Origin of the sequence: Kitasatospora sp. NPDC058162, assembly GCF_042884005.1 — a bacterium.
Classification (GTDB): domain Bacteria; phylum Actinomycetota; class Actinomycetes; order Streptomycetales; family Streptomycetaceae; genus Kitasatospora.
This window is the reverse complement of sequence record NZ_JBHVUS010000021.1, coordinates 1-57,671: the sequence shown is the minus strand read 5'-3', so window position 1 is coordinate 57,671 and position 57,671 is coordinate 1. Positions and strand designations below refer to the sequence as shown.

At 73.5% G+C, this 57,671-nt stretch carries 45 protein-coding genes (1 of these 45 running past the window's edge); 22 read left to right on the top strand and 23 right to left on the bottom strand.

Translation table 11 applies throughout. The features are described 5' to 3' along the window. The 4 genes in view from ACFVXG_RS29975 to ACFVXG_RS29960 are tightly spaced (at most 9 nt apart) and all read right to left on the bottom strand, a layout consistent with a single transcriptional unit that may run on beyond the window. A protein-coding gene (locus ACFVXG_RS29975) for a condensation domain-containing protein (protein ID WP_387931763.1) crosses the window boundary here: on the bottom strand, positions 1-1,292 show its 5' portion. Its footprint begins 778 nt before the window's first position; only the first 1,292 of its 2,070 coding nucleotides appear in the window; it begins with the start codon at positions 1,290-1,292; the stop codon falls past the left edge of the window. A gap of 9 nt (positions 1,293-1,301) precedes the next feature. Next, complete coding sequence (locus tag ACFVXG_RS29970; protein WP_387931761.1) at positions 1,302-2,579, bottom strand: beta-ketoacyl-[acyl-carrier-protein] synthase family protein; 1,278 nt, start codon at positions 2,577-2,579, stop codon at positions 1,302-1,304. Then, positions 2,576-4,291 (bottom strand): thiamine pyrophosphate-binding protein, encoded by a 1,716-nt coding sequence (locus ACFVXG_RS29965; protein ID WP_387931759.1) that lies wholly within the window; start codon positions 4,289-4,291, stop codon positions 2,576-2,578. The genes ACFVXG_RS29970 and ACFVXG_RS29965 overlap by 4 nt, the downstream gene beginning before the upstream one ends. Positions 4,292-4,296: 5 nt before the next feature. Then, on the bottom strand, positions 4,297-7,068 hold the full coding sequence (locus ACFVXG_RS29960; RefSeq protein ID WP_387931757.1) for an aldehyde dehydrogenase family protein: 2,772 nt from the start codon (positions 7,066-7,068) through the stop codon (positions 4,297-4,299). Between the two features lie 287 nt (positions 7,069-7,355). Here ACFVXG_RS29960 and ACFVXG_RS29955 point away from each other — a divergent pair, with 287 nt between their 5' ends. The 3 genes from ACFVXG_RS29955 (at position 7,356) to ACFVXG_RS29945 (ending at position 9,980) form a co-directional block, all read left to right on the top strand. Beyond that, positions 7,356-8,339, top strand: a complete 984-nt coding sequence (locus ACFVXG_RS29955) for an alpha/beta fold hydrolase (protein ID WP_387931756.1) — start codon at positions 7,356-7,358, stop codon at positions 8,337-8,339. A 130-nt stretch (positions 8,340-8,469) separates the two neighbouring features. After that, positions 8,470-9,252, top strand: coding sequence for an oxidoreductase (locus ACFVXG_RS29950; protein WP_387931754.1), 783 nt, complete (start codon positions 8,470-8,472; stop codon positions 9,250-9,252). A gap of 119 nt (positions 9,253-9,371) precedes the next feature. Next, on the top strand, positions 9,372-9,980 hold the full coding sequence (locus ACFVXG_RS29945; RefSeq protein ID WP_387931752.1) for a DJ-1/PfpI family protein: 609 nt from the start codon (positions 9,372-9,374) through the stop codon (positions 9,978-9,980). Between the two features lie 9 nt (positions 9,981-9,989). Here ACFVXG_RS29945 and ACFVXG_RS29940 read toward each other — a convergent pair whose 3' ends face one another. The 8 genes from ACFVXG_RS29940 to ACFVXG_RS29905 all read right to left on the bottom strand — a co-directional run bounded on the left by ACFVXG_RS29940 (position 9,990) and on the right by ACFVXG_RS29905 (position 19,848). After that, the gene (locus ACFVXG_RS29940; protein ID WP_387931751.1) at positions 9,990-10,889 is read right to left on the bottom strand and encodes an alpha/beta fold hydrolase; all 900 of its coding nucleotides are present in this window, start codon (positions 10,887-10,889) and stop codon (positions 9,990-9,992) included. A 57-nt stretch (positions 10,890-10,946) separates the two neighbouring features. Continuing rightward, positions 10,947-12,086 (bottom strand): glycosyltransferase family 4 protein, encoded by a 1,140-nt coding sequence (locus ACFVXG_RS29935; protein WP_387931928.1) that lies wholly within the window; start codon positions 12,084-12,086, stop codon positions 10,947-10,949. Between the two features lie 80 nt (positions 12,087-12,166). After that, positions 12,167-13,264: a fatty acid desaturase family protein gene (locus tag ACFVXG_RS29930; RefSeq protein WP_387931749.1), complete on the bottom strand. Its 1,098-nt coding sequence runs from the start codon at positions 13,262-13,264 to the stop codon at positions 12,167-12,169. Positions 13,265-13,503: 239 nt separating this feature from the next. Then, positions 13,504-16,155, bottom strand: a complete 2,652-nt coding sequence (locus ACFVXG_RS29925; RefSeq protein WP_387931748.1) for a TIM-barrel domain-containing protein — start codon at positions 16,153-16,155, stop codon at positions 13,504-13,506. 58 nt (positions 16,156-16,213) lie between these two features. Then, complete coding sequence (locus ACFVXG_RS29920; protein ID WP_387931746.1) at positions 16,214-17,065, bottom strand: carbohydrate ABC transporter permease; 852 nt, start codon at positions 17,063-17,065, stop codon at positions 16,214-16,216. Continuing rightward, positions 17,065-17,955, bottom strand: coding sequence for a carbohydrate ABC transporter permease (locus tag ACFVXG_RS29915; RefSeq protein ID WP_387931744.1), 891 nt, complete (start codon positions 17,953-17,955; stop codon positions 17,065-17,067). The genes ACFVXG_RS29920 and ACFVXG_RS29915 overlap by 1 nt, the downstream gene beginning before the upstream one ends. A 76-nt stretch (positions 17,956-18,031) precedes the next feature. Continuing rightward, on the bottom strand, positions 18,032-19,315 hold the full coding sequence (locus ACFVXG_RS29910) for an extracellular solute-binding protein (protein ID WP_387931742.1): 1,284 nt from the start codon (positions 19,313-19,315) through the stop codon (positions 18,032-18,034). A 329-nt stretch (positions 19,316-19,644) separates the two neighbouring features. Further along, complete coding sequence (locus ACFVXG_RS29905) at positions 19,645-19,848, bottom strand: hypothetical protein (RefSeq protein ID WP_387931740.1); 204 nt, start codon at positions 19,846-19,848, stop codon at positions 19,645-19,647. A 345-nt stretch (positions 19,849-20,193) separates the two neighbouring features. Here ACFVXG_RS29905 and ACFVXG_RS29900 point away from each other — a divergent pair, with 345 nt between their 5' ends. Then, positions 20,194-20,988 carry a BTAD domain-containing putative transcriptional regulator gene (locus tag ACFVXG_RS29900; protein ID WP_387931738.1) on the top strand — a complete coding sequence of 265 codons (795 nt, stop codon included), beginning with the start codon at positions 20,194-20,196 and terminating at the stop codon, positions 20,986-20,988. Next, complete coding sequence (locus tag ACFVXG_RS29895) at positions 20,982-24,785, top strand: BTAD domain-containing putative transcriptional regulator (RefSeq protein ID WP_387931736.1); 3,804 nt, start codon at positions 20,982-20,984, stop codon at positions 24,783-24,785. Before ACFVXG_RS29900 ends, ACFVXG_RS29895 begins: the two co-directional genes overlap by 7 nt. Here ACFVXG_RS29895 and ACFVXG_RS29890 read toward each other — a convergent pair. Both ACFVXG_RS29890 and ACFVXG_RS29885 read right to left on the bottom strand, forming a co-directional pair. Continuing rightward, positions 24,723-25,217, bottom strand: a complete 495-nt coding sequence (locus ACFVXG_RS29890; RefSeq protein ID WP_387931734.1) for a YcxB family protein — start codon at positions 25,215-25,217, stop codon at positions 24,723-24,725. The two genes, ACFVXG_RS29895 and ACFVXG_RS29890, sit on opposite strands and share 63 nt — an antisense overlap. 113 nt (positions 25,218-25,330) lie before the next feature. After that, positions 25,331-26,422 (bottom strand): DUF5937 family protein, encoded by a 1,092-nt coding sequence (locus ACFVXG_RS29885; protein WP_387931733.1) that lies wholly within the window; start codon positions 26,420-26,422, stop codon positions 25,331-25,333. 92 nt (positions 26,423-26,514) lie between these two features. Between ACFVXG_RS29885 and ACFVXG_RS29880 the strand changes: the two genes are divergently transcribed. The 9 genes from ACFVXG_RS29880 to ACFVXG_RS29840 all read left to right on the top strand — a co-directional run bounded on the left by ACFVXG_RS29880 (position 26,515) and on the right by ACFVXG_RS29840 (position 41,328). Next, positions 26,515-26,718 carry a hypothetical protein gene (locus ACFVXG_RS29880; protein WP_387931731.1) on the top strand — a complete coding sequence of 68 codons (204 nt, stop codon included), beginning with the start codon at positions 26,515-26,517 and terminating at the stop codon, positions 26,716-26,718. An 85-nt stretch (positions 26,719-26,803) separates the two neighbouring features. Further along, positions 26,804-28,792 carry a molecular chaperone HtpG gene (gene htpG / locus ACFVXG_RS29875; protein WP_387931729.1) on the top strand — a complete coding sequence of 663 codons (1,989 nt, stop codon included), beginning with the start codon at positions 26,804-26,806 and terminating at the stop codon, positions 28,790-28,792. A gap of 207 nt (positions 28,793-28,999) precedes the next feature. After that, positions 29,000-30,370, top strand: coding sequence for a lipase family protein (locus tag ACFVXG_RS29870; protein WP_387931728.1), 1,371 nt, complete (start codon positions 29,000-29,002; stop codon positions 30,368-30,370). Positions 30,371-30,581: 211 nt separating this feature from the next. After that, positions 30,582-30,995 (top strand): hypothetical protein, encoded by a 414-nt coding sequence (locus ACFVXG_RS29865; protein WP_387931726.1) that lies wholly within the window; start codon positions 30,582-30,584, stop codon positions 30,993-30,995. A gap of 198 nt (positions 30,996-31,193) precedes the next feature. After that, positions 31,194-31,640 carry a CU044_2847 family protein gene (locus ACFVXG_RS29860; protein ID WP_387931724.1) on the top strand — a complete coding sequence of 149 codons (447 nt, stop codon included), beginning with the start codon at positions 31,194-31,196 and terminating at the stop codon, positions 31,638-31,640. After that, on the top strand, positions 31,637-32,647 hold the full coding sequence (locus tag ACFVXG_RS29855; RefSeq protein ID WP_387931723.1) for a trypsin-like peptidase domain-containing protein: 1,011 nt from the start codon (positions 31,637-31,639) through the stop codon (positions 32,645-32,647). Before ACFVXG_RS29860 ends, ACFVXG_RS29855 begins: the two co-directional genes overlap by 4 nt. Continuing rightward, complete coding sequence (locus ACFVXG_RS29850; RefSeq protein WP_387931721.1) at positions 32,644-34,179, top strand: hypothetical protein; 1,536 nt, start codon at positions 32,644-32,646, stop codon at positions 34,177-34,179. Before ACFVXG_RS29855 ends, ACFVXG_RS29850 begins: the two co-directional genes overlap by 4 nt. A 124-nt stretch (positions 34,180-34,303) precedes the next feature. After that, complete coding sequence (locus ACFVXG_RS29845; RefSeq protein ID WP_387931719.1) at positions 34,304-35,377, top strand: AAA family ATPase; 1,074 nt, start codon at positions 34,304-34,306, stop codon at positions 35,375-35,377. 11 nt (positions 35,378-35,388) lie between these two features. Then, entirely contained in the window at positions 35,389-41,328 is a 5,940-nt protein-coding gene (locus ACFVXG_RS29840) for an SAV_2336 N-terminal domain-related protein (RefSeq protein WP_387931717.1), read from the top strand. A gap of 212 nt (positions 41,329-41,540) precedes the next feature. On the opposite strand, the gene ACFVXG_RS29835 is transcribed toward ACFVXG_RS29840, so the two are convergent. From ACFVXG_RS29835 to ACFVXG_RS29810, 6 genes are all read right to left on the bottom strand, one after another. Beyond that, a complete protein-coding gene (locus ACFVXG_RS29835; RefSeq protein ID WP_387931715.1) occupies positions 41,541-42,380 on the bottom strand; it encodes a 2OG-Fe(II) oxygenase family protein in 840 nt (279 codons plus the stop codon). Between the two features lie 121 nt (positions 42,381-42,501). Continuing rightward, entirely contained in the window at positions 42,502-43,425 is a 924-nt protein-coding gene (locus tag ACFVXG_RS29830) for an SAM-dependent methyltransferase (RefSeq protein WP_387931713.1), read from the bottom strand. Further along, positions 43,422-44,114: a cysteine hydrolase family protein gene (locus tag ACFVXG_RS29825; protein ID WP_387931712.1), complete on the bottom strand. Its 693-nt coding sequence runs from the start codon at positions 44,112-44,114 to the stop codon at positions 43,422-43,424. Before ACFVXG_RS29825 ends, ACFVXG_RS29830 begins: the two co-directional genes overlap by 4 nt. 230 nt (positions 44,115-44,344) lie before the next feature. Next, positions 44,345-45,100: an FAD:protein FMN transferase gene (locus tag ACFVXG_RS29820; protein WP_387931927.1), complete on the bottom strand. Its 756-nt coding sequence runs from the start codon at positions 45,098-45,100 to the stop codon at positions 44,345-44,347. 29 nt (positions 45,101-45,129) lie between these two features. Beyond that, a complete protein-coding gene (locus ACFVXG_RS29815) occupies positions 45,130-45,648 on the bottom strand; it encodes an FMN-binding protein (RefSeq protein WP_387931710.1) in 519 nt (172 codons plus the stop codon). A 39-nt stretch (positions 45,649-45,687) separates the two neighbouring features. Further along, the gene (locus ACFVXG_RS29810) at positions 45,688-47,073 is read right to left on the bottom strand and encodes a ferric reductase-like transmembrane domain-containing protein (protein WP_387931708.1); all 1,386 of its coding nucleotides are present in this window, start codon (positions 47,071-47,073) and stop codon (positions 45,688-45,690) included. Positions 47,074-47,305: 232 nt separating this feature from the next. Here ACFVXG_RS29810 and ACFVXG_RS29805 point away from each other — a divergent pair, with 232 nt between their 5' ends. Both ACFVXG_RS29805 and ACFVXG_RS29800 read left to right on the top strand, forming a co-directional pair. Then, on the top strand, positions 47,306-48,049 hold the full coding sequence (locus ACFVXG_RS29805; protein WP_387931706.1) for a response regulator transcription factor: 744 nt from the start codon (positions 47,306-47,308) through the stop codon (positions 48,047-48,049). Between the two features lie 5 nt (positions 48,050-48,054). Continuing rightward, a complete protein-coding gene (locus tag ACFVXG_RS29800; RefSeq protein WP_387931704.1) occupies positions 48,055-49,569 on the top strand; it encodes a sensor histidine kinase in 1,515 nt (504 codons plus the stop codon). Here ACFVXG_RS29800 and ACFVXG_RS29795 read toward each other — a convergent pair. Then, entirely contained in the window at positions 49,514-50,590 is a 1,077-nt protein-coding gene (locus ACFVXG_RS29795; protein ID WP_387931702.1) for a GlxA family transcriptional regulator, read from the bottom strand. The genes ACFVXG_RS29800 and ACFVXG_RS29795 overlap by 56 nt on opposite strands. 167 nt (positions 50,591-50,757) lie before the next feature. Here ACFVXG_RS29795 and ACFVXG_RS29790 point away from each other — a divergent pair, with 167 nt between their 5' ends. The 5 genes from ACFVXG_RS29790 (at position 50,758) to ACFVXG_RS29770 (ending at position 54,680) form a co-directional block, all read left to right on the top strand. Continuing rightward, positions 50,758-51,348: an isochorismatase family protein gene (locus ACFVXG_RS29790; RefSeq protein WP_387931701.1), complete on the top strand. Its 591-nt coding sequence runs from the start codon at positions 50,758-50,760 to the stop codon at positions 51,346-51,348. Between the two features lie 225 nt (positions 51,349-51,573). Further along, the gene (locus ACFVXG_RS29785; protein WP_387931699.1) at positions 51,574-52,563 is read left to right on the top strand and encodes an ArsR/SmtB family transcription factor; all 990 of its coding nucleotides are present in this window, start codon (positions 51,574-51,576) and stop codon (positions 52,561-52,563) included. Positions 52,564-52,612: 49 nt separating this feature from the next. Further along, entirely contained in the window at positions 52,613-53,047 is a 435-nt protein-coding gene (locus ACFVXG_RS29780) for a hypothetical protein (RefSeq protein ID WP_387931697.1), read from the top strand. Then, positions 52,972-53,799 carry a hypothetical protein gene (locus ACFVXG_RS29775; protein ID WP_387931696.1) on the top strand — a complete coding sequence of 276 codons (828 nt, stop codon included), beginning with the start codon at positions 52,972-52,974 and terminating at the stop codon, positions 53,797-53,799. Before ACFVXG_RS29780 ends, ACFVXG_RS29775 begins: the two co-directional genes overlap by 76 nt. A 95-nt stretch (positions 53,800-53,894) precedes the next feature. Beyond that, entirely contained in the window at positions 53,895-54,680 is a 786-nt protein-coding gene (locus tag ACFVXG_RS29770) for a dienelactone hydrolase family protein (RefSeq protein ID WP_387931695.1), read from the top strand. An 89-nt stretch (positions 54,681-54,769) separates the two neighbouring features. Here ACFVXG_RS29770 and ACFVXG_RS29765 read toward each other — a convergent pair whose 3' ends face one another. Continuing rightward, positions 54,770-55,531 (bottom strand): hypothetical protein, encoded by a 762-nt coding sequence (locus ACFVXG_RS29765; RefSeq protein ID WP_387931693.1) that lies wholly within the window; start codon positions 55,529-55,531, stop codon positions 54,770-54,772. Positions 55,532-55,567: 36 nt separating this feature from the next. Further along, positions 55,568-56,266, bottom strand: a complete 699-nt coding sequence (locus ACFVXG_RS29760) for an alpha/beta hydrolase (RefSeq protein ID WP_387931692.1) — start codon at positions 56,264-56,266, stop codon at positions 55,568-55,570. 357 nt (positions 56,267-56,623) lie between these two features. On the opposite strand from ACFVXG_RS29760, the gene ACFVXG_RS29755 reads away from it, so the two are divergent. Next, on the top strand, positions 56,624-57,430 hold the full coding sequence (locus ACFVXG_RS29755) for a hypothetical protein (RefSeq protein WP_387931690.1): 807 nt from the start codon (positions 56,624-56,626) through the stop codon (positions 57,428-57,430). Positions 57,431-57,671 lie beyond the last annotated feature (241 nt).

Here is a 57,671-nt window from a genome sequence, read left to right as displayed (position 1 = left end):
TGGTCCCCGACGGTGACGTCGAGGGTGACGGCCCCGGTGTCGAGGGCGAGGTCGACGTAGAGGGTGTCGCAGGGCTCGTCGGGCGCGCTGCGGAGCCAGCCGGCGGACCCGTCCGGGGCGGGGTGCTGCGCAAGGGCCGGGTAGCCGGGGACCAGGTAGTCGCGCGGCCAGGAGTAGCAGTTGTACTCGAGGGCGGGCACGCTCAGCACCCCGCGGCGCCGGTCCATCCGCGCCTGGGCGGCGACCAGTTCCGCGGGGCGCCACTGACCGTGCCGGTAGGCCGCGGCGGAGGCGGCGGCGACCGAGGCGACCACCTCGCCGAAGGCCGCGCCCGGGCGCAGGTCGATCTGCACCGGGACGGTCAGGGCCCGGACGCCGACGCCCGTCCGTAGCGCGGCCCGGGCCCGGTTGGAGACCACCACCGAGGCGAGGAACCGGAGTTCGCCGGTGCGGGTGGCGACGTCGTGGGCCAGCGCCGCGAGCACGACGACCTCCGGGCTGACCCGGTGACGCCGGGCGACGCGGTGGACGTCGTGGTACGCGTCCGCCGAGCGGTGCTGGAGGCGGTGGCGACCGGCGCCGGCCTCGGACCCGCTGCCGCTGCCGTCCCCGTTCCCGTTCCCGTTCCCGCTCCCGCGGAACGGGGTCAGCACACCGGTCGGGTTGTCCGCGAGGCGCATCAGCCACTCCCGTTCCGCCGCGCGGGCGCGGGCCGGGGCCTGGGCGGCGAGCGCGTCGAGCGGGTGCGGCGACGCCGCCAAAGGTGCGACTGCGCAGCGGAGTTGACCGTGCAGCTGGTCGAGCAGCACCGCCAGCCCCCACCCGTCGATCAGCACGTGGTGGGCGGCGATCAGCACCGCCCGCGGCCGCCCCGCCTCCAGCAGCACCCGGGCGAGCCAGGGCGGGTTCCGCTCGGGATCGATCGGGCGGGCGGCCAGCGCCGCCGTGGCGGCCTCCAGGGTGGCGGCGTCGACGACGGGGACGTCGAGGTGGTCGACCGGCAGCGGGGCCCAGTCCGCGCGGTGGACGTGCTGGACCGGGCGCAACGGGTCGACGGTGGTGCGCAGCGCCTCGTGGCGGGCGGTCAGGGCGGCGAGCGCCGCGTGGACGTCGGCGACGGTGGCCGGGGGCGGGACGTGGCAGTGGTCGGCGAGCGGCGTCGGGTTCACCCGCCGTGCCGGGGGAACGGTGCGTTCGAACCAGTGCCACTGCTGGACCCAGGTCAGCGGCCCGCTGCGGGTGACGGTGTCGGAGGCAGTGACAGCGGTGGGGGTCTCCGGGCGGCGGTGCACGGCCGGCCCTCAGACCGCTCGGACCACGAGGGCGGCATTGTGGCCCCCGAAGCCGAAGGAGTTGCTGAGCGCGATCCGCAGGCCCTCGTGGTGCTGCGCCCGGTGCGGCACGAAGTTGATGTCCGGGTCGATCGGCTCGTCGCAGTTGACGGTCGGCGGGACGTCGCCCGTACGGAGGGCCTGGATCGAGGCCACCAGCTCGACCGCCCCGGCCGCACCGATCATGTGCCCGGTCATCGACTTGGTGGAGCTGACCGGGATCCGGGTGACCCGGTCGCCCAGGACCTTGCGCAGGACGGCCGTCTCGGTGGCGTCGTTCAGCAGCGTCCCGGTGCCGTGCGCGTTGACGTAGTCCACGTCCGCCCCCGTGACCCCCGCGTCGCGCAGCGCCGCCTCGACGGCGAGGCACGCGCCCCGCCCCTGCGGATGCGGTGCGGTCCAGTGGTGGGCGTCCGAACTCGCCCCGTAGCCCGCGAGTTCGGCCAGCGCCGTCGCCCCCCGCCGCTCGGCCACCTCGGCGGCCTCCAGCACCAGCACGGCGGCTCCCTCGCTCATCACGAACCCGTCGCGGTGCGCGTCGAAGGGCCGGCACGCCGCCGTCGGGTCGTCGTTGCGCCGGGACAGCGCCCGGGCGTTGCCGCTGCCCGCGAGGTCGACGGCGGTGACGCAGGCGTCGGCGCCGCCGACCACGGCGACGTCGGCCTCCCCGCCGGCGATCATGCGCAGCCCCGCGCCCACCGCGTCCGCGCCGCTGGCGCACGCCGTGCTCTGGGCCCGGCTGGGCCCCTGGGCGCCGAGCCGCATGCCGATCTCGCAGGCGGCGCTGTCCATGGCGGTGGTGACCTGGGTGAACGGGCCGATGGCCCGTGGCCCCCGGTCGCGCAGCGTGTGCGCGGCGCGGTAGATCGACCCGACCGGGCCGTAACCGCTGCCGATGACCACGGCGACCCGCGGGGCCAGGCGCTCGTCGACGACGAGTCCGGCGTGCCCGCACGCCTCCACGGCCGCGGCGAGCGCGTATTGCGCGTACGGGTCGGCGCGGCGGCTGACCGCCCGCGGCATGTAGCGGCCGGGTACGAAGCCGCGGACCTGGCCGCCGATCCGGACGTCCAGACCGGTCACGTCGATCGCGTCCACGGCGGCGATGCCGCTGAGCCCGGCCAGCATTGCCGTCCACGTCTCGTCGGCGCTGTGGCCGAGCGGCGTCACCGCGCCGTACCCGGTGACCACCACCCGGCGCCGGGACCGGCCGGGCCCGGCGTCAACTCGCCTCCACGCGCCGGTCATTGGGGGACCACCCCGGCGTCGCGGAGGGCCGGGAGGATGTCGTCGGGGGCGACCGGCACCATGAGCACGGCGGTGCCGCCCCGGGCGCAGAAGCGGCGCGCGGCGCGGATCTCCTCGGTGAGCGCGGCCTTGTCGCGCAGTACCCGGTAGTGGAGGCCCGGCCCGTCGTCCACCGCGGGCGGCGGCGCGCCGGGGCGGGTGAAGGGGTGGCGTTCGGCGTCGAGGCCGAGGCGGGCGCGCTGGGCGTCCAGCCAGCCGTAGCCGCCGTTGCACAGCACCACGTACAGCACGCCGCCGTGGGCCGGGGCGGTGACGGCGATGTCCGCGCGGGCCGCGAGGAATGCGCCGTCCCCGATGAACGCGGTGACCTCGTGGTCCGGGGCGGCCCGCTTGACCCCGATGGCCGCAGCCGCCCCGAAGCCCAGCGGGGTCTGCTCCGACGGCACGACGGACCCGCCGCCGACGCGGAACGGGAAGCCGTAGGACCAGATGTCCTGCAGCCCGTTCTCCTGGACCAGCACGCGGGGCTCGGCGGCGGTGGCGTCCAGTGCGGCGAGCAGCTCGGCGATGCGGATCCCCGGCAGGGCCGCCGCGCGGGCCAACTCCGTTGCCACGTCGGCCGACAGGGCTTCACGGGCGGCGGCGATCCCGTCCGCCCACGGCCCGGTCGCCTCCGCGCGCCCGGCCCCGCCGTCCTCCTCCAGGGCCCGCGACCAGCCGAGCACGGCGTGCCGGGCGTCCCCGAGCACGCGCGGGCCCGCGAACTCCGCCGACAGCCCGGCCGAGTCCACGTTGACCTGGACCACCGGGACCGGCGGCCACGGCGTCCCGCCCTCGACGACCGTCTCCTCCAGCCGTCCGGCGAGCGACACCACCAGGTCGGCGGAGGACCACAACTCCCGTGCGGGGCCCGCGGCGTAGAGGGCGGCGACGCCGCAGAACAGCGGGTGCTGCTCGTCGACGGCACCGCGGCCGGAGGCGGTGGTGAACAGCGCCGCGCCCAGGCGCTCGGCGAAGCGCTCCACCGCACCGCCGCCGTTGCGGTGCCGCATCCCGCCGCCCACCAGCACCACCGGGCGGCGGCTGTCGCGGAGCGCGGCCAGCGCCGGTCCGTCGGCCACCGGAACCGGGTCGAGGGCGAGCGGTTCGGGCAGCGTCGGCGGCGGTCCGGCGACGAGGACCTCCGCCGTGCGGACGTCGTCGGGCACCTCCAGGTAGACCGGTCCGGCCGGCGGGCCCAGCGCCCGGGTCATCGCCGTCACCGTCATGGGGACGACCCGGTCCGGATGCCCCACCCGGTGCGCCCACCGCACCAGCGGCGCCGTCACGGCGACCTGGTCGAGCTCCTGGAACCCGCCGCTGCCCCGGCGGCGTTCGGGCCCGCCGGCGGCGAGCACCAGGACGGGCGCACCGGACTCCCGCGCCTCCAGCAGCCCGGTGGCCGCGTGGGTGACGGCCGGGCCCTTGCCCAGCGCGCAGACGGCGAGCCGGCCGGACTGCAGCGCGTAACCGGTGGCCATGTACATCGCGTTGCGCTGGTCCCGGCACGGGACGAGGTCCAGGCCGGCGGCGTCGAGGGCGCGGAGCAGCTCCAGGTCGTCACCGGGCAGGCCGAAGCAGGTGTCCACGCCGTTCGCCACCAGCAGGTCGACGATCGCCGACCACGCGTCCGGGTAGCGTTTGCGCAGCGGTTCGCCCAGCCCTGTGTCCATCCGGTTCACTCCCCGACTGCCTTGACGGGCACGGCCGTTCGGAGCACCCGCGCCACGGCCTGGGAGACGAGCAGCGGCTCGGCGCGCCGCTCGCCGCCGTAGGACAGGTAGTTGGCCCGCATCCCGAAGCCGCCGAACGGACGGTTGCCGTCCTCGGCGTCGAGCAGCGTGTGGTTGACGCAGGTGCGGTGACGTTTCGTCAGGACTTCCACCGTCTCCGGGTCGTTCCCGTAGACCATCGCGCCCAGCGCGCGTTCGCTGAAGTAGGGGCTCGACAGGCGTTCGCGCAGCAGCCTCGCGCTGGGGTAGGCCACGACGTTGAACACCGGGGCGAACATCTCGTCCAGCGGCAGCTTGTCGTCGAAGCCCCACAGCAGCACGGTCGGCTCCACCTTGCGGGACGGCAGGTCGATGCGCCCGCCGTGCCGGATGCGGCGCGCGTGCCGCACCAGGTAGTCCGAGCAGTCCACCAGCGCCGAGTCGTAGAAGAGCGGACCGTAGTCGGCGGCCGGGTCGCCGTTCGGCCCGAAGCGCAGCGACGCCAGTTCGGCGGACAGCCGGTCGACGAAGTCCTCGGCGCGGCCCTTCGGGGCGAACACGACGTCCGGGCCGAAGCAGTCCTGGCCCGAATTGTAGAGCCGGATCCTCATGACGTCGTGTACGGCGAGTGCGAGATCGGCGTCGGGTGCGATCACGAAGGGATTGATGCCGTGGCCGAAGTAGAGGAAGAGCTGGTCCTCCGCCAGCCCCTCGCGAATGGTCTCGGCATTGGCGTAATCGCCGGTGAAAACGATGAGGTCGGCTTCGCGCACCGGTCCTGTCACGAACTTGCGCCGGCTCAATTCGGAAAGGGTGATGGGAAGGCCGTGCACCGGTGCCAGCAGGTCGTGCAGGCGCTGCATCTGGCTCGCGATCTCGGAGGACGGCCGGAAGGTTATTCTCTCGCTGTACAGGGACGCCACCAGCATGTAGAGCGCATAGGAATAGAGCGGGATGTTGGAGGGCATGAAGACTGCGGCCCGGGGCACGTGGCCGGGCCGGACGCGACGGACCTCCTCCTCCGCGCCGTCCAGGGTGGCGAGGAAGGACCGGATCTCCGCGGCGGCGGTGTGGTGGGGCGAGATCTCGGTGAGGATCCGCAGCACGGCGTCGTCGTGGTCGGCCACGTACCGGCGCACTGCGCGCAGCGCCTCGACCCGGTCGGCGAAGGGGATGCGGTAGTCGGTCGCAGCGGTGGCGGTGGCGGTGGCGGTGGCGGTGGCGGTGGCGGTGGCGGTGTCGTCCGTCGTCCGGTGCGAGGCGGACGGCGGGGTCGAGGCGGACAACGAGGTCATGGCGATCTTCTCCAGAGCGGCCCGGTCGGGCTTTCCCGTGTTCGTGAGGGGCAGTGAGGGAAGCACGACGATGTGATCGGGCCGCTCGTAGCGGGCGAGCACGGGGCGCAGCAGCTGCTTCCAGTGCGCGGGGTGGTGACCGTCCGGGTCCGTGATCACGAACACCAGACGACTGCCCAGCCGGGCGTCGGGGACCGCGACGACCTCCGTCGGCGCGCCGGCCGACTCGGCCAGCGCGGCGAGGTGGTCGGGGTAGAGCGTGTGGCCGTCACGGTGCACGGCGTGCCGGCGCCCGACCGGGAAGACCCGGCCGGCCTCGTCGAGCAGCCCGATGTCGCCGGTGCGGTGGACGGGGCCCGGCACCGGGACGATCTCGCCGTCGTCGCCGAGCCGGCCCGTCATCAGGCCCTCGGTGCGGACCACCAGCTCGCCGAGCCGACCGCTGGGCAGCGGCCTGCCGTGGTCGTCGTGGACCTCGACGACCACCCCGGGCAGCGGGGTACCGCACCCCACCGGATCGTCGGGGGGCGCCAGCGCGATGTTGCCCACCTCGGTCGCCCCGTAGCCGTCGAGAAGGCGCCGGCCCGTGCGGGCGTGGAACCGGGCCGCCAGGCTGCGCCCCAGGGGTGCGCCGCCCACGCACCAGGCCCGTACCGGCTCCAGCGCGGTCGCGAGGGCGGGGCGGCGGTCGAGCAGGTTGAGCAGGCCGTAGTAGGTCGAGGGGGCCGCGTCGACGACGGAGAGGTCGTGCTCCAGGCCGACCGCGAGCGCGTGGTCCAGGCGCGTGGTCGGCCCGTAGACCACGAGGGTGCCGCCGCCCAGCCACCAGCAGAGGACCAGCGAGAGGCCGTACTGGTGGGAGTAGGGGAGCACCGGCAGGAAGACGTCGTCGGGCCGGTAGCCCATGCGTGCGGCGCTGAGCGCGAGGTTGTCCAGGATCGAACGGCCGGAGCGGACGATGCCCTTGGGGCTGCCCGTCGTGCCCGAGGACCAGGAGATCGCGGCGTCCCGGCGCAGGGCCCAGGCCGCGAGGTCGGGCACGGCGGCCGTCGGCGGGACGCTCCGCGCCGTCGGGGCACCGACCGTGCCGTCGCCGATGTCGAGCACCACGCGGGCCTGGGTGCGGATCCGCTCCCGCTGGGCCGGGGCGGCCCGGTGGTCGGCCAGGACCACCGAGGCGTCGAGGTGAATGAGCGCGAGCAGAACGACGACCCATTCCGGCGAATTGGCCCCGCTCATCATCACCCGTGAACCGGGTCCGACGGCGCGGCGTTCAAGAAGTTCGGTGGCACCGCATACCCGGGCCACGATTTCGTCGGTCTCCCAGATGCGCCCTTCGGGCGATATCAAACGCCTGGAAACGGGCAACTCGCGCTCCTCAGAACCACGTGGTCGAAAGCGACTTTCGCATATCCGGAGAACGGTGTCGAGTGTCCGTGACATGTGCGGGACAGGGGGCCATGGAAGTGGTGAAAGAGATATCTGAGGAGTCGGGCAGCTCGAAAATAGATAATTTCATCTGATATGCGGCTCTCGTTGGTAGGGATAACCGCACCCACGACGCGGTGCCGTCGGGATTTGCCGAATCGGCAACATTTCTGGTCTTGCCCGTGGTGCGCGCGACAGGATCGGTCCGCAGCCGCGGCCGCGGACCGGTGTCACGGCACGGGCCCGGCGTGCGCGGAACTGCGGAACCACGGAACGACGGAACGACGGCCTCGGAGGGTTTCATGTCGCAGCGGACGGCGGATCGCACACACCGGCTGGTGTCGGGGCCAGCGGGTCGGATCCACCTGGTGGAGCAGGGCAGCGGGCCGCTGGTGCTGCTCGTGCACGGCTTCCCGGAGTCCTGGTACTCCTGGCGCCACCAGCTGCCGGCGCTGGCCGCCGCCGGCTACCGGGCGGTCGCGATGGACGTGCGCGGGTACGGCCGTTCATCCCGACCCCCGGCGGTGGCCGGGTACCGGATGCTCGACCTGGTCGAGGACGCCGTCGCGGTGGTGGAGGCCTTGGGCGAGCCGTCCGCGGCGGTCGTCGGGCACGACTGGGGCGCGACGATCGCCGCGAACTGCGCCCTGGTACGGCCGGAGGTGTTCCGGGCGGTCGGGCTGCTCAGCGTGCCCTACGTCCCGCGTGGCGGGCCGCGACCCAGCGAGGTGTTCGGCCGACTCGGCGGCGGGGAGGAGGAGTTCTACGTCTCCTACTTCCAGGAGCCCGGTCGGGCCGAGGCCGAGGTCGAGCCCGACGTGCGCGGCTGGCTCGCCGGGTTCTACGCGGCGCTGTCCGCGGACACCATGCCCGCACCGTCCGCGCCGGACCCGCACTTCGTCAGCCGGGGCGGGACGCTGCGCGACCGGTTCCCGGTCGGCCGACTGCCCGGATGGCTCGGCGAGGACGATCTCGACGTCTACGCGGGGGAGTTCGAGCGGACCGGCCTGAGCGGCGCACTGAACCGGTACCGGAACATGGACCGGGACTGGGAGGACCTCGCCGCCTTCGACGGCGCCCCGATCACCCAGCCGTCCCTGTTTGTCGGCGGCGGCCAGGACGCCTCCACCACCTGGCTGGCCGACGCGATCAGCGCCTTCCCCGTCACCCTGCCCGGCCTGGTCGGCTCGCATGTGCTGGACGGCTGCGGCCACTGGATCCAGCAGGAGCGCCCCGAGGAGGTCAACCGGCTCCTGACCGACTGGCTCGCCTCCCTGCCGTCCTGAACCGTCCCCGGCGGTGCCGTGCCCAGGCGGTCGGGAGGCGGGGGCCGGGGCTCTCTGGAATCCTGGCGGGGCGCCCAGCGGTCCGCCGTCCGACGGTCCGCCGTCGAACGGCGCACCTGAGGAGTCCACGATGGACCTGAACCTCTCGGGCAAGGTCGCCCTCGTCACCGGCGCCAGCAAGGGCATCGGCCTGGCCGTGACGCGGGCGCTCGCCGCCGAGGGAGTGAGCGTGGCGGCCGTGGCGCGCGGCGTCACGGGCCCGCCGGCGGACCTCGCCCCGCGGGTGCACCCGGTGTCGGCCGACCTCACCACCGCGGCGGGCCCCGCGGCGGCGGTCGAGGAGGCGGTCTCCCGGTTCGGCGGACTGGACATCCTCGTCAACAACGTCGGCGCGGTGCGTCCCCGGCCGGCCGGGTTCCTGTCCGTCACCGACGAGGACTGGGTCCAGGCGCTGACGGTCAACTTCCTCGCCGCCGTCCGCACCACCCGGGCGGCCCTGCCCCACCTGGTCGAGCGCGGCAACGCCTCGATCGTGACCGTGAGTTCGGTCAACGCGTTCCTGCCCGACCCGACGGTCATCGACTACTGCGCGGCCAAGGCGGCCCTCAGCAACTTCTGCAAGGCGCTCTCGAAGGAGGTCGGTCCGCTCGGGGTGCGCGTCAACACGGTCAGCCCGGGCCCGGTCTCCACGGCGTTGTGGCTCGGCGAGGACGGCGTCGCCGCGACGGTCGCCAAGGCGTCCGGCACGCAGCCGGAGGACGTCGCCCGGACCGCCGCCGCGCAGTCCGCGACCGGCCGGTTCAGCCGTCCGGAGGAGGTCGCCGACCTGGTCGTGCTGCTGGTCGGCGACCGGGCGGCCAATGTCACCGGGAGCGACTTCGTCATCGACGGGGGCCTGGTCCAGACGCTCTGAGCTCCACGGGCCCGAACTGCCGTGTGCTCTCCCGTGGCCGTCTGAGCCTGGACCCCGGGGCGCCGTAGCGGGAAGACTGGGGCGTCCGGAACGTCCGTACCGCACTTCGAGGAGCCGTGATGCAGGTAGCCGTGGTCACGTTCGACGGGTTCAACGAGCTCGACAGCTTCATCGCGTCCGCGCTGATCAACCGGTGCCGCAAGGACGGCCTGGAGGCCTTCATCACCACGCCGACGCCGACGGTCACCTCGATGAACGGGGTGGCGGTGACCGGGCAGCGCCCGCTGGAGTTCGTGACCGAGGCCGACGCGGTGCTCATCGGTAGTGGGGTCAGGACCCGTGACGTGGTGGCCGACGACCGGCTGCTCCGCCTGCTGCCGCTCGACCCCTCGCGCCAGTTGGTCGGTTCGCAGTGCTCGGGCGCGCTGGTGCTGGCGCGCCTCGGACTGCTGGGCACCATGCCGGCCTGCACCGACGCGACGAGTCGGCCCTTCGTCGAGGCCGCCGGTGTCACCGTGCTGGACGCGCCGTTCCACGCCGAGGGGAACATCGCCACCGCGGGCGGGTGCCTGGCCTCCCAGTACCTGGCAACCTGGGTGATCACCCGGCTGCTGGGGGAGGACGCCGCCCGCGGCGTCCTCGACTACGTGGCCCCGGTGGGCGAGCAGCCGGAGACCGTCGAGCGCGCCCTGCACGCCGTCCGGTCGGGCCGGGCCGCGCTCCGCTGACCCGTCGAGTTAGATGCCCTGTAGGCACTCTGACGAGACGTCAGGTCGATTGGCGGCCCGGCCGGCGTCGCTGAGCAGGGCGCGGAAGGCGGTGGCGACCGGGCTCGGGCGTTCCTGCATGGCGACGTGGCCGGTGTCGGGGAGGGTGAGCAGGCGGGCGTCACGGAAGGCGGCGTAGGCGCGCGGGGCGAGCCGGAACGGGACGAGGCGGTCCTCCCGGCCGTAGACCAGCAGGGTGGGGGCGGTGATCCGGCGGGCCTGCTGCCAGGGGGAGGCGGCGCCGCGGTGCAGGGAGGTGCGCACCACCGCGCGCATGCCGGCGGGCAACATCCGTCCCGCGTGCGGGAGTTCGCTGCGGCGCAGGCGTTCGCGGGCCTCCGCCGCGCGCTGGTCGGGGCGGACCCGGGTGGGGTCCGCGTAGATCAGGCGGTAGAGGTCGTCCAGTTGGCGCTCCGGGCTCCGCTCGGCGAGCAGTCGGGCGTACAGGCGCGGGGCGCCAGGGAGGGCGAGCAGGGCCGCGCGCAGGGCCTGGGGCGGGGGGAGGGCGGGCAGCACGGGGGCGAGGAGGGTCAGGGTGGCGACCAACTCGGGCCGGTGGGCGGCGAGTCGGAGGGCGGTCAGGCCGCCGAGGGAGTTGCCGACCAGATGGACCCGGCGGTGTCCGGCGCGGTCGAGGTGGGCGGCGACGGCCGCGGCCTGGCCCTCGACCGTGACGACGCCGCCGGGCGGGGGCGCCGACCGGCCGTAGCCCGGGAGGTCGAGGGCCAGGCAGTGCACCGAGCCGCGCAACCGGTCGATCAGGGCGGCCCAGTTGTGGGTCCAGCCGCCCAGGCCGTGCAGGAACACGGCGGTGTCGGCGGCGGGTTCGGTGCTGGGGGTGTAGTCGGCGGCGAGGGGCTGCTGCTGCACGGGGGCCGGTTCTTTCGGGAGGGGGTGGCTTCGATTCGAGAGGCGTCGCGAGGTGGTTCAGCGCCGCAGCGGCCCGGCGGTCTCCGCGATGGCGAGGCGGTAGTGCCCGATCAGCCGGTCGCCGACCGCCTCCCAGCTGCGCTCGGACACGGCGGCGCGGCCCGCCCGGCCGAGGGCCGCCCGCAGGCCGGGGTCCCCGACGAGCCGTTCCACCGCCGTCCGGAACTCCTCGCCCGCGCCGGGCGGCACCAGGAAGCCGGTGCGCCCCGGGCGGACCAGGTCCAGTGGCCCGCCGGCCGCCGGGGCGACCACCGGCAGGCCGCTGGCCATCGCCTCCTGGAGCACCTGGCCGAAGGTCTCGTACGGCCCGGTGTGCGCGAACACGTCGAACGAGGCGTACAGCCGGGCGAGTTCGTGCCCGGTGCGAAGGCCGAGGAACACCGCGTCCGGCAGGGCGGCCTCCAGCGGGCCGCGGCACGGGCCGTCGCCGACGACGACCAGCCGGACGCCCGGGAGCCGGGAGGTCGCCGCCAGCCGGTCGACCTGCTTCTCGGCGGCCAGCCGGCCGACGTAGCCCACCAGCACCTCCCCGCGCGGGGCGAGCCGGCGGCGCAGGGCCTCGTCGCGGTGGCGCGGGTGGAACCGCTCGCGGTCCACCCCACGCGGCCACAGGTGGAGCCGGGGGATGCCGTGGGCGGCCAGCGCGCCCAGTGAGGCCTGGGACGGCGCCAGCGTGCGCGCGGCCGCGGTGTGGATGCGCCGCAGGATCCGCCAGGCCGTCCGGGCGCCGGCCTCGCCCGCGAAGGGGAGGTAGGTCCTGGCGTAGGCCGCCATGTCGGTCTGGAACACCGCCACGGCCGGGATCCCGGCCCGCCGCGCCGCGGTGGCGCCGGCCGCCCCGAGCGCGAACGGCCCGGCCAGGTGGACGACCTGGGGGCGGTGCCGGTCGATCGCGGCGGCCAACTGCCCGCCGGGGAGGGCGATCCGCACCTCCGGGTAGCCGGGCAGCGGCACGGACGGGACCCTGAGCACCCGGTAGCCGCCGACCCGTTCGGGGCCGCGCAGGGTGCGGGTCGCCGGGGCGACCACGAGGACGGCGTGGCCGCGGGCCGTCAGGTGCTCGGCGGTCCGCAGCACGCTGTGGGCGACGCCGTTGAGCTGCGGGGGGAAGGACTCGGTGACGATCAGGACGCGCAGCCGGCCGCCGTCGGGCCCGGGGGCGTCGGGGGCGTCGGGGGCGGCGGTGCGGGCCGCTTCCGCGGTGGACAGGACGCGGCTCACCGGACGGCCTCGTGCTCGGTCCGGGTGACGTCGCCGTCGGCCCGTGCATGGGGGACCGCCGCCGGGGCCGCGTCGACGGAGCGGCCGACCGCCCGCAGGTCCGCCAGGATCTCCCGGAACGAGTCGACGAGGCCCGCCTCGCTGTAGGCCAGGCCGACCTCCGCGCAGTAGGCGCGCACGATCCGCGAGGCCGGGCGCAGGGCCGCGATCGGCATGGCGGGGAAGAGGTGGTGCTCGATCTGGTAGCCGAGGCCGCCGAAGACGAAGTGGGTGAACCGTCCGGCGCGGAGGTTGCGGGAGGGCAGCACCTGGCGCCGGAGGTAGTCGGCGGGCGCCTCGTCCGGGCCGGTCATCGGCATGCCCTTGTGGTTGGGCGCGAAGATGCAGCCCAGGTACACGCCGAGCACGGCGCCGCACAGCACCGCGAAGGCGAGCGCCTGGAGCGGGGTGAGGACGGCCAGCAGCAGGCCCGCCGCGAGGGCGTAGTGCAGCACGGCGAGGGTCCGTTCCAGCACCGGGTGGCGGAGCCTTCCCCGGGCGAGGGTCACGGTGGTGGCGACGACCAGGCCGAGGGCCTGGAGGGAGAGCAGCGGGAAGAACAGCTCCGCCTGGTACTTGGCGACGGTCCTTCTCAACCCCCGTGTCCGGGCGGCCTGTTCGGCGGTGCGGACGAACAGGATGGCGTCGGCGGCCGGGTCGCGTCCGGCGCGGTTCGGGTGGGCGTGGTGGCGGTTGTGGTCGCTGACCCACCAGCCGTAGCTCATCCCGACGACGAGGTTGCCGAGCAGGATGCCCGCCAGGTCGGTGGCCCGGCGTCCGGAGAACACCGCGTGGTGCGCGACGTCGTGGCCGAGCAGCGCCAACTGGCCCAGGACCAGGGCGAGTACGGGCGCCAGGGCGAGTTGCCACCAGCTCGGGCCGAGCGCGGTGAACCAGGTCAGCAGCAGGGCGAGGGCGGCCAGCAGGGCGGTGGTCCGGCAGGTGTAGTACAGCGGGCGCTTGCGGAGCAGACCGGCCTCGGTGACCCGCCGGCGCAGCTCGGCGAAGTCGCCGGGCCGGGTCGTCGCGGCGGTCGGGGTGTCCTGCGGGGTCATGCCACCATCCCGGGCTCGGGTCGCTCCCGGCCGGTCGTGGCCGTGAAGTCACCCGTCCCGGGGCCACGGGGGTGGCCCCGGGACGGGGTGGCCTCACACTTCCGTACCCGACCGGCCGATGTCCCGGCCGGATCCGTGTCGCGGCCGGAATGGCCTCGAACGGGCTGCTGAGGGCCAGGGGCGTTCCGGCAGGAGTCCTAGCGTCGAGCGTTCTTGCGAGGCCTCCGGGGGATCGGTGGTCAGTGGATCAGGTGGAGGGAGAACCCGTCGTCGGTGGAGACCTGTGGGGTCTTGACGTGGGTGACGCCCGTCGCCCCGTCGTGGTACCAGCCGGAGTCGGCGGAGTCGAGGGCGGCGGCCGAGTCGAGCTCGGGCAGCGGGCCGCCCTGGGTGACGACCAGGCGCGGGGCGGACTGCCCGTGCACGGTGAACCGGTACGAGCGGGCCTCCGGCTTGCCGGTGTAACTCCCCTCGCTGGCACCGACCTCGACGCTGGTGACCGCTCCGTGCGCCCGCACGTCGACGCGCTGGGTGGCGGAGGACCCGGCGCCGTACTGGCGGGTGACGCCGTCGTCCTCGTACAGGGTGTACGAGGAGTCGCCCTGCGGGTAGAGGTCGTAGTCGAGTTCGGTGCGGTCGCGGTTCTGCCAGGACAGCGTGCCCTGCGGCCACATCGGCACGATCGAGCCGCCCTTGACGAACACCGGCAGGGTGTCGAGCGGGGCGGAGTAGTCGTTGACCGTGGTGGGGCCCTGGTAGGTGCGCCCGGTCCAGTAGTCGGTCCAGGTGCCCGCGGGCAGGTAGATGCCGTTGCGCACCGAGGTGTCGGAGTAGACCGGGGCGACCAGGAAGTCCGGCCCGGCGAGGAACTCGTACTCGGCGTCCGGGCCGAGCGCCGCCGGGTCGTGCGGGTACTCCAGGGCGAGCGGGCGGACGGCGCCGATGCCGGTGCGGGTGGCCTCGGCGGACAGGGTGTACATGTACGGCAGCAGGCGTTCCTTGAGCTGGAGGTACTTGCGGTTGATCGAGGTGTACGGCTCGCCGTCCAGCCAGGGCTGCTGGTCGCGCTGCTGCTTGCCGGTCATGTCCTTGGCCCAGCCGTCCATGGTCATGATGGTCGGCAGGAAGGCCTTCCACTGCAGGTCGCGGGTGTACATCTTGGGGTCGCGGCGGAAGATCGAGCCGACGTCGCCGGTGTCGTACGCGATGCCGGACATGGTGGCGCCCGCGTAGGTGGGGATCTGCCAGCGGATGTAGTCCCAGGACAGGCTCTGGTCGCCGCTCCACAGCACGCCGCAGCGCTGGGCGCCGGCCCAGGAGACCGGCAGCCAGACGAAGCCGCGGGCGTCGCTGTTGTCCTCGATGCCGGCCTTGGCCTGGTCGCAGGCGTTCAGCGCGAAGCCGTAGCCGTTGCCGACCCAGGCGACGTCGAGCTTGCGGACCCGGACCCCGGCCTTGACCTCCTCGGCCTGGTTGGGCAGGCCGTTCTGGGTCCACAGGCCGAGCTGGGCGTGGTCCTTGCGCAGGCCCTCGCCGGTCTGCGGGAGGTTCTCGTAGCCGCAGCCGTAGCCGTCGTTGACCAGCATCCAGCCGAGCGGCATCTGGTTCTGCACGTAGCCGTCGGCGACCTTGAGGGCGTCCGTGGTGTGGCGTTCGCCGCGGTTGGCGTTGTGCAGGTAGCAGTCGGAGTCGCCGGGCTCCAGGCCGTAGACCGGCGGCATGAAGGGCTTGCCGACCAGCGAGGTGTACTGGCCGATGACGGATTTGACGTCGCCGGTGAAGTAGTAGGCGTCCAGGCGCCGTTCCTGCTGCCCGGTGCGCACCGGCGCGCCGAAGTCGTAGATCCCGGGGGCGAAGGTGTTGCGGAAGACGCCGTAGCCGGCGCTGGAGACGTAGAACGGCTGGGAGTTGTTGTAGCCGCCCTCGTTCCAGTTGGTGCTGTTGGCGACGTGGACGGTCTGGTCGCGGTGCGAGAAGCTGCCGTTCTGCTCGCCGCCGCCGAAGAACTGCTCGTCGGCGCCGCGGGTCAGGCTCTGCCGCAGGCCGCTGGTGGACCAGCGCAGCGGGGCGTCCTCCTGCCAGATCGCGGTGCGGTTGTCGGCCTGGTAGAGGCCGAACCGCAGCGGGTGCTTGTAGACCCGCAGGACCACGTGGCCGGACCGGACGCCGTAGTAGTCGCCGGCGTCGAACGAGGAGGTGCGGGGCTGGAGTTCGGGCTGTTTAAGGATGATGGTGCTGCCCGCCGGGTCGGTGATGACCCCGTCCGGCGCGGCGCGCAGGCGCAGTTGGTCGTCGGCGAGGAAGTCGACCTTGGCCTTGAGGGTGCCCGCGGCGATGTCGTAGCTGCCCTTGCCTCCGCTGAAGGAGGTGAGGTCGCCCGCGTCGGCGGTCTGCGGCAGGTAGGCGCGGCCGGTGAAGGAGCCGCCGTGCACGTCGTACGGGACGACCAGCACGTGGTAGGTGCCGGAGGCCTTGGGGATCACCGTCGCCTCCGGGTCGGCGGTGCCCGCGCTCTCGGCGACCTCCTTGCCGTTGGCGTCGTAGACGTACAGGTCGAAGTCGTCGGTGGGGTTCTGCCACTGGATCGATATCGGGACGCCGCCCTCGGGGTTGTCGTCCCAGTAGCCGTTCGGGACGTTCACCGTCAGGTCGAAGCGGCCGCAGACCGCGCCGTCCGGGTCCTGGGCGACGGCCGGGCAGGAACTCGCCCCGCCGAGGGTGCCCTTGGGGTAGGCGGGGCTCTGCCAGCTGACGCTCTGGTGGCCGCTGTCCAGGACGGCGGCGGGCGGTCCGGCGGCGTGGGCTGGTACGACGGGACCGGCCACGGCGGCGAGGCTGGTCAGGGCCGCCGCGAGGGCGGCCCGGCGGAGGTGGGGTCGGAGCAGGCGCACGGGGGTTCTCCTGTCGACTCGGGGGTGACGTGGTGGCTCGACCTGCCTGTGCTGACCTCTACTTGACCGATCCGGCGGTCAGGCCGGAGACCACGTGCCGCTCGATCAGGGCGAACAGCACCACGACCGGCACGATCGCGACGACCGAACCGGCGAACAGGTAGTTCCACTGGACGGTGTAGTTGCCGATGAAGCTGTTGATGCCGACGGTCAGCGGCTGGCTGCCCGGATCGGTGGACAGCGTCAGGCCCATGACGAACTCGTTCCAGGCCGAGATGAAGGTGAAGATCACCGCCGTGACCACGCCCGGCAGGGCCAGCGGCAGCACGACCCGGCGCAGCGCCCCGACCCGGCCCAGGCCGTCGAGCATGGCGGCCTCCTCCAACTCCACCGGGATCGAGGAGATGTAGGCGGTGAGGATCCAGACCGCGAAGGCCAGGTTGAAGGCGGCGTTGCAGAGGATCAGCGTCCAGACCGAGTTGAGCATGGACAGCTGGTAGAACTCCCGGTAGAGGCCCACCAGCAGGGACGTCGGCTGGAACATCTGGGTGACCAGCACCAGCAGCAGGAACAGCCGGCGCCCCCGGTACCGCACCCGGGCGGTGTAGTACGCGGCGGGCAGCGCGACCAGCAGGGCCAGCAGGGTGGAGCCGCCGGCCACCAGCAGGGTGACCCGCAGGTTGCCGCCGAGCGTCGACTCCTGCCACACGCCGACGAAGTTGGACCAGGCGAAGTGCCGTGGCAGGTACGTCGCGTCGCGCAGCTCGTCGGCCGGGCGCAGCGCGGTGACCACCATCTCCAGGTACGGGAACAGGAAGACCGCCGCCAGCAGCCAGGCCGCCCCCGCGAGGGCCAGGGTGCGTGGCCTCCAACGACTTTGACGGGTCGTCAACTCTCCTCCCGGCTCCATCAACTCTCCTCCTGGTTCCACCGGCTGACCTTGAGGAAGGCCAGCACCATCAGCACCACGAGGGCGAAGTTGACCACCGACATCGCCGCCGACTCCCCGATGTCGGTGGACTTCAACTGGTACATGAACACCGTGCTGGTGGCCGTGTCGCTGCTCGGGCCGCCCTGGGTCATGCCCCAGATCACCGGGAAGGAGTTGAAGACGTTGATCAGGTTGATCACCAGCCCGACCAGGAACGCCGGGCGCAGCAGCGGCAGGGTGATCCGCCGGTACGTCTGCCAGGGCGAGGCACCGTCCACCCGCGCCGCCTCGTACACCTCGCCGGGGACGGTCTGCAGCCCGGCCAGCAGGGTGTAGGTGGTGAACGGGAGCGAGACGAACACGGCGACGAAGACCATCCAGGGCCAGGCCGTCGACGGGTCGCCCAGCCAGTCCCGGGGGCCGTCGACCAGCCCGAGGTCGGTCAGCAGGGTGTTCAGCACGCCCGCCGTCCGGTCCAGCATCCAGCGGAAGCCGATCGCCGTCATCAGCACCGACGCCGCCCACGGCGCGATCAGCGCCCAGCGGGCGTAACGCCGGCCCGGGAAGCGCTGGTTGAACAGCTGGGCCAGGGCGAGCGAGACCAGCATCGTCAGGCCGACCACGGCGAGGGTCCAGACCACGGTGGAGAGCAGGACGTGGCCGAGGTCCGCCTCGCCGAACAGCTTGCGGTACTTGTCCAGCCCGGCCGAGCCGCGGACGAAGCCGCTGGTGCTGACCCGCAGGAACGAGGTGCGGACCATCTCGTACACCGGCCACAGCACCACGGCGAGGATCAGCAGCACGGCCGGGGCGATCCACGGCAGCGGGCCGAACCGACGGCCTCTGCGCACAGGGGGGTTGGGGGTCACGGGGGCGCCTTTCACGGCTGTCGCTCGGCGTCGGCCGCCGCTCGGCGCCGGCCGGCACTCGGCTCGGGGTGAGGCGTCACTTGTTCGCGACCGCGTCCTGGGCCTTCTTCTGCAGGTCGCCGAGCACCTTGGCCGGGTCGCCCGAGACGGCGCTGCCGACGGACTTCTTGATCTCGGCCGAGACCGCGTCCCAGGTGGTGTCGCCCAGCGGGTAGAAGACGGCGTGCGGCAGCAGCGCGAAGAACGGCGCGATGTCCTGGTGCTTGCCCCCGGTGGTCAGTTCGCCCAGCGCGCTCTTGGTGACCGGCATCAGGTTGTACGTCTCGTCGAAGGCGACCTGGTTGCCCTTGGTGTACGCGAAGTCGAGGAACTTGCGGATCTGGTCGCGGTGCCCGTTCTTCTTGAAGGCCATCATCCAGTCCGCCACCCCGAGGGTGGAGGCCAGCGGGCCGTTCTTGCCGGGGATGGGCGCCACCCCGTAGTCGACCTTGCCGTCCTGGGCCATCTGGATCAGCGACGGGTGCCCGTTGAGCATGGCCGCCTTGCCCGCCGCGAAGTCGGCGAACGCGGTCTTGCGGTCGGTGGTGGCCGGGTTGGCGTAGGTCAGCCCCGGGTCGACCAGGTTGGACCTGAGCCAGCGGAAGGTGTCGATGTTCGCCTGGCTGTTCAGGGTGTACGCGCCGTCCTTGCCGGTCGGCCCGCCGTCGTCGCCCAGCTCCCAGATCATGCTCTCGCCCTGGGCCTCCTCCGGCCCGAGCGGCAGCGCGTACGGCGTGACCCCGGGCACCTTGGCCTTCACCAGCTCGGCGTCCTTGCGCAACTCCTCCCAGCTGGTGGGCGGTTGGCTGATCCCGGCCTGCTGGAACAGCGCCTTGTTGTAGAACAGGGCCCGCGCCGAGGACACGAACGGGATGCCGTACTGCACGCCCTTGACCTGGCCGGCCTCGGCGAAGCTGTCGATCAGATCGGCCCGGGTGTTCGGCGACAGCACGTCCTCCGCCTTGTACAGCAGGTCGTCGGCGACCTTGTCGGCGTACCCGCCGGTCTGCAGCACGTCCGGCACGTTGCCACTCTGGATCATCGTCTTGACCTGCTTGTCGATGTCGTTCCAGTTCACCACCTGGACGTCCACCTTGATGCCGGGGTTGGCCGCGGTGAAGGCGGTCGCGACCCCGTTCCAGTAGTTCTTCGAGCTGTTGGACTCCTTGTCGCCGTAGTCGGCGGCCACCAGCTTGAGCGTCACCTTCCCGTCGGCGTCCGCCCCACCACCCCCACCGCCCCCGCCGCCACTGCCACAGGAGGTGAGGGCGAGCGCCCCCAGGGCACACGCCGAGACGAGGGCCAGCACACGTTTGTCCACCGCAGATACCGCCTTCGTGCGTGCTTGATCGGATGATCCAAGATGCTTGAAGAACGCAGGTTTTGAGCAGTTTCGAAAGAGCAGCTTGCTGCTTCGGGTGGTTCATGTCAATCCTGCGCACAGTTTCGCGCATGACGGCCCCCGGCTCTCAGCTCGTCACCACCCGCTCTGCGCAGAAACGCTCAACCGGAGACCCTCAACCGGAGGTGCTCAACCGGAGCCGCACGAACTGCGAAACGGCCGAACCGCGCGACACCGGCCGGCTCCGTCGATGCGGAGCGCCGCGGTGCGCGCGGTTCGGGGACGAGCGGTGGTGCAGACGGAGCGGATCAGCCGGTGTGGCCCGCCGGGGCGGCGATCACCGAGAAGACGTACAGGATCGTGGGCAGCGCCCCGAGGAGCGTGACGACCACGGCCAGCACGGCCACCGGTCGCCGCGTGCCCCGCAGCATCCACACGAGGGAGCCCACCAGGGCGAAGAAGGTCAGGGCGACGACCCCGGCGGTGAGGAGAGCGGACGTCTGAACTTGCATGCGGCTCAGTCCCTTTGGCGTGAGTGTCCAGTCCGATTGGTTCCACAGCGCACGGCGGACGGAGCGGAGTCCGCGAAACCCCTTGGTAGGAGGGGTGAACCGTCCGGTCGTACGACGAAGCTGACGCTAGCTCACATCGGATTGCCCGCAACAGTGTTGGGGAAAGCACGAGAAGGCGAGATCCCTCGGGCTACCACCCCCGAGGGCTCCCACCTGCAACGGACGTCGGACTGGACAAGTCACACGGCGTCTGGATCCAGTATCCCCGCAAGGGCTAAACAAGAGCGAAACAGCCGCTCTGTCACGGCACTTAACGACCACTGAGTGCTCTGTTAATGTGCCTGGGTGGCGACAGACCTTCAGTTCCTCCTGCTGGGGCCGGTGAGCGCCCGCCGGGCCGGCACCCCGATCACCCTCGGGCCGCCGCAGCGACGGGCCCTGTTGGCACTGCTCCTGCTCGCCCGCTCACAGGCCGTCCCGGTCGCCGTGATCCGGGACCGGCTGTGGCCGGCGGGCGCGCCCGCCACCGCCATCGATGCCATCCAGGTCCATGTCCACCACCTGCGTCGACAGCTCAGGGAGCACACCCCGGCCGGCGCCTCGGTACCCGAACTGGCCGGCTATCCGGGGCACTCCCGCGAACAGGCCAGCTACGCCCTGTACATCGACGCCGAGGCGGTCGACGCGCTCGTCTTCCAACGGCGGGCCGACCGGGGGCGGGAACTGGAGGACAAGGGCGACTACAAAGGGGCCCTGGAGATGTGCATCACCGCCCAGTCCCGCTGGCGCGGTGAACCCCTGGCGGACCTGGAACCCACCCCCTACGTACGGGCGATCCGCCAGGGGCTGGTCGACCTCTGCCAGGACGTCCGGACCAGGGCGGCCCGGGTGCGGATGAGGACCGGTGCCGTGTCCGACGCCGTCATCGACCTCCAGCAGCTCAACCTCGAACACCCGGGCAACGACGTCATCGTGGTGCTGCTCTCCACCGCGCTCTTCCTGACCGGCTCCCGCCGGCGCGCCCTCGCGCTCCTCGACGAGGAAGTGGCGCGTTGGGAGCAGCAGTACGCGCGGGTGCCGGAACAACTGCTGCGGCAACGCGAACGGATCCTCTCCGGCGCGCTGGAGGAGGAATGGTGACGGTCGAAGCCCGTCTGCTCGGGCCCGTGACGCTGGCCGTCGACGGCGTGGCCATGCGGGCCGGAGGCGCCAACGGCCGGGCCCTGCTCGCCGCCCTGCTGCTCACCCCCGGGCAGCCGGTCGACGTCGAACAGCTCGTCCTCGACATCTGGGGCGATGACGCCTCGATGAACGCCCGGGCGCAACTGCACTCCCTGGTGAGTCGACTGCGAGGCGAACTACGCACGATCGGCGCTCCCTTGACCGTCACCCGACACGCGCGGCTGGAGAGCTACGCACTCGACATCACCCCCGACGCCGTGGATGCCACCCGGTTCCGGGCACTGACCGCCGAGGCCGGCGAAGTCCTTGCCGAAGGACGACCGGGGCCGGCGTCCGCTCTGCTCCAACGCGCACTGGATTGCTGGAGCGGACCGGCCCTGGGCGGCGTGCGGACCCACGGGCGGCTGGAGACCGAACGGCGCCGACTGGAGGAACTGCGCCTGGAGGCACTGGCCCTGCGCATCGATGCTCACCTGCGGGACGGCCGGGCGGAGACGGTACTCCCGGAGCTGCGGGCACTGGTGGCCGAGTTCCCCGAACACGAACGGTTCCGGGCCCAACTCGAGGAAGCCCTGGAAGAGTCCGGCCGGGCCGCCCAGGCCTGGGGGCTGCGACAGGGGCAGCCGGGCGGTCGCCCGGCGGAGGAGGCGGGCCCGGCAGCGGGCGAACCCGTAACCCGGTCGGCTGCGCCGGCTGTCCGGGTCGCTCCGGCGCCGTCCGCCCAGGAAGAGCCCCGGATCTCGTTGCTGGGACAGGTCCAGGCCTGGCGGGGAACGACCTCGCTCTCGCTCGGCTCACCCCAGCAGCAGGCAGTGCTCGCGATGCTCGCCGCACAGCTCGGCCAGCCGGTGTCGACCGAGGAACTGGTCGAGGGCCTCTGGGGCGACCGGCCCCCGCCGCAGGCCGTCGCCGCGCTACGGACGTACGTCTCACGGCTTCGGTCGGTCCTGGAGCCCGTACGAGAGGTGCGCCGGCCCCCGAGCCGGCTCGTCAGCAGGAACGACGGCTACGTGTTGCGTCTGCCGAGGCAGTCCGTCGACCTCCACGTGTTCGAGGACGGACTCGCCGAGGCCAGGTCGACCCGTGCGGCGGGAGATCACGCCGGTGCCGTCCGGGAGGCCACGGCAGCGCTGGGCCTGTGGGAGGGCCGCCCGTTCGTGGGCTTGCCCGGGCCCAGGATCGACGCGCTGCGGCTCAGGCTGCTGGAGAGCTGGGTCGCCGGACAGGAGCTCCGGTTCGAGTCCCAACTGGCTCTGGGGGCCGGTGCCGAGATCGTCGCCGAGCTCACCGAGCTGGCCGGCGAACACCCGTTGCGCGAGCGGCTGCGCGAGCTGCTGATGGTCGCGCTCTACCGGGCCGGGCGCCAGGCCGAGGCCCTCGGCGTCTACGCCGACACCCGGAAGCTGCTGATCGACGAACTCGGCGTCGAACCGGGAGCCGGGCTGGCCGCCGTGCACTCCCGAGTCCTCGCTGCCGACCCTTCGCTCCTCGCCGACCCGGCCTCGGGCCCCCTCCGCCCGGAGTCCGAGGCCCTCCAGCCTCCGCCGCCCCCGGCGCAACTCCCCGCGTCGGTCGCGGACTTCACCGGGCGCGCCGATCTGCTCGCCTCCCTGACGGACGCCTTGCGACGGGGTAGCGGACTGGCGGTGTGGGTGCACGTGCTGTGCGGGATCGGCGGGGTGGGGAAGACCACGTTGGCCGTGCATGCCGCCCACGACGTCCGGGCCGACTTCCCGGACGGTCAGCTGTTCGCGGATCTGCGCGGCGCCGGTTCGAGCCCAGCCGATCCGACGGCCGTGTTGGGCGACTTCCTCTACGCACTCGGCGTGCACGAGCCCCCGGACTCGCACGAGCAGCGCGCCGCGCTCTACCGATCTCTGCTGGCCGGCCGGCGGGTGCTCGTCGTGCTGGACAACGCCCGGGACGCCGACCAGGTACAGCCGCTCATCCCCGGCGTGCCCGGCAGCGCGGTTCTGGTCACCAGCCGCTCGCGGCTGTCCGAGGTGTTCGGTGCGTCCTTCTGGGACGTGGAGGAAATGACCCCCGAAGAGGCCTTGGCGCTGTTCGCCGCCATCGTGGGCGAGGCCAGGGTCGCCGCCGAACCGGAATCCACTCTCGCGGTGGTCAGCTCCTGCGGGCTCCTACCGCTCGCCGTGCGGATCGCCGCCGCCAGGCTGGCCAGCCGGCCGCGCTGGAGCGTCGCCGACCTGGCGCGGCGGCTGGCCGACCAGCGTCGTCGGCTCGCTGAACTTCAACTCGGGAACCTGGCGGTGGAGACCACGCTCGGATTGGGTTACGGCCAGCTGGCCCCGGAGGAAGCGCGCGCCTTCCGCCTGTTCTCCCTGACCAACTCGCCCGACCTGCCGCTGTTCGCGGCCTCGGCCCTGCTGGACCTGCCGGAGGAGTCCGCTGAGGCCCTGGCCGAAAGCCTGACCGAGGCGAACCTGCTGGACAGCCACGCCCCCGGGCGCTACCGCTTCCACGACCTGCTGCGGCTCTACGCGCAGCGGCAGAACGAGCGCATCGGCGACGCCGACGAACAGGAGGCCGCGCTGCGTCGGCTGCTGGACCTGCTGCTCGCCACCGCGTGCGCTGCGGTGCGGGAGCTGGAGCTCGATGACGAACTGCCCGATCCCCTCTACGGCCCGCCCGTCCCCCCTCTCGCGCTGGCGGGCGGGAGCCGAGGCGTCCGGGACTGGCTCATCGCCGAGCGACCCCTGATCCTCGGCGCCGTCGATGCCGCGTGTTCCGGGAACGGGCCGGTGCTCCCGGCGGTGGAACTCGTCGTCGCGCTCCATGAGCTGCTCGAGGACTGGGGGCCGACCCAGCAGTTGAGGGCGGTCCTCGAGCGTGTGGTACAGCACGAGAGCGATCCCGCCCTGCTGGCTCGGATCCGGTACGTGCAGGGCGACTTGTGCGCGTGGGCGGGGCAATTCCGGGAAGCCGAGGTGGCCTACCGGCAGAGCCTCGATCACCTGGGGCCGGAGGACGGGACCCGGCTGCGGGCCATCGTGTCCCTCCGGCTCGCCGTCGTGCTCAGCACCACCGACCGGTCCGGCGACGTACTGCCGCTCTTCCAGGAGGCACTGGAGATCAGCCGGAGCGCCGGAGCTGCCGTGATCGAGACCCGCATCCTGGCCAACATGGCCAGGGCCTATGTGCGATCCGGGCAGCCCGGAGCAGGAATCCGGTCGGCCCGGGCCGCGGTCGAGGCGGCCCGGGCCACGGGCAGCGCGGTGGCCCTTGCCCATGCGCTGTACCAGCTCGGCGTTTCGCTGGCCACGATCGGAGCGCCGGGCGAAGCCGTCGACTGCCTGCGCGAGGCACTGATGCTGTACCGGTCCCAACAGATCCAGATCTGGGAGGGCTACTCGCTCGCCCGCCTGGCGGCCGCCCTGCTGGCCGTGGACCGGACCCCGGAGGCCGCCGAAGCCGCCGCCGAGGCGCTCGCCCTCGCAGAGGGGCTGGACGCCGCCTACTGCCAGGGCCTCGCCGGCGCGGCCCTCGGGGAGGCCCTGCTGCGCCTGGACCGGCCGACGGAGGGACTGGCCCGGCTCGAGGAGGCGCACGACGTCTTCGCCCGCCTCGGCGTGCCCGAGGCCGCCGCGGTGCGCGAGCTCGTGCAGCGCGCCCAGGGCCCGGCGGGGTTCCAACCCATCGGTCCTGCAAAGGAGTTCGCACTCCGGGCGGGATCAGCCGAAGGGGAGGTACCAGGGGCGCTTGAGCGGCGGCAGCCGGTCGGCGAAGAAGGCTGAGACCTGGGCGAGTTGGGCCTCGTCGAAGGCGTGCTGGGGGAGGAAGGCGACGGCCTTGTTGGTCTGCTGCAGGTACCAGAAGCCGGAGCGCGCGGTCACCTGGCGGTAGGCGCTCCAGGCGACCTCGGCCTGGCTGACGGCGGTGGTCAGGGCGTAGTTCTGTTCGGTGATCCGTACGGTCCAGGGCTCGGCGAGCAGCGGAGCGCTCTTCCGGGCGGCCTGGCGGACGACAGCCAGTTCGACGAAGGCGAGGAGCGCCGGGCCGAAGATCATCAGCCAGATCTTCGGCTCGGCATCGATGACCAGGGTGAGCAGGCCGATCAGGAAGAACAGGACGCCGAAGACCGACATCCCCCGGGCCGCCGGGCTGTTGCGTATCGCTCTTCGGAAGTCGGCCTCGGTCAGCCGGAACTGGGCGGTGATGTCCATCATGATCGTCAAGATCCCACGTCCGGCGCGGGCCCGTCCAACGGCTTTGCGCCCGGCCGCCGCCGAGGTGGGCGCTGCGGGCGCCCCGGGCCACCGCCGGCGGGGGCGGGTGGGGTTCAGCGCAGCACGGACTCCAGGAAGTCGCTGCCGATCCGGGCCACGACGGAGATGTCGAGCTGGTGGAGGACGTAGCGGCCCCGGCGGCGGGTGACGAGGAGCCCGGCCTTCCGCAGGACGGTGAGGTGGCGGGAGATCTCGGGGGCGGTGAGGCCGTACGCGTCGGCCAGTTCGTTGGTCGAGTACGCGGCGCGGGCCAGGCTGCGGCACAGGTTCATCCGCATCGGGTGGGTCAGCGCGTCCAGGCGCAGCCTGACCGCCTCCACGGGCTCGGCGCCGCCGATCTCGTGGGCCGCGGCCGGGTACTGGATCACGGGCTGCCAGCCCGGCCCGTACAGGGTGAACAGGTGCGGCCAGCCGAAGACGCTGGGCAGCAGGGTGACGGCGGTGCCGCGGGCGTCGGTGCGGCCGTGCACGAGCTTGTCGACGACGATGCGGCTGCCGTGCTCGTCCTCCTCCAGGCTCAGCGCGGGTGACGCCGCCGTGAGGGCCTCCGCCAGGCCCTTGCGGCGCAGCAGTTCGGTCTTCTGCTGGGCGTCGGCGGCGAGTTGGACGCGGACCCGGCGCCAGGTGTCGGCGAAGAACGCCCGGTCGCAGTCCTCCAGGAGGCGCCGGATCCACGCCCGGGTGCCGGTGGGGTCGTCGAGCATCCGCTCGACGAACGCCGCCTGGTGCGGGCCGCGGGCCGCCGCCAGGTCGAGCGCGCGGCGCCGTGACCACGCGTCGACCAGGGGCGACGGCAGGCCCTTGGGGTAGTGGGTGGTGCTGCAGGAGATCTCCAGGGCCGCGCCGACGAACCTCTCGTCCGGCATCCGGTCGAGGTCGTCCAGTTCCTCGGCGAGGGTCTGCCGGGGCCGTGCGGGCATCAGGAAGTCGGAGCGCGTCGAGCGCCACATGAAGTCGGCCTCCAGCATCCGGCCGGCCAGTTCCGGTTCGAGGGCGCCGGAGGTCGCCGTCGTCCACGCGTGCAGCCGGGGGTGGTGGGCGGGCTCGGCGAGCGCGTGCAGCGCGTTGCCGAGTTCGGCCAGCGGCGAGGGGTGGAAGGCGATCCGCTCGTGCGGCAGTCCGGTGATGTCGATGGTCACGCTCACCCTCCTATGGTGCCTGGCCCGCTGACCTCGTCATTTGACGGGGGTCGTCAATCGGCGGGACCGGCGGGGCGGCCGTGCGGCACGGTGGGCGCATGAACGCACTGCACCAGCACCTCCTGGACAGCTACCGGGCCGCCCAGCACGCCGAACCGGCCCCGCCCGCACCCGGCACCCACGACCTCGCGGTGCTCCGGGCGGCCCGTGAGCACCGCCGCTTCGAAGCGGTCGTCGCCGGCCGCCCGACCCCCGGCCGCCTGCGCTTCGCCTTCCGCCGCTGGCTGAGCGCCCAGGGCTGACGGGGGTTGAGCAGGGGCTGACGGGGGCCGGTGGCCTCCGTATCCTTGTCGCCACGTGCGTACGAACAGAATGGAGACACTTCCCGTGGGCAGCCCGACCGAGACGCTGGAGTTCCAGGCGGAGACCCGCCAGCTGCTGCAGCTGGTGATCCACTCGATCTACTCGAACAAGGACATCTTCCTGCGCGAGTTGATCTCCAACGCCTCCGACGCCCTCGACAAGCTCCGCCTGGAATCCCTCACCGACACCGACCTCGCGGCCGACACCTCGGACCTGCACATCACCCTGGAGGTGGACCGGCAGGCCCGCACGTTGACGGTGCGGGACAACGGCATCGGGATGACCCGCGAGGACGTCGTCGAGCTGATCGGCACCATCGCGAAGTCCGGCACCGCCGGCCTGCTGGCCAAGATCAAGGAGGCCAAGGACGCGGAAGCGGCGCAGAACCTGATCGGTCAGTTCGGCGTCGGCTTCTACTCGGCGTTCATGGTCGCCGACAAGGTCACCCTGCAGACCCGCCGGGCCGGCACCGAGCAGGGCACCGCGTGGGAGTCCGACGGCGAGGGCAGCTACACGATCGGGCTGGCCGACGGCCTGCCGGTGGGCACCTCGGTCACGCTGCACCTCAAGCCGGCGGACGGCGAGGACGGGCTCGGCGACTACCTCGCGGGGTGGAAGATCCGCCAGATCGTCAAGCAGTACTCGGACTTCATCCGCTGGCCCATCCGGATGGCCGCCGAGCCTGCCGCCGTCCCCGCCGCCGAAGCCGCCGCCGACGGTGCCGAATCCGATGCCGGTGCCGATGCCGTGGACGAGGCGGTCGACGGCGCCCCCGCCGCGCCGGAGACGCTGAACTCGATGAAGGCCCTGTGGGCCCGCCCGCGCAGCGAGGTGACCGAGGCCGAGTACCACGAGTTCTACCAGCAGATCACCCACGACTGGCAGCCCCCGGCCGAGACCATCCACATGCGCGCCGAGGGCACCTTCGAGTACGAGGCGCTGCTGTTCATCCCGGCCCAGGCCCCGTTCGACCTGTTCTCCCGCGACACCAAGCGGGGCGTGCAGCTGTACGTCAAGCGCGTGTTCATCATGGACGACTGCGAAGCGCTCATGCCGAACTACCTGCGCTTCGTCAAGGGGGTCGTCGACGCCCACGACCTGTCGCTGAACGTCTCCCGCGAGATCCTGCAGCACGACCGCCAGATCACCGCGGTCCGCCGGCGCCTCGTCAAGAAGGTCCTCGCCGCCCTCAAGGACATGCAGGCCAAGAACGCCGACGCCTACACCACGGCGTGGGAGCAGTTCGGCCGGGTGATCAAGGAAGGCCTGCTCGAGGACCGCGACAACACGGACGCGCTGCTGCAGCTGGTCTCGGCCGCCTCCACCCACGATGCGCAGCAGGAGACCACGCTGCGCGAGTACGTCGCGCGGATGAAGGACGGCCAGGACACCATCTACTACCTGACCGGCGAGAACCGCCAGATGGTGGAGAACTCCCCGCACATGGAGGCCTTCACGGCCAAGGGCTACGAGGTCCTGATCCTCACCGACCCCGTCGACGAGGTCTGGACCGACCAGGTCCCCGCCTTCGAGGGCCACCGCTTCCAGTCCATCGCCAAGGGCCAGGTCGACCTCGGCGACGACACCGACGCCGACGGCGGTGACGAGGCGAAGGCGGAGAAGGCCCGGCGCGAGGAGGACTTCGCCGACCTCCTCGGCTGGCTGCGGACCACCCTGGCCGAGCACGTCAAGCAGGTCCGCCTCTCCACCCGGCTCACCACCTCCGCCGCGTGCCTGGTCGGCGACGCCCAGGACCTGACCCCCACCCTGGAGAAGATGTACCGGGCCATGGGCCAGGACCTCCCCGCGGTGAAGCGGATCCTCGAGCTCAACCCCACCCACCCCCTCATCACCGCGCTGCACCAGGCCCACCGGGCGAAGTCCGACGATCCGGCCCTCACCGACATCGCCGAACTCGTCCACGGCAGCGCCCTGCTGGCCGAGGGCGGCGACCTGCCCGACCCGGCGCGCTTCACCCGGCTGCTGACGGACCACCTCACCCACAGCCTGTAACCCCCGGCGGGTACGCACCCACCGCGCGGCGGCCGCCGCGCGGTGGGTCACTTTGTGACCAGTCACAACCCGTGTCGCTAATTTTTGTGGCCCGACCCGGGGACAATGTGACGGGTCACCGACATGATGTTCTCCGGGGCGCCGGCTACTAGTTGGTAACCCGCGCTCTTCGACGGACCATCAGGACTTCCACGACCCGGGGGAACCATGCGCAAGTGCACGTCCCGGCTGCTCGCCGCCGCCGTCACCGCCGCCCTGGCCGCCACCGCCACGGCCGTCACCGCCGGCCCGGCCGCAGCGGCCGCGCGCTCCGCCGCCACGAGCCCCGCCGCCACGAGCTCCGCCGCCGCGAGCGACCCGTTCTACTCCTACGACGGCAGCACGCCGCTGGCCTCGCTCGCGCCGGGCACCGTGCTCAAGACGCGGACGCTGCCGTACCACGTGCTGGGGCTGCCCACCCCCGTGACGGCGGTCCAACTGCTCTACCGCACCACCGACGCGCAGGGGCGCCCGGCCGCCAACGTCACCACCGTGGTGCGCAGCTTGACCGGAGACAGCAGCAAGGCCGTGTCGTACCAGTCCTTCTACGACTCGCTCAACCCGGCCGACAGCCCCTCCCGGGCGGTGGCCGGCGACGTCAGCATCGGCGGCTTGATCCCCCACGTCGAGGCGGTCTTCCTGGTGCCCGTGCTCGCCCAGGGCTACGCCGTGGTGATCCCCGACACCGAGGGCCAGAGCGCCGACCTCGCGACCGGGCCGGAGTACGGGACCAACACCCTGGACTCGATCCGGGCCGCCACCAGGTCCGCGGCGACCGGCCTGGACTCCGACACCCGCTTCGGGCTGATGGGGTACTCCGGCGGCGCCGTCGCCACCAACTGGGCGGCCGCGCTCGCGCCGGGCTACGCGCCCGAGGTGAACGCCAAGCTGGTCGGCTACACCGAGGGCGGGCTGCTGGTCGACCCGGCGCACAACCTCAAGTACGTGGACGGCTCGCTGGTGTGGAGCGGGATCACCCCGCTGGCCTTGATCGGGGCCTCGCGCTCCTTCGGCATCGACCTCACGCCCTACCTGAGCGACTACGGCCTCTCGGTCTACCGGCAGTTGGAGCACGGCTCGATCGTCGACGCCCTGGGCCACTACCCCGGGCTGACCTGGAAGGCGATGGCCAAGCCCCAGTACGCCGACCCGAACTCCGTGCCGGAATTCGTCGAGTCGGTCAACCGGAACAACCTCGGCTCGGCCCCCACCCCGACCGTGCCCGCCTCCATCGCCCAGGGCAACGGCGGCGTCTTCGAGGGCACCTTCGCCAACCCGGCCGGCATCGGCACGGGCGACGGCGTGGCGGTCGCCGGGGACGTGCGGGCGCTCGCCCGGCAGTACTGCGCGACCGGCACCAGTCCGGTTGCGTACCAGCAGTACGACCTCCTCAGCCACTTCGGCGTCCCCGTCGTCTGGGCCCCGACGGCCCTCGGCTGGCTGAACGACCGCTTCGCGGGCCACCCGGCTCCCTCCGACTGCGGGAACATCCCGGCCGGCAACTCCCTCGCCCCGGAACAGGCGGTGCCGAGCCACTGACCCGCTGAGCCGCTGAGCCGAGCCACTGACGCGACGCCCGGGCCGCTGACCCGCCGCCCGGGCGTTGCCCGTTGGCCTCTTCGTGTACACGCGCGCTTGTTACCATCGCGGCTCGCGCGGCCGCGTGGGGGACCGTGTACGGGGAGACGGAGCGAGAGCCATGAGCGTGCCCACTGAAGTGTCGAAGTTCCGCCTGGGCCACCGAACGAGCATGACCCGCACCGAGGGGGTGCGGAGCACGACCTACAACTCGCAGTGGCGCCTGTTCCCGCTCGGCGCGAGCCGGCGCCCGGAGTCGGGCTCCGTCGTCGTCGAGACGTTCTGCGGAGACTGCCGCGGTCCCGTCAGGGTGGTGGTGGAATCCGTGCCGACCGCCGTGCAGAAGCAGCGGACCCGCAGCACGTTCGGCTGGCTCCTGCTCGCGGCGGGGATCCTCCTCGTCGTCCTCGCCGGCGTCATCGGCGGCGGCGGCGCCGGTGCGGGCCTGTCGGGTGTGTCCGGCGTGCTGGCCGTGCTCTTCAGCTTCGGTGTGCGCAGCGCCGGAAAGTCGTATTCGGGCGTCCGCCTGGACCGCAGCCAGCCCGCCACCACCACGCACACCCCGCACCGGATCTTCGACCGCTGACACCGCTGCCACTGCCGGCCCGCAGCCCGAGGTGTCCGACCCCGTAACGGTGGGTTGCGCGGTGGTCGCGGTATTGTGGCGCGCGCAGAAAGGGGCGGTCGCGGTCGGCAACAGCGCTTCGGTGGTGCGGAACTGACGCACGGTGCGGACCGGTGGTCGCGGCGGGTACGGGGTTCGGACGTTCGGGAGGGGAGCGGCGTGGCCGGGGACGTGACGGTGGAGACGATCGACCTGGGGGACGGCACCACGGTGCGGGCCGAGGTGATCGGCGAGGTGGGCTTCGCCGCGGCCGGGGGTGAGGACGAGTTCGGCGACGTGGGGCTGCGGGACCGGGCCGCCCGGGTCGGCTCGGCGGTGGCGCTGTCGCTGGACCAGGTGCGCGGCACGGTGCAGGGCATCGGCCGCTGGGCGGCGGAGACGATCACCCAGGGCGGGGCCGGGGCGCCGGACTCCTTCGAGGTCGAGTTCGGGCTCAAACTGGCCGTGAAGTCCGGGCAGTTGCTCGGGATCATCGCGGAAGCCGGGAGCGAGGCGGGGCTGACCGTCAAGCTCTCCTGGGACCTCGCGGCGCGCCGGGAACGGGCGGGCGGCGCGGTGGGCGCAGGAGACGGTGCCGAGGCCGCCACCCCTGCTGCCGCGGAGTGACCGGCCCGCACCTCGACCGGGCCCGCGCCGAGGAGTTGCGCCGCTGCACCGTCCGGATCGAGACGGCGAAGGGCTTCCGGGGCAGCGGCTTCCTGGTCGCCCCGGGGCTGGTGGTGACCTGCGCGCACGTCGTGCTCGACGACCGGCGCCTGGTCGGCGACGTGGTGGTGCGGCACGAGGGGAGCGCGTACCCGGTGCCGCGCGGCGCCATCCGGGCCGAGCCCGACAGCGGGGGCGGCGGCGACTTCGAACCGTTCCCCGACCTCGCGCTGCTCGACGTCCCGGCGGCGGCCGGCTCCGGTCACCCGGTGGCCCCGCTGGCGGGCGCCGAGGCGGAGCCGGGGACGTGGCTGACCGCCCTGGGCTACTCCAGGTCCACGCCCTCCCCGGGCGCCGACATCGACACCGTCGGGCTCCAAGTCGTCGGCCGTTCGGGCGAGTTCATCGGCGTGACCGGCTTCGTGCAGGTCGGTTTCAGCGGCAGCATGCTGGTCGGGCCGGACGGGCTGGTGCGCGGCGTACTCAAGGGCAGCCGCTCGTACAAGCAGGACCTGGGCGGCTGGTACGTGCCGCTGGCCGCGCTGCTCGCCTTCCTCGGCCCGGAAGTTCGGACGGCGGCAGCGGCGGCGGACGAACCACCGGCGGACGAACCACCGGTGCCGGACGAACCGCCGCCCACCGACGCCGACTTGGTGACGGCGCTGATGGCCGTCCCGCACACCGCGCGCGCCGACGGGCGGTTCGACCTGCTGGAGCGGATGGGCGAACACCTCGGCCTGCCGCACCCGTTCGAGGCCGAGGAACGCTCCGACCGCCGCGACCACCTGTTCCGCATCGTGCGCCGCTGCCGCCACCACCGCGACGCCCCGGCGGCGCTGCGGGCGCTGTATACGGCACTGGAGGAACTCGCCCCGTACGACGGCGCGTTGGAGCAGCTCCGGGCCGTGGTCGGCCGGGCCGCCGGGGGCTGGCCCGCGGACGGTCGGGGGGAGCGGGCGGGCCGATGAGCGCAGGGGCGTACGGCGGCGGACCCCCGTGGGCCGCCGGCGAACCGGGGCCGCACCTCGCCGTCCCGTTCGAGGCGGCCGAGGGCCTGCTGGCCGAGATCCTGTTCGACTTCCAGGGGGTCTCCCGGAAGGAGTTCCGGCAGGCCGTGCTGGAGACGATGGGCCGCTCCCCGTCGTCCAAGCTCTTCCACCTGGACGTCAAGGAGGCCGACACCGCGCGCGAGCACGTCCGGGAGATCCTGCGCGGCATCCGCTGCTCCCGCGACCCCCGGGCGGTGCTCCGCTCGCTCGGCGAGGCGCTCAGGGAGCACGCCCCGTACGACGGCGCGCTGCCCTGGCTGCAGTTGGTGGTGCTGGCGCTGACCGCCGACACCGGTCTGTCGGCCGGCCTCCTGCTGCGCGTCATCGCCCTGCTGCGCACCCTGGGGCCGGCGCTCGCCCCGCGGCGGCTGCGCCTCCACGTGCCCCAGGACGCGCCCGGCCGCAACCTGATCGACGAGGGGACGACCCTGCCGGAGGTCCTCGCGCGGCTGCTGGACCAGTTCGGCGGCCCGGACGCCGGCTACGCCCTGTCCTTCCTGGACGGCCTGGCGCGCGATCAGGAGCTGCTGCTCCAGCACCCCCGACTCGCCGAACTGGGCGCCCTGGTGGGCAGCGTCCCGGTCGCCCGCCCCGCGCTCCGGCCGGAGGCGCCCGGCCGCCTGATCGTGCAGATCCGGCTGGAACCGGAGACCGCGGAGCACATCGAGGCGAGCCGCTACCACCTCCGGGCGTCCTGCTACCGGCAGCCGCTGGCCGGCGGGCCGATCGAACGCCTCCACGACCTGGCCGCCACCGACTCGCTCGCCCTGGAGGACCTGGTCGCGGCCGGCAGCGCCCGACTGGCCGGCTGGCAGACGTTGCTCTCCGAGCTGGGCCGGAGCAAGCGCAGCCCGGTCCGGATCGAGTTCCTGCTGCCCCGGGAACTGCTCGGCCACAGCGCCGACCTGTGGTCCCCGACCCCCGACCGGCACCGGATCGGCATCGGACTGCTGCACCCGGTGGTGGTCCGCTACCTGGACCGCTACATCAACCCGTGGCTGCAGACCGAGGCCTGGTACGAACGGTCGGAGCACCTGTTCGCCGACACCCTCGACTGCGAGCCCGCCGACCGGATCGGCTGGCCGCCCCTGCACCCCGAGCGGGTCGCCGACCTGCCCGGCTGGCTCGGCGGCCGCCCCACCGTGGCCTGCCTCGGCCTCGACACCCCGTACGACGAACTCGACCCCCGGGTGCGCGCGGCCGTGCTGGACGCCGTGGAGGTCGACGGCGTCCCCGCCATGCTGTGGCGCCGCGCCCCCGGCGCCCCGACCGACGTGGTCGACGCCCTGCGCCGCGACCGCCCGCGCTCCCTGGCCCACCTGCCGGAGGCCGTCCACCGGCACCGCAAGCTGACCCGGGCGGCGCCGACGCAGGACGGCGTCACCCTCTTCTGGGACGATCCGAACTGCATGGACCCGGACCAGGACGCCGGGTTTCCGGGGATGGTGTGAGGCGGATGGACAGCGGTGGCGCGGGAATCAACGGCGCAGGAACCAACGGCACGGCAAGCCACCGCACGGGCGACAGCCGAGCGGAGAACGATGGAGCGGAACCGATGAGGACGAGGCGGTAACGATGCCCGAGAACTGGTGGATCTACCGGGGCACCGGCGTGCCCCACGACGGCATCGCCGCGCTCCCGCCCGCCCCCGCCTGGCGCTCCTTCGGCGACTGGGTCGACAGCGACGCGGAACTGCCGCCGCCCCCGGCCGACGAGGCCGCCGGCCTGACGGCCCGCCGGCTCGGCCGGGCCCGGCAGGCCACCGCCTACCAGGCCGACGAACGCGAGGTCCACCTCGTCAACCTGGCCCTCCACCTGCGCCGCCCGCTGCTGATCACCGGCAAGCCCGGCGTCGGCAAGTCCACCCTCGCCTACGCCGTCGCGCACGAGCTGGGGCTCGGCCCGGTGCTGCGCTGGCCGATCAGCAGCCGCTCCACCCTGCGCGACGGCCTCTACACCTACGACGCCATCGGCCGACTCCACGAGGCCGGCCTGCACGCGCCGCAGGACGGCACCGACCGACGGCCGCCCGCCATCGGCCAGTTCCTGCGCCTCGGCCCGCTCGGCACCGCCCTGCTGCCCTGGCGCACCCCCCGCGTCGTCCTGATCGACGAGATCGACAAGAGCGACATCGACCTGCCCAACGACCTCCTGAACGTCTTCGAGGAGGGCGAGTTCGAGATCCCCGAGCTCCAGCGCCTCGGCCCCGGCCCGCAGGAGGTCGCCGTCGCCGACCCCGGCCGCCGGGCCGTCGTCCGCGGCGGCCACGTGCGCTGCGCCCACTTCCCGCTGGTCGTCCTCACCAGCAACGGCGAGCGGGAGTTCCCCTCCGCCCTGCTGCGCCGCTGCGTCCGCCTGGAGATCCAGCCGCCCACCGAGGAACGGCTGGCCGCCATGGTCGCCGCCCACCTCGGCGAGGACGGCAGCCAGGACGGCAGTCAGGACGGCAGCCGGGACGGCACCGCGGACGGGTCCCAACGCGCCGCGCTGATCACCGAGTTCCTGCGCCGCCAACGCGAGGACGGCGCCGACCTCGCCAACGACCAACTGCTCAACGCGCTGCTGATGGCCGAGCGCGGCCTGTGGGGCAGCGGACCGGGGCGCGACGTCATCCACGACGTCCTGCTGCGCCCGCTCAACGAGAACTGAGGCGGCGGCCGGTGGACGGGTTCGGTACGGACCGGGAGACGGCGGCGCGCGCCGCGCTGCGGCAGGCGCTGGCCGCACTCGTCGCACCCGAGGACGGCGCGCCGCAGCCGCAGGACCTCGCCGACGTGCTGTGGATCTCCCGGCTCGCCGGCCTCGACCCCCTGCCCGACGCCGACGCCCATACCGACGCCGACCCGGAGTCGCCGGCCGACCGCCCCGCGCCCGCGACCGCCCCGCCCCCGGACCCGGACGACGCCGACCCCCGACCGGACCACCGCCGCGCCACCGATCCCGGCCCGCCCGGACCGCCCGCACCCACCACCCCGCAGCCCGACCCCAAGGTCGAACTGCACCCCCGCCGCGCCCCCGCCCACCCCGCCCACCCCGACCGCCCGGGCGACCCCGCCCGCGGTGGCGAGGTCGTCCAGGTCACCCGGCCCACCGCCCTGCCCGGCGCCCTCGCCATCGCCCGCGCCCTGCGGCCGCTGCGCCGACCGCTCACCCGACGGCCCGGCGGCCGGAGGCCGTTGCACCTCGACGAGGAGGCGACGGCCGAGGCCACCGCCGAGGCCGGCGTGCTGCTCCCGGTCTGGCAGCGGACCAGGCCCCGCTACTCGGTCGACCTGCTGGTCGACACCGGCGCCACCATGGCCGTCTGGCACGACCTGGCCGGCGAACTCGCCACCCTGCTGGAGCGCCACGGCGCCTTCGAGGAGGTGCGCACCTGGTCCCTCGACACCGACCGGGAGACCCCGCACCTCACCCCCTTCCGGCGCCGCCGCACCGCCGCACCACCGCCCGCCACCCCCGACCGGAACTGGTCCCGCCCGCTCGCCGACCCGCACGGGCGCCGCATCCTGTTCGTCCTCACCGACGGCGTCGGACCGGCCTGGTACGGGCCCGAGCTGGTGCCCTTCCTGGCCCGCGCAGCCACCGCCGGACCGGCCGCCGCCCTCCAGGTGCTGCCCCGCCGGCTCTGGCACCGGACGGCGCTGCGCCCCGCCCCGGTCGAGGCCCGGGCCGCCACCCACGGCCGGCCCGTCCCCGTCCTGCGCACCGAGGCCACCCTGCCCGGCATCCCGCGCGGCCGGGCAGGCGAACCGGCGCGGGCCGCGGTGGGCTGGCTGCCGGTCCTGGAGATCGACGCCGACTGGCTCGCCCCCTGGGCCGACCTCACGGCGGGCCGCACCACCGGCTGGACGCCCATGCTCGCCGCGCCGCTCAGCGGAGTGCCCCGACCACCGCGCCCGCGCACCAGGGACACGGCCCCGCGCCCGCCCGCCGACCGGGTCGCCGCCTTCCGGGCCGGCAGCTCCCCGAACGCCTACCGGCTCGCCTGCCACCTGGCGGCGGCGCCGCTCAGCCTGCCCGTGATGCGACTGGTCCAGCGGGCGACCGTACCGGCCTCGGGACAGCGGGAGCTGGCGGAGCTCTTCCTGTCCGGGCTGATCGAGGTACGGGAGAAGGCCGTCGACCCGGACGAGGTGGTGTACGACTTCGTCGACGGCGTCCGGGAGGAACTCCTCGGGGAACTGACCCGCACCGAGTCGGTCCGGGTGCTGGAACACGTCCTCGCCAAGGTCTCGGGCCGGGTCGCCGCGACCTTCGGCGGAACACTCGATTTCCGCGCCCTCGCGGCCGCGACCGAGGACTCACGGCACCGACTGCCGGAGCGCAGTCGGCCGTTCGCGGAGGTCGCGGCGACGGTGCTGGCCGGGGCGGGCGGTCAACATGCCTCGATCGCACGGCACTTGAGCGGCAAGGCGGACGGCGCCAAGCCGGCGATCCGGCGGGAGCTGCTGAGTCCGGCGCCGCCGATCGTCAGCCCGCCGGACCCGCCGCGCATGATCGGGCGGGGCCAGGAGCTCGCCCGGCTCGTCCAGGCCTGCGCGCCGGGCGGCGCGCAGACCCGGCCGGTGGTGGTCGAGGCCGCCCCGGGCATGGGCAGACGCCGACTCGTCCAGGAGTACGTCCAGTCGTACGGCGACCGCCACTCCTTCGTCCACTGGATCAACGGGCGGACGGCGGACGGGCTGACGACCGGGTTCGAGCGGCTGCGGTCCGCCCTCGGGGCCGGGCCCGACACCCCCCTGGACGAGGTGCTCGGAGGCCACCTGGACTGGCTGATCGTCGTGGACGCCCTGCGGCCGGGCTCCGGCTTCCCCCGTGAGCTCTCCGCGCTGCTCACCGCCAGGTCGGGCCGCCTGATCGTCAACGTCAACTCACGGGAGGGAATGCGCTTCCTCGACTCCGCGCGGACCATCACCCTCGGCTTCCTCACCGAGGCCGAACTGCGCGAGGAGATCCGCCACCGCCTCGGCGACGCCTACCAACGGATCGAGCACGCCCAGGAGTTCCAGCACCTGCTCGACCGGATGCCCCGGCGCCCGGACGAGCTGGCGACCTGGCACCTCGACGAGAAACTGGCCGTCCTCACCGGGGCCTCGGGGTCGGGGGACTCCTACTCCAACGTCCGCAGCTTCCGGCTGCCCAGCCCGGCCCTGGCGATGGCACTGATGCCGACCGATGAGGGAGGTTACCTTGCCGTCTTCGGTGTGGATCGGCTGGTTCGCAACATCGACGTGACGACCGGCCAGGAGATCGAGCCGGCGTTCGAGCTTGAGGACTCCGGCACCGAGTTCGTCGCGATGGCCGGACTTCGCGACCGGATGTTCGTACTTTGCACTGCGGACTCCGATGCCGGATTCGCCTTCTGGGATCCCCAAGGCGGCGGCTTCGCGGCAGGTGAGCGGGGATATCCCGAGCCGCCGGTGGCAATGGCCCGATTCGTCCACACCGACGGAAACGTGTACATCTGGACCTCGTACGTCGACGGCCGCATGCGGATCTGGGACGCGCGGACCGACGGTGTGATTCTGGAGCTGCCCGGTCTGCCTGGCAGCGACCGTTCCTGGGCGATGACCACGCAACCCCAGCCGGACGGGCCCTCTCTCCTGATCGGCGTCGACCCCACCGGACGGCTGCACCGCTGGCAGCCCGAAGACCCCACCACCGTCGAGTCCTTCGCCGCCGCCGTGGTTGACCCCGGCCGGGCGCGGACGATCGTCGGGATCACCGGCGACGAGACCCGCTGCGTGTTCGCCTCGATCGGCGACCGGGACACCCACGTCCACATCTGGGAGTTCGAGGGCCGCTGGCGCAGGGATCACCGCCCCGAGGCCGAACAGCCGCTGCTCGCCCGCCGCTTCCGCCTCATCGAGCGGATCGCCCAGGGGCGGCAGAGCGAGATCTGGCGGGCCCGGGACGAACGGGACGGCACGACCGTCGCGGTCAAGACCTTCGACCGGGAGCGCCTGCCCGGCGCCCTGGAGGCGGAGCCGTTCCTGGAGCAGGCCGGGCGGCTCGCCCTGCTCGACCACCCCGGCATCGTCGCCTGCCGGACCTCGGGAGTCGACGCCGAACGCGCCTACCTGGTCATGGAGTTCATCGACGGCCCGGACCTGCGGTCCGTGCTCGACGGGGAACCGCTGCCCCCGCACGGGGCTGCCTCGATCGCCCACGACGTGGCCGTGGCGCTCACCTACCTGCACGGTTACGGGATCGCCCACGGCAGGGTCGAACCCGCCAACATCCTCATCCGCCCGGACGGCACCCCGGCCCTCTGCGACTTCAGGATCGACTTCACCGGGGCCGGCACGGCGAACCCGGCCGACGACCTCCACGCCCTCGGCAACCTCCTCCAGGAGACCGGCGTCCCCGAACCCCTGCAAGGACTCGTCCTCGAGCTTCTGCACCCGGACCCGCGCCGACGGCCGTCCGCCGCCGAGGTCGCCCTGCGCATCGAATCCTCGGGCGCCCTGCGGCAGCCCGACCGCGCGACGCCACCACCACTGCGGTTCACCCTGCTCGGAGAGGTGCGTGCCTGGCGCGGGGACGAGCCGGTGGAGCTCGGGCCGCCGGAGCGGAAGGCGGTGCTCGCTGCTCTGCTGAGGTACCGCGGGCGCCCGGTCCGGGCCGAGGTACTGGTCGAGGCGGTCCGGCCGCAGCACACTTCGTCCACTCGTGAGATCGACGAAGTGTGGTTCCATGTCCAGGAGTTGGAACGGGTGCTCAATACCTCACCGGCCCCTCGCGAGGTGCTGGAGGAGCTGGCGGACGGTCACACCTGGGTCCTGAACGTCACCTCCGAGCAGATCGACACCGTGCTGTTCGAGCGGTCCCTGGAGCAGGCAGAGGCGGCGATGTCGGCCGGCGGCCGGGCGGCAGCCCGCCTGCACGCCCTGGAAGCCCTCGCCCTCTGGCAGGGCCCGCCGCTGGCCGACCTGCCGGGGCCGTCGGCGGAGCTGGAGCGAACACGGCTCAGCCAACTGCACTACCGTGTCAAGGAGTTGATCCGTGATACCGAGCCGTTGACGCGCCCCGGAGACGCCCGCCTCAGCTACCAGCTGCTCGGCCCGCTGCGCGTCCGGCGGGACGGGGTGGCGCGGCCCGTCGGCTCGCCGGAGCAGCAGGCCGTACTCGTCGCCCTCCTGCTGCACGCCCCGGCACCGGTGCCGATCGCCAGCCTGGTCAACGCCGTCTTCGGCGACCTGCCACCGGCCGAGGCCATGGCCTCGGTGCGCACCTGCGTCTCCCAGTTGCGCCACGTCCTGGGCGATGGCACCCAGCCGCGGGGCGCGGTCGACATCCTCCAGTCGGTGAGCGACGGCTACCTGCTGACCGTTGAGCCGGGCTCGGTCGACGTGACCGTCTTCGAGCAGCGCGTGGCCGATGCCGCGCAGGCGCAGGAGGCCGGAGACCTGTCCGCGGCGCACGAGCTGCTGCGGTCCGCCCTCGTTCTCTGGGAGGGGCTCGCGCTGGACGGCGTTCCCGGGCCCTACGCCTCCTGGGAGCGCACGCGGCTGACCGAGCGGATGAGGGCGGCTGTCGAGGATATGTACGTGACCGGGCTGGCGCTCGGACGGCACCGGGAGTTCCTGAGGGAACTCGAACAACTCGTCGCCGACGATCCGTTGCGCGAGCGACTGTGCGCACTGCTGATGCTCGCCCAGTACCGCTGCGGGCTGCCGGGCGAGGCGATCGAGGCCTACCGGCGGCTCCAGGGTCGGCTGAGCGAGGAGTTCGGCATCGAGCCGGGCCCGGCCGTAAAGAGGCTGCACCGGATGATCCAAGCGGCCGACCCCGAACTCGACCGGCCCGGCCGGGCCGAGGCGCTCCTCGTGCCGCAGGGCGGAACGGCCACCCCCGCCGGGGTGGCCGCCGACCGGCTGCCGCGCGGGGACGCCCCGCAGGGCGTGGCCATCGGGCTGGACGTCGCCGAACAGGAACCGGTGTTCGTCGACTTCGAGACCGATCCGCTGTTCGCCGTGTTCGGCGACGCCGGATCGGGGAAGACCGCGCTGCTCCGGCTGCTGGTCAAGCAGCTCACCGAGCGCTACACCTCGGACGAGGTGGGCTTCCTGGTGTTCGACTTCCGCCGCACGCTGCGCGACCTGCTGCGGCCCGACTACCTCGTCCACTACGCGTCGAGCGTGCCCGACCTGGAGGCCCTGGCCCGGATCATGCGGGTCGCTGTCGGCAGCCGTACGCCGCGCATCCACCGGACCTCGGTCGAGCGGCGGCGACAGAAGGACATCTTCCTCATCGTGGACGACTACGAACTCATCGCCGCGAACCTCGCCGAGGACCAGCCCGACCCACTGTCCTCCCTCGTCGAATTCCTCCCGCAAGCCCATGACTTGGGCGTGCGCGTGATCGTCGCCCGCCGCTGCGAGGGCGCCGGCCGCGCCCGCGCCACCGACCCGTTCCTCCGCGCGGTCTGCGACCTCGGCCCCCACGGCGTGGTCCTCCCCGGCCACGAGCAGGAAGGCCCCCTGCTGGGCTCCGTCACCCCCCGCCCGCTCCCCCCGGGCCGGGGAATCCAGGTGACCCCGTCCCGCCCGTCCGGAACAGTGATCCAGACCGGCTGGATGCCCAACGAAAGCGGCTGACACCCATGGACGACGATGTGCTCCAACCATTTTGAGCCGTCATGATCTTCGACTGGTACGACGGGCCCCTCGAAGGGGTCGCCCGGGTCGGAGGAGGAGTTCGGGGGCGTCGGAGTTCGACGGGACGGTGCGGTTCGAACACGACGGCTGTACGCGGTTCGAGCGTTCGGGCCGCTGGTCCGTCCCGTCGGACTTCTGACGGCCACGGGGGTTCAGAGCGCCGGGACGACGGGGAGCCCGAACATGCCCGGGTTGTTGCGGATCTTCTCCCGCAGGTCGACGGCCTCGGCCCCCGGCTCGGCCGTCCAGGCGTACACCGGCTCGGTGAGTTCGGGGTTCACGAAGTACATCAGGGCGGTGCGCTCCGGCAGGCGCAGGTTGCGGACCTGGTGGTAGAGGGCGGGGACGCGGCCGGCGGTGAGGTCGGTGAGGACCGAGCCGGGCATCAGGATGACCTCGTCGGGCGCGGTGTGCACCGGGCGGGGGTCGCCGTCGAGGAAGATTTCCAGGCCGGGGGCGGTGGCGTGGATGACGGTGACCAGGTGGCCGTCCTCGTGCCGGTCCTGGAGCAGGTCGCGGTCGGAGCCGGTGGCCGCGTAGTTGTTGAGCTGGAGGTAGGAGGCCGCCTCGAAGGCGGGTGCCTTGTGGCCGCCGAGCCGGGCGGCTATCTCGCCGACGGTGTCGGCGACCAGCCCGGCCAGGTGGCCGCGCCAGGCGAGCAGGGCGTCGGTGAGGGCCGGGAGCTCGGCGGCGTGGGGGATCAGGTCGAGGCGGTCGTGCCAGAGGGTGAAGCAGTCGTTGAGGTCGGGGCGGTCGGCGCGGACCGAGAACTCGCGGCCGAGCGGGCGGTAGCCGAAGTTGAAGTCCCCGGTCGAGTAGCGGAACTTCCGCTCCGTCGGCTGCCCGAAGAACGCCCGGCTCTCGCCGAGCGCCCGGTGCAGCAGGTGCTCCGCGCCGTCGCGGAGCGTGATCCGGGCGTAGCCGTCGCGCAGCAGATCGTCGGCGGCGTGCACGGCGACGTGGGTGGCGGCGTGCGTGGCAACGGTGTGCATGGTGCGTCTCTCCTCCGTACCTGGGCCCCTGATCGGGCGCCGGATCGACGGTACGCGGAGAAGATGCCGGGATTTTGAACCGTTGACGGAACGTGTATACCGGGCGTGCGACAGGGATGCGTCAGGGCCGGACGGCGAAGACCCAGCGGTTGGCCGCGAGGGCGTCGTCGGGTTCGGGGAGCGGGCCGCGGCCGTAGTGGCGGGTGAACTCGAAGGGGGTGTGGGCGGTGGTGGACCAGCCGCGGGCGGCGAGGTCGGCGGGGGTGTCGGGGCGGGGTTCGGCGTCGAGGAGGGCGAGCAGGTCGAGGCCGGTCCGTTCGAGGGTGGCGGTGTAGACGGGGTTGGCGCGGACGGCGGCGGATTCGGTGCCGGTCTTGGCCTCGTAGGCGAGGGTGGAGCCGGGGGCGCTGAGCCGGTCGACGGTGGCGAAGAGTTCGCGTTCGGCCGCCGCGGGCAGGTGGGGCAGCAGGCCTTCGGCGAGCCAGGCGGTCGGCCGGTCGGGCTGGAACCCGGCGGCGGTGAGGGCCTCGGCCCAGTCGGTGCGGAGGTCGGTGCCGAGGGTGACCCGGTGCGGGGCCGTCGGCCGGGCTTCGATGCCGTCCAGGACGCGCTGTTTGAAGGCGAGCACCTCGGGCCGGTCGATCTCGTAGAGGGTGCAGTCGGCCGGCCAGTCCAGCCGGTAGGCGCGGGCGTCGAGTCCGGCGCCGAGCAGGACGACCTGGCGGGCGCCGAGTTGGCCGGCGCGGAGCAGCTGGTCGTCCAACGCCCGTGTGCGCAGGGCGAAGTAGCGGCCGAGCCGGCCCCACAGCGGGTCGGCGTCGCCGTCCGGGACGTCCCGGGGGTGGAGCGGCCAGCGGGCGGCGGCGGGGGCGGCGCGGACGAAGTGCTCCGCGTACCGGTCCCGGGCGAGGGCGTCGGGGCGGTGGGTCTCGACGGCCCGGGCGGCGGCGACCAGCAGGGCGGTGAGCGGCACGTCCTCGGCCGTGCCGGAGTGTTCGGTGGCGGTGGCGGTGACGGCGGTGTTCGTGGTGACGCCGACGCTCATGCGCGCTCCTGCTGTCGGGGGGTGGAGGTCCGGGAAACGCCGGAGGTCTCAGGGAGAAGGCCGGGGGTCTGGGGAACGCCGGGGGCCTCGGGAAGGCTGGTCCAGACGGCGAGTTCGTCCCGGGTGGTGACCCGGGCGCCGTACACCCGGCGCATGAAGGCCAGCACGGCCTCGTCCGGGAGGTGCAGAGCCGCGGTGCAATCGGCGAGCACCGTGACGTGGTAGCCCTTCTGGAAGGCGGTGCGCGCGGTGCTGTCCACGCACACGTCGGCGAACACGCCGGTCAGCGCGAGGTGCCGGACGCCGCCGTCCACCAGGTGCTGTTCGAAGCCCTCGCCGAGGAAGGCGTCGAAGCACGCGTACTTGGTGAACACGGCCTCGTCCGCGCGCGGGGTGACGGCGTGGAACTCGGCGCCCCAGCTGCCGTCGAGGCACTTGGGGCGTTTGCCGAGGACGGCGTCCCGGTGGCGCCAACTCGCCCCCTGGTGGGCCGGATCGCCGAGGAAGCGGACGAACACCACCTCGGTGCCGTGGGCCCGGGCGGCCTCGACGGCCTGGGCGGTGTTGGCGGCGACGGTGGCGAGCCGGGTCGGGTCGCCGGGGTAGCGGGCGGCGGCCACCGGTCCGGCGCAGAAGTCGTTCTGGAGGTCGACGACGACCAGTGCGGTACGGCCGGGCGGGGCGTTCACGGGGCCCGGCCGGGCGGGGCGGCGGCGGGTGTCACGGTGCGGTGTCTCCTCGACTGGGGGGCGTTGGGGGCCGGTGGGAGGACCGGTGAGGACCGGTGGGGGGTCGGGCGGTCCGTGTCCGATCGGTTTCCCCACTATCGGCCACCGCACGGGGGTGAGCGAGGCATGATCGCCGGGGTTCACCTGATTTAGTGAACTCGGCTCGGTAGCAGTCGAGTTGCCGCAGTGGATCAGCGTGTCGCGGCGAGTTGCCAGTCGGCGGGGCCGGAGGGCGGCAGGTGTCCGGGCAGTCCGGGGGTCCAGCGCTTGGTGCCGTCCGGCAGTATGGCGAGGGCCTCCACCCCGGGCCGGCGGGCCGCCCAGGCGAGCGCCCGGTCGGGGCCCATCGCGAAGGCGGCGGTGGCCCAGGCGTCGGTGCGGGCGATGCCGGTGCCGGGGGCGCCGACCAGGGTGAGCGAGGCCAGGCCGTCCGCCGGGCGGCCGGTGTGCGGGTCGAGGACGTGGGCGCCGCGCTCGGCGGTGCCGGAGGTGGCGATCGCGAGGTCGCTGCCGCCCAGGACGGCGGCGAGCGCGCCCGGCCGCCCGGGGTGGGCGATGCCGATCCGCCAGGGCCCGCCGGAGGTCTGGACGTCCCCGCCGCCGTTGACGCAGAACTGCCGGGCGCCGGCGGCGCGCAGCAGCCGGGCCGCCTCCTCGACGGCCCAGCCCTTGACCCAGCCGCTGGGGTCGAGCCGGCCGCCGGGCCGCTCGGTGAAGTAGCCGTCGGTCTCGGCCGCGACCTCGCGGCAGGCGTCGAGCACCGTGCGGACCTCGGGATCGCAGTCGGCGAGCGCCAGTTCGCCGCGCCCGAGCCGGCTGATGTCGCTCTCCGGCCGGTACGGGGAGAACACCGCGTCGATCCGGTGCAGCCGTTCGGCGATCCGCCGCACCGCGTCGGGGGTGCCGGGCCCGGGGTCGCGGACGGCGATCGAGAACACGGTGCCCATCACGGGCTCGGCGTGCCGCAGCACCGGCCTCAGCCCTTCGCCCGGTCGAGGGCGCTCTGCAGCGAGCGGATGTAGCCGTCACTGGTGTAGGTCGCGCCGCTGACCGCGTCGATCTGGGCGCTCTGCGCGGAGATCGCCTCCTGGTTGAGGGTGGGCAGGGCGTCGGCGTTGATCTCGCGGTCCCGGCGGTCCTCGGTGGGGTACTTGACCACGTCGACGCCGGTGATCCGGCTCCCGGCGAGGGTGACCTGCACCTGTACCGGGCCGTACCGGGTGTTCACGGTGTCGCCGCTGACCTTCCGGGTGGCTCCGCCGGCGGCCGGTGCGGGCGCGGGGGAGGCGGAGGCGTCGGCGGTGCCGGTGGTCCCGGTGGTGCCGCTCCCGGACGATGAGCCCGACGAGGACCCGGACGAGGACCCGGACCCCGAGGAGGTGCCCGCCCCCGAGCTGATCACGGGCGCGTTCCCGCTCGCCTGGTGCGGTTTGAGGGAGAGCAGCAGCACCACCCCGGCGGCGGTGGCGGCACTGGTGACGACGGCTCGGCGCATGACTGGACGACTCCTCCGATAAGTGGACAGCGGACGGGCTCAGAAGACGAAGGACTCGCGGTGGATCCGTCCCGGCCGCACCCCGGCCGCCCGCAGCGCCCGTACGGCCTCCTCGGCGACGGCCTCGGGCCCGCACAGGTACACCTCGTGCTCCGCCAGCCCCGGCACCAGCCGGGCCAGCGCCGCGCCGAGGTCCCCGACCTGCTCCCGCGAGCCGAGCAGCTCGTGCACCACGGCGCCGCGCCGCCGGGCGACGTCCGCCAGCTCCGCCCGGAACAGCACGTCCTCGGCGCGCCGGGCCCGCTGCACCAGGGTGACCTCGCCCGGCAGGGTCTCGAACAGGGCACGCAGCGGCGTGATCCCCACGCCCACCCCGAGCAGCAGCACCTTGCGCTGCCGCTGCTGCCGTCCGGTGAACGCCCCGTACGGTCCCTCGGCCCGGACCCGGGTGCCCGGGCGCAGTCCGGCGACGGCGGCGCTGTGGCCGCCGAGGTCCTTGACGGTGAACCGGAGGAAGTCCGGGCGGGCCGGCGCGGAGAGCGAGTACGGGTTGGCGGCCCAGCGCAGCCCGGGGGCCTGGAACTGGAGGCGGAAGAACTGGCCGGGCTCGGCGCGGAGTTCGTCCAGCCGCCGGCCGGACAGGAAGAGCGAGACCACGCCGGGGCCCTCGGGCCGGATCTCGGCGACCCGCAGGCCGTGCCGCCGGTCGAGCAGCCACGGCCGCAGCAGCCGGAACCAGCCGAGCAGCGCCGCCGTCCCGAAGTAGAGCGCGTACCAGGCGGCCCGGCCGGGGCCGCCGCCGAGGTCGGCGCCGGTGGTCAGCTGGTGGGCGAAGGCCAGGGCCACCGCGAGGTAGGTGGCCAGGTGGAGGTAGTACCAGGTCTCGTAGGAGAGCCGGCGGCGGGCCGCCCGGGCGGAGACCAGGCCGGTGCCGAGCATCAGCAGGGTGCCCGCGGTGGCCTTGAGCATGTCGGGGTAGTGGAAGACGATCTCCACGCCCTCGCCGACCGGCCCGCGTCCGTCGGTCAGCGCGTAGCCCCAGATCACGGTCAGCACGTGCACCGTGACCAGGCCGACCAGCCAGCGGCCGCCGTGGGCGTGCCAGCGGGCCAGCCGGTCGGCGCCGACCCCGCGCTCGACCGGCGGCAGCCGGGCCATCAGCAGGAGCAGCACCGGGGCGGCGTACCCGGCGAGCAGCCCGGTGATCCGCCCGGCGCCGGTCAGCCAGCCGGCTGCGCCGACCACCGCGGCGGTGTCCGCCCACCACAGCCCGAGCACGCCGAGCGCGCCGGCGGCGATCAGGCCGAGCGCCGCGCCCGGCGGCAGCGCGAGCGGCGGGTGGGCCGCCGCCCGGTGACGCGGTCCGGCGGGCGCCTGCCCGGCCTTCGATGTCTTCGGCGACTTCCGCACGGTGGCAGTGGTCATCGGGGAACCTCCTTGACTCCCGGCTGCGGCACGGCCCCGCCGGGGCGGTCCACGATGGCACCGCAAGCTCTGAGTCGCCTCTGAGTGAGTCCGGCCCCGACGCCCGCCCGGAGCGACGTCTTCGCAGGTCAGAGTAGTTCTGAGGTTCACGAACCGGTTCCGGTGATCTCACGGGTTTCTCATCGCGGCGGGCCAGAATGAACGTCGTCCACCGCCGAGCCGAGGGAGCACCATGGACGACACCGCCGACCGCCCGGACGCCGCCGGCCCCGGCGACCGCCCGGACTGGCGGGTCCTGGTCGTCGACGACGAACCGGACCTGGTCGAGGTGGTCTGCGGCGCCGTCCGCTACGAGGGCTGGCAGGCCCGCGGCGCGACCACCGGCCTGGAGGCCGTCCGGGAGGCGGCGCAGTGGCGGCCGCACGCCGTGGTGCTCGACGTCATGCTGCCCGACCTCGACGGGCTGGAGGTGCTGCGCCGGATCCACGCCGAGCAGCCCGAGGTACGGGTGCTCTTCCTCACCGCCCGGGACGCCGTCGAGGAGCGGATCGCGGGGATCGCGGCGGGCGGCGACGACTACGTCACCAAGCCGTTCAGCCTGGCCGAGGTGGTGGTCCGGCTGCGCGGGCTGCTGCGCCGGGCCGCCCCGACGGACGGGCCGCGCCGCCCGCCCGCGCACGCCCTGGTGCTCGGCGACCTCGTCCTGGACGACCGGGCCCGCGAGGTGACCAGGGACGGCGAGACCGTCGAGCTCAGCCCGACCGAGTACGCCCTGCTCGCCCACCTGATGCGCCACCCCCGGCAGGTGCTCAGCAAGGCGCAGATCCTGGACGCGGTCTGGTCGTACGACTTCGGCGGCCAGGCGCACATCGTGGAGCTGTACATCAGCTACCTGCGCAAGAAGCTGGACGCCGGGCGCAGCCCGATGATCCACACCGTCCGCGGCGCGGGCTACCTGATCAAGGCCGCGCAATGACGCGGGTGGCGACGCGAGCCCTTGCGCAGGCCGGGAAGATCCTGCGGAAGCTGCTGCCCCGCACCCTGCGCGCCCGCCTGATCGCCGGCCTGCTGGTGCTGCTGGTGGTCACCTGCGCCGCCGTCGGCTTCGCCACCGCCGCCGCCCTGCGCCACTTCCTGGTCGACCGCCTCGACCAGCAGCTCGCCGAGGCCGGCGGCCGCTACGCCGCGAGCCTGGAGTACAGCGGCCCCGGCTCCGTCCCGGACACCCGGGCCCAGACCCCCGGCACCCTGGGCGTACGGCTGGTGGACGGGCGGGTCACCGCCGCCGGGGTGGTCGACGGGGACGCCGACGACGCCAACCGGCCCGACGACGCGGACGACCGGGTCTCCTTCACGCCCGAGCAGCAGCGCGCGCTGGCCGCCCTGCCGGTCGGCGGCTCGGCCCGCACCCTCGACCTGGGCGGCACCCTGGGCCACTACCGGGCCCGGGCGGTGGCCGGGCGGGACGGCGACGTGCTGGTGTGCGGGCTGCCGCTGGGCCCGGCCGAGGACACCGTGACGCGGCTGGAGACCCTGGAGCTGACCGTCTTCGCGATCGCCGTCGCCGCGGCCGGCGCCGCCGGGGCGGTCTGGGTCGGCTGGTCGCTGCGTCCGCTGCGCCGGGTGGTGGGCATGGCCGAGCGGGTGAGCGCGCTGCCGCTCGCCAGCGGTGCGGTGATGCTGGCCGAGCGGGTGCCGGACGACGACCCGCGCACCGAGGTCGGCCGGGTCGGCGCGGCGCTCAACCGGATGCTCGGCCACGTCGGCGACGCCCTGGCCCGCCGGCACGCGGTGGAGGAGCGGCTGCGCGGCTTCGCCGCCGACGCCAGCCACGAACTGCGCACCCCGGTGGCCGCCGTCCGCGGCCACGCCGAACTGGCGCTGCGGCACCCGGGCGAGGTGCCCGGCGAGGTGCGGCACTCGCTGGAGCGGATCGACGCCGAGGCGCTGCGGATGGGCGCGATCGTCGAGGACCTGCTGCTGCTCGCCCGGCTGGACGCCGGCCGCCCGCTGGCCGGGGACGAGGTGGACCTCACCCGGATCGCGCTGAACGCCGTGGCCGACGCCCGGGCGGCCGGCCCCGACCACCGCTGGCGCCTGGTGCTGCCCGAGGAGCCGGTGCTGGTGCGCGGGGACGAGCACCGGCTGAGTCAGGTGGTGGCCAACCTGCTGGCCAACGCCCGGACCCACACCCCGGCCGGTACGGCCGTCGAGTTGAGCCTCGAACTCGCCGCCGAGCACGTCGAGTTGAGCGTCGTAGATGAGGGTCCGGGGATCCCGGCGGAGCTGCTGGGGCAGGTCTTCGAGCGCTTCGTCCGGGGCGACCGGGCCCGCTCCCGGGCCACCGGCTCGACCGGGCTGGGCCTGGCCATCGTCCGGGCCGTGGTCCAGGCGCACGGCGGCACGGTCGAGGCGGCCAGCCGGCCCGGCCGCACCGCCTTCACGGTGCGGGTGCCTGCGCGGCCGGTGCCTGCGGTGCAGGCGCCGGCGCAGTGAGGTCGCTCCGGGCGCCGGTACGGAAGCGCTGCCGGTAGTCCGTCGGCGTGGTGTCCAGCCGGCGGCGGAAGGCGCGCACCAGGGTGTCGGTGGTGCCGAACCCGCAGGCGGTGGCGACGCGTTCGAGGGTGTCGTCGCCCGACTCCAGCCGGTGGCGGGCGAGTTCGACCCGGGCCGACTCGATGTAGGCGCTCGGGGTGGTGCCCAGCTCGGTCTTGAAGATCCGGATCAACTGCCGTTCGCTGAGGTGCGCGTGGGCGGCGAGCTCCGGCACGGTGAGCCGGCCGGTGAGGTTGCGCAGGATGTGGTGCCGCAGCTCCTCGATCCGCCGGGTGGTGGAGACCGGCTCCAGCGGGACGCTGAACTGGCTCTGGCCACTTGGCCGTTTGAGGTACATCACCAGCTGGCGGGCGACCCGCAGGGCGAGTTCCTCGCCGAAGTCCTCGGCGACCAGGGCGAGCGAGAGGTCCAGGCAGGCGCTGATGCCCGCGCCCGTCCAGACCTCGCCCGCGCGGATGAAGATCGGGTCGGCGTCGACCTCGATCTGCGGGTACTCGGCGGCGAGTTGGCCCGCGGTCGACCAGTGGGTGGTGGCCCGCTTGCCGTCCAGCAGCCCGGCGGCGGCCAGCAGGTGGGCGCCGACGCACACCGAGGCGACCCGGCGCGAACGGGCGGCCAGCCGGCGGACGTGCCCGACCACGTCCGGGTCGACCGCCGCCCGCACCCGCCCCGCCTCGTCGACCTCCACCGCCCCGGGCACCAGCAGGGTGTCGATGCCGCCCGCGGCGGCGGCCCGCTCGAAGGTCAGGTCGGGCAGGATCCGCACCCCGGCGGCGGTGGTGACCGGGTCGGTGCCGGCGGCGGCCAGCACCACCCGGTAGCCGGCCGCGTCACCGGTCTCCCGCCGGAGCAGCGAGAACACCTCGGGCGGTCCGGTGACGTCCAGCAGGTCGACGCCCTCGAACAGGACGACGACGATCAGCCGCTGCGCGCTCTCCACGGGTTCTCCCTCGATCCTCATGCGGTGCCCTCATGCGGTGCCCCCGCCTCCTGCGGTGCCCCCGATGTCGGAATCTGCATGTTAGACGGCATTGCCGCCATGCCGCGGCCGCCCGTAGCGTTTCTGGGGCAGGCCGCACCAGGCGTGACCTGCCCGGACACCCCCCCAGCGACGAAGGCGGCACAGCCATGCCCACCACCACCCTGCGCACCCTCACCGGCCTCGACGACAAGCCCGCCCGGCTCGGCGCGGCCACCCTCGTCCTGGTCGACTACCAGAACACCTACACCCGCGGTGTGATGGAGCTGACCGGCTGGCGCGAGGCCCTCGACGCGGCCGCCGCCCTGCTCACCCGGGCCCGGGTGGAGGGCGCCACCGTCATCCACGTCATCAACGACGGGGGCGCGGGCACCCCGTACGACATCCGCGAGGAGATCGGGCGGATCCACCCGGCCGTCGCCCCGGCCGAGGGCGAGCGGGTGGTGGTCAAGCAGGCCCCGGACGCCTTCGTCGGCACCGAGCTGGGCGAACTGGTGGACGCGGCCGGCCACCAGGACGTCGTGGTCTCCGGGTTCATGACCCACCTGTGCGTCGCCTTCACCACCGCCGGCGCCTTCCTGCGCGGCAACCGCCCCACCGTGGTCGCCGACGCCTGCGCCACCCGCCCGCTGGAGTCCGGCGCCGCGGAGCTCAGCGCCGCCCAGGTCCACCGCGGCGCGCTGGCCACCGTAGGGGACCTCTACGGCGTGGTCGTCGAGTCGGCGGCCGAGCTGGGCTGAGCTGAGCCGAGCTGAGCCGAGCTGAGTGCCCGCCGCCGCCCGCCACCCTCCGCACACCGGCGGGGCGCCCCGGTCCGTCACCCGGGGCACCCCGCCCGGGCGCGGCGACGGCTGCCGCCCCGCCGGCCCTCCGAGCCTGCCGGTGCGGCGGGCCGCGGGGCAATGGATTCGGTCCTCGCCGAACGGTCTTGCGGACCGGCCGCCCGCGGGGTGACGATCCTGTCCGTGCTGCGAATCTTCTTCGGTACGGACGACCTGGACCGCGTCCGGGTGGCTGAGCGTCCGGACATGTCGATGGAGCTGTCCCTCAGCGTCCACGGCCTGGTCAGCGGCCGCTGCGATCCCCGCTTCCAGGTGTGGCGCAACCGGCTGCGGGCGACCTGGAACCCGCGCACCGCGCTGCTCTTCGACCTCTACACCCCCTCGGCCATCCCGGAGTTCCTCACCGTGCGCCGCGACCCCGGCGCCACCGAGAGCGCCACCGCCGAGGCGCCCGAGGAGCCGCTCCGCGAGCACCTGCGATCGGTGGGCGGAGCACGGCAGTTGAGCGCCTTCGCGCGCGGAGTGGCGGCGGGCGACCGGCGGGCCAGGAGGCTGCTCGGCAACGTCACCGCCGACTACCAGACCCGCGCGATCGAGCCGTACCGGCGGCAGATCGAGACCATCGTCACCACCGAGCACGGCCGCCGCCGCCGGATCGGCGAACCGGACCTGGTCCTCGCCTCCCTGCACCCGGCGGTCTCCTGGCGCCGCCCGGTGCTCAGCTTCCCTCTGATGGGGGACTGCCGGCACGACGTCCGGCTGGACGGCCGCGGACTCCTGCTCCAGCCCTGCGTGTTCGGCCCCCGCCGCCCCGTCATCGCCCGCTACGAGGACCCGCGGCAGCAGCCCGTCCTCCTCTACCCGGCGAGGATCAACGGCCCCTTGCAGCCCGAGCCCGAACCCACCCCGAGCCGCACCCTCACCGCCCTGCTCGGCCAGACCCGCGCGGCCGCCCTGGAGGCCATCGCCACCCACGGCCCCTGCTCCACCAAGGACTTGGCCGGACTGCTCGACATCTCCACCGCCTCCGCCAGCGAACACGCCACCGTGCTCGCCGACTCCGGCCTCACCACCAAGGACCGCGACGGCCGCACCGTCACCCACCGCCCCACCCCCCTCGGCCGCGCCCTCCTGGCCGGCCGCGTCCCCACCCCGACCGCCGAGCCGGAATAGGGCCTCGAGACCGCGGGGCGAGGGGTGCGGGTTCTACGATGCTCCGATCATGAGGGAGAAACGGGGAAGCGAACGGGAACGCCGAAGCCTCGGCCACTGGACGGCAACGGCTGTCCTGACGATCGTGGGGGTGGGCTGCCTCGGCGCCGTGGTCCACATGGAGCGCCAGGACCTCGCCCTCGACCACCACGGAGTGCACACCACGGCGACCATCGTCCAGGTACGGAAGGAGCCGCGGACCACCTCCTACCTGCTCAGATTCGGTCCGGCGGACCGGACACCGTCGGACACCTGGACGAAGGACGTCAACGGCTCGGTCGGCTCGGTGGTGGACGTCGTCTACGACCCCGAGAACCCCGGCGGTGTGGCGGGCACCGACGCCCTGTCGAACCACGAGTGGATCATTCCGTGCCTGTTCGTGCCGGCCGGTTCGGTGGTCCTCGCCATGGCCTGGGTGGTGAGCCGCCGGAAGCAGGGCGCCTGAGCGACCCTGCCTGCTGTCGTTGCGGTGCCGCCGCTGCCGCCGCTGCCGCCCTCGGCCTCCCCGCCCGTCCCACTGAGGCCGGCCTCAAGGCCTGCGGCGCCCTCCCGGACGCCGCCCGCGGCACCTTCGTCGCGGCCACCGAGCCCTTCCCGCACCGCAGTTACGGCCTGACCGGCGTCCGCCGCACGGACCGCACGGCGATCCGGGCGATGGTCGAGGCGAGCGCCGCGGCCGGCGCGGACGCGATCATGCTGGACACCAGCATCCTGCTCAAGGTCGCCCGGATAGGCCTGGTCTCCACCGCCGGCAGCACCGAACTCGTCGACCTCGACCGCCACGACACCGACGCCCACGGCCTCGCCCGCGCCGGCATCCTCACCCTCGACGAGGTCCGCTACTTCGTCGACCTCTGCCACGCCCACGGCCTGGAGGCCAACCTGGCCGGCTCCCTCCAGAGCCACCAGGCCCAGCAGCTCTGGCGCCTCGTCCCCGAGCTCGACCAGCTCTCCGCCCGCGGCGGCGTCAGCGCCCTGGCCCGCGCCCCCCACGGCGAAACCGGCCGCGCCACCCGCCACGAACGCACCGTCCGCAGCGCCCTGGTCCGCGGCCTCGTCCCACCCGAGCAGCACGGCCACCTCCTCGTCCCACCCCCGATGGCCACCACCGAGGACCTCGCCACCCTCCTCAAGCGCCACCCCGACCTCCCCGCCTACCTCACCGACCCCCACGGCCGCCTCACCCCGCTCACCTGACCCCGCCCCCGCTATCCCAGAGGGACGCGTGCGGTGTTCTGCCGGCGGCAGAACACCAGCCGGACCGGGCTCGACGATCACTACAGTCCAGTCCCATGAGGACGATCACGACGCGCACGGTCGAGTACCCGGCGGACGGTTTGACGATGACCGGCCACCTCGCGCTCCCGGCGGGTGTCGACCGCCGGCCCGCGGTGCTGCTCGGACCGGAGGGCATGGGGCTCAGCGACGTCGAGCGCCGTCGGGCCGACGCTCTCGCCGAGCTGGGATATGTAGCGCTGGCCTTCGACCTTCACGGCGGGCGCTATCTGGGCGCCCCCGAGGCGATGCTGGCCCGGTGCATGCCGCTGCTCGCCGATCCGGACCGGATGCGGGGCATCGGCCGTGCTGCGCTCGACGTGCTGCGCAACGAACCGCGGACCGACCCCGACCGGATCGCCGCCGTCGGCTACGGCACCGGGGGCGCCGTCGGGCTGGAACTCGGGCGCGACGGCGCCGACCTGCGCGCGATCGGGACGGTCAACGCACTGACCACGGGCCGGCCGGGCGAGGCGGCGCGCATCCGCTGCCCGGTGTGGGCCGGGGTCGGGTCGGAGGACCCGATCATGCCGCCCGCGCAACGGGACGCGTTCACCGCCGAGATGCAGACCGCAGGCGTCGACTGGCGCCTCACGGTCTACGGCGGCGCCCTGCACGCCTTCCACCACCCCCCGGTCGACCACCCCACGGTCCCCGGCGTCGGCTACCACCCACAGCACGCACAGCGAGCCTGGCGCGACGTCGTCGCCCTGCTCGCCGAGTGCCTGCCGGGGACGGCGGTACGGCCTTCGCGTGATCCTGAACTCGACCAAGAGATAGAGGACTTGACGCGAAGGCCGTGATGGCGAGCCCGGTGGAACAGAGCGTGCGGTGCGAGCCCTTCGCGGAACTGATCGGCCGGTAGCCGGTGCGATCCGGGCCTCGCTGGTAATCAGAAGTCGGGGTGAACGCGCAGAGCCGCCAGGGCGGCCGGGGCCTGGTCCGGCTTGAACGACCAGCCGGGCATGCCGCCCCAGGCGATCGACACCCGCAGGTACTCGACCAGGGTGATGCCGGGTCGGCCGGCCACGCCGTGAAGGACCGGGTCGGCCACGTTCTGGGCCATCTCGATCTCGTGGGTGGCACCGCTGATGTTGGCCTTGTGCAGTTCGTCCGGCGCGAAGTCGAAGAAGAACCCGTCCTCGCCGACCTCGGGGTCATCCTCGACGGCGTCCCGGTAGTCGTCCCAGCTCTCCCGCAGGTGCTGCACGGTCGGAAGGACCAGCGGGTCGGGAAGGATAGGGGCGGCGCTGTACTGGCTTCCCGCGGAATAGCACTCGTTCAGCGCCGCGCAGTCCCCGGCGAACCACGCGCCGCCGACCTGACGGAAGCAGGCGTCGAGGGCCGGGGGCACGGAGCCGATCTCGGCACGAAGAAGATCGAGATCCTGCAGGTCCTCGGCCGTCACCGGTTCCCGGACGGGCATGACGGGCACGAGTCCGAGGTCGGTCAGTTGCTCCGCGAGACGGTCCACATGGCGTGCCACCCGCTGCATCGTCGCGAACGCCACGCCTCGGCAGTCCTCGTCGAGCGCGTCTGGCACTGGGCCGAGACGGCGCAGGTCCGCCCAGACACCGTCATGGTCACCGCTGGTGTACCGCTGCGTAAAGGAAGTCACCGGGGCACCCTCCCCAACATCGGCATCCGCGGGCAAGTCCCGACCGCCTGCGGCATCCCCACCCCCGTGCGGTCAGGTGGTGGTCGGGAGGGTGGGGGCCGTCCGGGGTTGGCGGGGGAGGGGGAGGGTGAGGGCCTCGGGGGAGGCGGGTGGGAGGGCGAGGGCGGAGGCGGTCTCGGCGGGGAGGGGCTGGAGGCCGAGGAGGGCGGTGGTGAGGCGGGTGGTGGCGCGGTGCCAGTCGGGGATGCGCTGGAGCATGGCGTGGCCGCTGCCGGTGACGGTGTAGCCGCAGACGCGGGCGCCGGCCGCGCGGCTGCGGGCGGCGAAGGCGCGGGTGTCGGCGGGGGCGGTGACGGTGTCGCGGTCGCCGTGCAGGAGCAGGACGTCGCGGCCGGCGAGCTGCTCGCAGGGGTCGGAGGCGGGGCACCAGGGGGCGAGGGCGACCAGGCCGGTGACGGTCGGGTGGCCGGCGGCCCGCAGGGCGGCGCGGCCGCCCATGGAGTGGCCGACCAGGACGGTGGGCACCTGGCCGAGGGCCTTGGTGAGTTCGTCGAGCGCGGCGAGCGCGTCCTGGGCGGCGTCGGCGCGGTCCCCGTTCCAGCCGCGGTGGCGGTACCGCACGGTGGCGATGGCGACCCCCTGGCCCGCCGTCTCCCGGGTCAGCCCGCGCAGGAACCCGTGCATCCGCAGGAGCGGGAGGTTGAGCCGGCGGGGCCGGGCGAGGTTGTGCTCCTCGCCGCCGTGCAGGACCACGACGGCGGACCTGGCCACCGGGGGGCGCACCCGCCAGTGCAGCGTCCGGTGCGCAGTCGCACCGGCAGCCGCAGCCGCAGCCGCACCGGTCCCCGGGCCCGAGTCCGAGCCCGGATCCGTACCGCTTCCGCTCACCTTCGCACCGTCCAGCACCGTCGAGCTCCGTCCCGCCCCGTCACCGTGGATCCGCAGTCCGTGGCCCCCGCCCCGTCGGCCCGGACCGCCACTGTACGCGTGCGGACGGCGGGAGCGTTCACCCGACGGAACCATCCAGGACATTCGGGCGCGCGCGGGCTGGGCGGGGTGCTGCTATCCACGAAGGGTGGGGGGCCGCGTGCGCCGCTCGTGGCGCCGTGTCACCGAGTGGAGGACTCCGTGGCTCAGCAGCTCGCACTCTCCGTCGACTTCGGGTCGGGTTTCACCCAGGCCTGGGGCAAGATCGCCAAGGTCATCCCGCAGTTCATCGCCTTCGTGGTGATCCTGGCCATCGGCTGGTTCGTGGCCAAGGCGATCGCCCGGATCCTGGACCGCGTGCTGCGCCGCGTCGGCTCCGAGAAGGTCGCCGAGCGGGCCGGGATGGCCCGGTACCTGAGCGGTTCCAAGTACGACATGACCGGCATCATCTGCAAGATCGTCTACTACGCGATCCTGCTGATGGCCTTGCAGCTGGCGTTCGGCGTCTTCGGCCCGAACCCGATCAGCGTGATGATCCACAGCATCGTCGCCTGGCTGCCCAGGGGCATCGTCGCGGTCGCGATCGTGGTGGTGGCGATGGCCATCGCCAACGGCGTGCGCGACATCGTCGGCAACGCGCTCTCCGGGGCGTCGTACGGGCGCACCGTCTCCACCGTGGCGTGGGGGTTCATCGTGGCGCTCGGGGTGATCGCCGCGCTCGGCCAGGCCGGGATCGCGACCGCGATCACCGGGCCGGTGCTGATCGCGGCGCTCGCCACCGTCACCGGAGTGGTGGTGGTCGGCGTCGGCGGCGGCCTGATCATGCCGATGCGGCAGCGCTGGGAGCGGTGGCTGGACAGCGCCGAGCAGGAGACCGCCCGGCTGCGCGGCACCGCCTACCAGGCCGGGCGCTCCGACGCGCTGGCCAACCAGCCGGTCCGCCCGACCACCCAGACCGGCCCGGGCAACCCGCCGGCGCCGGGCATCGAGCCTGGTCAGGATCGGTAGATCGGTCTACCGGGGCTGATAGGTAGACCGGTCTACTGAGGGAACGGCCCTGTAGACCGGTCTACCGAAAAAGGGGTCTGTAGACCGGTCTACAGAAAACTGTCGATGTAGACCGGTCTACATACTCGCAGCGCGGTTCAGGCCTCAGAAAGTGTTGGGTAACTGGGTGATCACTCGTTCTTGAGGTCGTCGGCGAGGCGGCGGGCGGCTTCGGTCTCGATGGGGCCGTGCGGTTCGATCT

Bases quoted from the DNA above. Each gene is read 5' to 3' on its own strand.
- ACFVXG_RS29970 (WP_387931761.1), bottom strand. From the start codon at position 2,579: ATGACCGGCGCGTGGAGGCGAGTTGACGCCGGGCCCGGCCGGTCCCGG.
- ACFVXG_RS29965 (WP_387931759.1), bottom strand. From the start codon at position 4,291: ATGGACACAGGGCTGGGCGAACCGCTGCGCAAACGCTACCCGGACGCG.
- ACFVXG_RS29960 (WP_387931757.1), bottom strand. From the start codon at position 7,068: ATGTCACGGACACTCGACACCGTTCTCCGGATATGCGAAAGTCGCTTT.
- ACFVXG_RS29955 (WP_387931756.1), top strand. From the start codon at position 7,356: ATGTCGCAGCGGACGGCGGATCGCACACACCGGCTGGTGTCGGGGCCA.
- ACFVXG_RS29950 (WP_387931754.1), top strand. From the start codon at position 8,470: ATGGACCTGAACCTCTCGGGCAAGGTCGCCCTCGTCACCGGCGCCAGC.
- ACFVXG_RS29945 (WP_387931752.1), top strand. From the start codon at position 9,372: ATGCAGGTAGCCGTGGTCACGTTCGACGGGTTCAACGAGCTCGACAGC.
- ACFVXG_RS29930 (WP_387931749.1), bottom strand. From the start codon at position 13,264: ATGACCCCGCAGGACACCCCGACCGCCGCGACGACCCGGCCCGGCGAC.
- ACFVXG_RS29920 (WP_387931746.1), bottom strand. From the start codon at position 17,065: ATGGAGCCGGGAGGAGAGTTGACGACCCGTCAAAGTCGTTGGAGGCCA.
- ACFVXG_RS29905 (WP_387931740.1), bottom strand. From the start codon at position 19,848: ATGCAAGTTCAGACGTCCGCTCTCCTCACCGCCGGGGTCGTCGCCCTG.
- ACFVXG_RS29895 (WP_387931736.1), top strand. From the start codon at position 20,982: ATGGTGACGGTCGAAGCCCGTCTGCTCGGGCCCGTGACGCTGGCCGTC.
- ACFVXG_RS29890 (WP_387931734.1), bottom strand. From the start codon at position 25,217: ATGATGGACATCACCGCCCAGTTCCGGCTGACCGAGGCCGACTTCCGA.
- ACFVXG_RS29880 (WP_387931731.1), top strand. From the start codon at position 26,515: ATGAACGCACTGCACCAGCACCTCCTGGACAGCTACCGGGCCGCCCAG.
- ACFVXG_RS29870 (WP_387931728.1), top strand. From the start codon at position 29,000: ATGCGCAAGTGCACGTCCCGGCTGCTCGCCGCCGCCGTCACCGCCGCC.
- ACFVXG_RS29865 (WP_387931726.1), top strand. From the start codon at position 30,582: ATGACCCGCACCGAGGGGGTGCGGAGCACGACCTACAACTCGCAGTGG.
- ACFVXG_RS29850 (WP_387931721.1), top strand. From the start codon at position 32,644: ATGAGCGCAGGGGCGTACGGCGGCGGACCCCCGTGGGCCGCCGGCGAA.
- ACFVXG_RS29845 (WP_387931719.1), top strand. From the start codon at position 34,304: ATGCCCGAGAACTGGTGGATCTACCGGGGCACCGGCGTGCCCCACGAC.
- ACFVXG_RS29835 (WP_387931715.1), bottom strand. From the start codon at position 42,380: ATGCACACCGTTGCCACGCACGCCGCCACCCACGTCGCCGTGCACGCC.
- ACFVXG_RS29830 (WP_387931713.1), bottom strand. From the start codon at position 43,425: ATGAGCGTCGGCGTCACCACGAACACCGCCGTCACCGCCACCGCCACC.
- ACFVXG_RS29820 (WP_387931927.1), bottom strand. From the start codon at position 45,100: ATGGGCACCGTGTTCTCGATCGCCGTCCGCGACCCCGGGCCCGGCACC.
- ACFVXG_RS29815 (WP_387931710.1), bottom strand. From the start codon at position 45,648: ATGCGCCGAGCCGTCGTCACCAGTGCCGCCACCGCCGCCGGGGTGGTG.
- ACFVXG_RS29810 (WP_387931708.1), bottom strand. From the start codon at position 47,073: ATGACCACTGCCACCGTGCGGAAGTCGCCGAAGACATCGAAGGCCGGG.
- ACFVXG_RS29805 (WP_387931706.1), top strand. From the start codon at position 47,306: ATGGACGACACCGCCGACCGCCCGGACGCCGCCGGCCCCGGCGACCGC.
- ACFVXG_RS29795 (WP_387931702.1), bottom strand. From the start codon at position 50,590: ATGAGGATCGAGGGAGAACCCGTGGAGAGCGCGCAGCGGCTGATCGTC.
- ACFVXG_RS29790 (WP_387931701.1), top strand. From the start codon at position 50,758: ATGCCCACCACCACCCTGCGCACCCTCACCGGCCTCGACGACAAGCCC.
- ACFVXG_RS29780 (WP_387931697.1), top strand. From the start codon at position 52,613: ATGAGGGAGAAACGGGGAAGCGAACGGGAACGCCGAAGCCTCGGCCAC.
- ACFVXG_RS29770 (WP_387931695.1), top strand. From the start codon at position 53,895: ATGAGGACGATCACGACGCGCACGGTCGAGTACCCGGCGGACGGTTTG.